At 72.7% G+C, this 53,952-nt stretch carries 42 protein-coding genes; 9 read left to right on the top strand and 33 right to left on the bottom strand.

Annotated elements, in window-relative coordinates; genetic code table 11:
• Positions 1-170: 170 nt before the first annotated feature.
• Both ACGFYY_RS36725 and ACGFYY_RS36730 read left to right on the top strand, forming a co-directional pair.
• Positions 171-12,290, top strand: coding sequence for an amino acid adenylation domain-containing protein (locus tag ACGFYY_RS36725; RefSeq protein WP_393716331.1), 12,120 nt, complete (start codon positions 171-173; stop codon positions 12,288-12,290).
• A gap of 80 nt (positions 12,291-12,370) precedes the next feature.
• Positions 12,371-13,747 (top strand): NAD(P)/FAD-dependent oxidoreductase, encoded by a 1,377-nt coding sequence (locus ACGFYY_RS36730; protein WP_393716280.1) that lies wholly within the window; start codon positions 12,371-12,373, stop codon positions 13,745-13,747.
• Between the two features lie 87 nt (positions 13,748-13,834).
• Here ACGFYY_RS36730 and ACGFYY_RS36735 read toward each other — a convergent pair whose 3' ends face one another.
• From ACGFYY_RS36735 to fabG, 7 genes are all read right to left on the bottom strand, one after another.
• Positions 13,835-14,890 carry an HAD-IIIC family phosphatase gene (locus ACGFYY_RS36735; RefSeq protein ID WP_365271801.1) on the bottom strand — a complete coding sequence of 352 codons (1,056 nt, stop codon included), beginning with the start codon at positions 14,888-14,890 and terminating at the stop codon, positions 13,835-13,837.
• A 3-nt stretch (positions 14,891-14,893) separates the two neighbouring features.
• Positions 14,894-16,072, bottom strand: coding sequence for an acyl-CoA dehydrogenase family protein (locus ACGFYY_RS36740; protein WP_393716282.1), 1,179 nt, complete (start codon positions 16,070-16,072; stop codon positions 14,894-14,896).
• Between the two features lie 21 nt (positions 16,073-16,093).
• Complete coding sequence (locus ACGFYY_RS36745; RefSeq protein ID WP_365271807.1) at positions 16,094-16,348, bottom strand: phosphopantetheine-binding protein; 255 nt, start codon at positions 16,346-16,348, stop codon at positions 16,094-16,096.
• Between the two features lie 53 nt (positions 16,349-16,401).
• The gene (locus ACGFYY_RS36750) at positions 16,402-17,253 is read right to left on the bottom strand and encodes a 3-hydroxyacyl-CoA dehydrogenase NAD-binding domain-containing protein (RefSeq protein ID WP_365271811.1); all 852 of its coding nucleotides are present in this window, start codon (positions 17,251-17,253) and stop codon (positions 16,402-16,404) included.
• Between the two features lie 15 nt (positions 17,254-17,268).
• Positions 17,269-19,758, bottom strand: a complete 2,490-nt coding sequence (locus tag ACGFYY_RS36755; RefSeq protein WP_393716285.1) for an FkbM family methyltransferase — start codon at positions 19,756-19,758, stop codon at positions 17,269-17,271.
• A 228-nt stretch (positions 19,759-19,986) separates the two neighbouring features.
• The gene (locus tag ACGFYY_RS36760) at positions 19,987-20,967 is read right to left on the bottom strand and encodes an aromatase/cyclase (protein ID WP_365271816.1); all 981 of its coding nucleotides are present in this window, start codon (positions 20,965-20,967) and stop codon (positions 19,987-19,989) included.
• Between the two features lie 22 nt (positions 20,968-20,989).
• Positions 20,990-21,775 carry a 3-oxoacyl-ACP reductase FabG gene (fabG, locus tag ACGFYY_RS36765; protein ID WP_365271819.1) on the bottom strand — a complete coding sequence of 262 codons (786 nt, stop codon included), beginning with the start codon at positions 21,773-21,775 and terminating at the stop codon, positions 20,990-20,992.
• Between the two features lie 182 nt (positions 21,776-21,957).
• Between fabG and ACGFYY_RS36770 the strand changes: the two genes are divergently transcribed.
• The 3 genes from ACGFYY_RS36770 (at position 21,958) to ACGFYY_RS36780 (ending at position 24,390) form a co-directional block, all read left to right on the top strand.
• Positions 21,958-22,410: a nuclear transport factor 2 family protein gene (locus tag ACGFYY_RS36770; protein WP_393716288.1), complete on the top strand. Its 453-nt coding sequence runs from the start codon at positions 21,958-21,960 to the stop codon at positions 22,408-22,410.
• A gap of 131 nt (positions 22,411-22,541) precedes the next feature.
• On the top strand, positions 22,542-23,618 hold the full coding sequence (locus ACGFYY_RS36775) for a serine hydrolase domain-containing protein (RefSeq protein ID WP_365271824.1): 1,077 nt from the start codon (positions 22,542-22,544) through the stop codon (positions 23,616-23,618).
• Between the two features lie 4 nt (positions 23,619-23,622).
• Positions 23,623-24,390, top strand: coding sequence for an SDR family NAD(P)-dependent oxidoreductase (locus tag ACGFYY_RS36780; protein ID WP_393716290.1), 768 nt, complete (start codon positions 23,623-23,625; stop codon positions 24,388-24,390).
• 74 nt (positions 24,391-24,464) lie between these two features.
• On the opposite strand, the gene ACGFYY_RS36785 is transcribed toward ACGFYY_RS36780, so the two are convergent.
• On the bottom strand, positions 24,465-25,376 hold the full coding sequence (locus ACGFYY_RS36785; protein WP_365271830.1) for a methyltransferase domain-containing protein: 912 nt from the start codon (positions 25,374-25,376) through the stop codon (positions 24,465-24,467).
• 220 nt (positions 25,377-25,596) lie between these two features.
• Between ACGFYY_RS36785 and ACGFYY_RS36790 the strand changes: the two genes are divergently transcribed.
• Genes ACGFYY_RS36790 through ACGFYY_RS36800 form a run of 3 tightly spaced genes read left to right on the top strand, consistent with a single transcriptional unit; the run spans position 25,597 to position 27,773 of the window.
• A complete protein-coding gene (locus ACGFYY_RS36790) occupies positions 25,597-26,031 on the top strand; it encodes an ester cyclase (RefSeq protein WP_365271833.1) in 435 nt (144 codons plus the stop codon).
• Position 26,032: 1 nt separating this feature from the next.
• Positions 26,033-26,872 (top strand): SDR family oxidoreductase, encoded by an 840-nt coding sequence (locus ACGFYY_RS36795; RefSeq protein WP_393716293.1) that lies wholly within the window; start codon positions 26,033-26,035, stop codon positions 26,870-26,872.
• Positions 26,873-26,903: 31 nt separating this feature from the next.
• On the top strand, positions 26,904-27,773 hold the full coding sequence (locus ACGFYY_RS36800; RefSeq protein ID WP_393716295.1) for an NmrA/HSCARG family protein: 870 nt from the start codon (positions 26,904-26,906) through the stop codon (positions 27,771-27,773).
• Between the two features lie 92 nt (positions 27,774-27,865).
• Here the strand turns inward: ACGFYY_RS36800 and ACGFYY_RS36805 are convergent, their stop codons facing one another.
• From ACGFYY_RS36805 to ACGFYY_RS36825, 5 genes are all read right to left on the bottom strand, one after another.
• Entirely contained in the window at positions 27,866-28,795 is a 930-nt protein-coding gene (locus ACGFYY_RS36805; RefSeq protein ID WP_393716297.1) for an MBL fold metallo-hydrolase, read from the bottom strand.
• Positions 28,792-29,259 carry an ester cyclase gene (locus tag ACGFYY_RS36810; RefSeq protein ID WP_365271845.1) on the bottom strand — a complete coding sequence of 156 codons (468 nt, stop codon included), beginning with the start codon at positions 29,257-29,259 and terminating at the stop codon, positions 28,792-28,794. The genes ACGFYY_RS36805 and ACGFYY_RS36810 overlap by 4 nt, the downstream gene beginning before the upstream one ends.
• Positions 29,260-29,294: 35 nt before the next feature.
• Positions 29,295-30,371, bottom strand: a complete 1,077-nt coding sequence (locus tag ACGFYY_RS36815; RefSeq protein ID WP_393716300.1) for a zinc-binding dehydrogenase — start codon at positions 30,369-30,371, stop codon at positions 29,295-29,297.
• Positions 30,368-31,228, bottom strand: a complete 861-nt coding sequence (locus ACGFYY_RS36820) for an NAD(P)H-binding protein (RefSeq protein WP_393716302.1) — start codon at positions 31,226-31,228, stop codon at positions 30,368-30,370. The genes ACGFYY_RS36815 and ACGFYY_RS36820 overlap by 4 nt, the downstream gene beginning before the upstream one ends.
• A gap of 116 nt (positions 31,229-31,344) precedes the next feature.
• Complete coding sequence (locus ACGFYY_RS36825) at positions 31,345-32,157, bottom strand: TetR/AcrR family transcriptional regulator (RefSeq protein ID WP_393716304.1); 813 nt, start codon at positions 32,155-32,157, stop codon at positions 31,345-31,347.
• A gap of 170 nt (positions 32,158-32,327) precedes the next feature.
• On the opposite strand from ACGFYY_RS36825, the gene ACGFYY_RS36830 reads away from it, so the two are divergent.
• Positions 32,328-32,927 (top strand): hypothetical protein, encoded by a 600-nt coding sequence (locus ACGFYY_RS36830; RefSeq protein WP_393716306.1) that lies wholly within the window; start codon positions 32,328-32,330, stop codon positions 32,925-32,927.
• A 72-nt stretch (positions 32,928-32,999) separates the two neighbouring features.
• On the opposite strand, the gene ACGFYY_RS36835 is transcribed toward ACGFYY_RS36830, so the two are convergent.
• The 20 genes from ACGFYY_RS36835 to ACGFYY_RS36930 form a co-directional block, all read right to left on the bottom strand.
• Positions 33,000-33,722, bottom strand: a complete 723-nt coding sequence (locus tag ACGFYY_RS36835; protein WP_365271861.1) for an indole-3-glycerol-phosphate synthase — start codon at positions 33,720-33,722, stop codon at positions 33,000-33,002.
• Entirely contained in the window at positions 33,719-34,384 is a 666-nt protein-coding gene (locus ACGFYY_RS36840; RefSeq protein WP_365271864.1) for an N-(5'-phosphoribosyl)anthranilate isomerase, read from the bottom strand. The genes ACGFYY_RS36835 and ACGFYY_RS36840 overlap by 4 nt, the downstream gene beginning before the upstream one ends.
• Positions 34,384-35,115, bottom strand: a complete 732-nt coding sequence (locus tag ACGFYY_RS36845; RefSeq protein WP_365271867.1) for a transglutaminase-like domain-containing protein — start codon at positions 35,113-35,115, stop codon at positions 34,384-34,386. The genes ACGFYY_RS36840 and ACGFYY_RS36845 overlap by 1 nt, the downstream gene beginning before the upstream one ends.
• Before the next feature lie 41 nt (positions 35,116-35,156).
• On the bottom strand, positions 35,157-36,296 hold the full coding sequence (locus ACGFYY_RS36850; protein ID WP_393716309.1) for an acyl-CoA dehydrogenase family protein: 1,140 nt from the start codon (positions 36,294-36,296) through the stop codon (positions 35,157-35,159).
• 4 nt (positions 36,297-36,300) lie between these two features.
• Positions 36,301-36,675, bottom strand: a complete 375-nt coding sequence (locus tag ACGFYY_RS36855) for an ectoine synthase (RefSeq protein WP_365271873.1) — start codon at positions 36,673-36,675, stop codon at positions 36,301-36,303.
• Positions 36,672-37,562 carry a tryptophan synthase subunit alpha gene (gene trpA, locus ACGFYY_RS36860; protein WP_393716312.1) on the bottom strand — a complete coding sequence of 297 codons (891 nt, stop codon included), beginning with the start codon at positions 37,560-37,562 and terminating at the stop codon, positions 36,672-36,674. The genes ACGFYY_RS36855 and trpA overlap by 4 nt, the downstream gene beginning before the upstream one ends.
• Positions 37,555-38,598: a hypothetical protein gene (locus ACGFYY_RS36865; protein WP_393716314.1), complete on the bottom strand. Its 1,044-nt coding sequence runs from the start codon at positions 38,596-38,598 to the stop codon at positions 37,555-37,557. Before ACGFYY_RS36865 ends, trpA begins: the two co-directional genes overlap by 8 nt.
• Positions 38,599-38,600: 2 nt before the next feature.
• A complete protein-coding gene (locus tag ACGFYY_RS36870; protein WP_393716316.1) occupies positions 38,601-38,864 on the bottom strand; it encodes an acyl carrier protein in 264 nt (87 codons plus the stop codon).
• A gap of 1 nt (position 38,865) precedes the next feature.
• Positions 38,866-40,374, bottom strand: a complete 1,509-nt coding sequence (locus ACGFYY_RS36875) for an AMP-binding protein (RefSeq protein ID WP_393716318.1) — start codon at positions 40,372-40,374, stop codon at positions 38,866-38,868.
• A gap of 518 nt (positions 40,375-40,892) precedes the next feature.
• A complete protein-coding gene (locus ACGFYY_RS36880) occupies positions 40,893-42,194 on the bottom strand; it encodes a hypothetical protein (protein WP_393716320.1) in 1,302 nt (433 codons plus the stop codon).
• Positions 42,194-45,046: a DEAD/DEAH box helicase gene (locus tag ACGFYY_RS36885; protein WP_393716322.1), complete on the bottom strand. Its 2,853-nt coding sequence runs from the start codon at positions 45,044-45,046 to the stop codon at positions 42,194-42,196. Before ACGFYY_RS36885 ends, ACGFYY_RS36880 begins: the two co-directional genes overlap by 1 nt.
• 48 nt (positions 45,047-45,094) lie before the next feature.
• On the bottom strand, positions 45,095-45,943 hold the full coding sequence (locus ACGFYY_RS36890; RefSeq protein ID WP_365279669.1) for an ABC transporter permease: 849 nt from the start codon (positions 45,941-45,943) through the stop codon (positions 45,095-45,097).
• A complete protein-coding gene (locus ACGFYY_RS36895; RefSeq protein WP_365279672.1) occupies positions 45,940-46,938 on the bottom strand; it encodes an ATP-binding cassette domain-containing protein in 999 nt (332 codons plus the stop codon). Before ACGFYY_RS36895 ends, ACGFYY_RS36890 begins: the two co-directional genes overlap by 4 nt.
• 116 nt (positions 46,939-47,054) lie before the next feature.
• Positions 47,055-47,348: an antibiotic biosynthesis monooxygenase gene (locus ACGFYY_RS36900; RefSeq protein ID WP_365279675.1), complete on the bottom strand. Its 294-nt coding sequence runs from the start codon at positions 47,346-47,348 to the stop codon at positions 47,055-47,057.
• Positions 47,349-47,394: 46 nt separating this feature from the next.
• The gene (locus ACGFYY_RS36905; protein ID WP_393716326.1) at positions 47,395-49,056 is read right to left on the bottom strand and encodes an FAD-binding oxidoreductase; all 1,662 of its coding nucleotides are present in this window, start codon (positions 49,054-49,056) and stop codon (positions 47,395-47,397) included.
• A gap of 43 nt (positions 49,057-49,099) precedes the next feature.
• On the bottom strand, positions 49,100-49,363 hold the full coding sequence (locus ACGFYY_RS36910) for an acyl carrier protein (RefSeq protein ID WP_365279681.1): 264 nt from the start codon (positions 49,361-49,363) through the stop codon (positions 49,100-49,102).
• A 77-nt stretch (positions 49,364-49,440) separates the two neighbouring features.
• Positions 49,441-50,685, bottom strand: coding sequence for a ketosynthase chain-length factor (locus ACGFYY_RS36915; protein WP_393716328.1), 1,245 nt, complete (start codon positions 50,683-50,685; stop codon positions 49,441-49,443).
• Positions 50,682-51,947, bottom strand: coding sequence for a beta-ketoacyl-[acyl-carrier-protein] synthase family protein (locus ACGFYY_RS36920; RefSeq protein WP_365279686.1), 1,266 nt, complete (start codon positions 51,945-51,947; stop codon positions 50,682-50,684). Before ACGFYY_RS36920 ends, ACGFYY_RS36915 begins: the two co-directional genes overlap by 4 nt.
• A 261-nt stretch (positions 51,948-52,208) precedes the next feature.
• On the bottom strand, positions 52,209-53,762 hold the full coding sequence (locus tag ACGFYY_RS36925; protein WP_365279689.1) for an acyl-CoA carboxylase subunit beta: 1,554 nt from the start codon (positions 53,760-53,762) through the stop codon (positions 52,209-52,211).
• A gap of 102 nt (positions 53,763-53,864) precedes the next feature.
• Positions 53,865-53,952: adenosylhomocysteinase (locus ACGFYY_RS36930; RefSeq protein ID WP_365279692.1), on the bottom strand; the 88-nt coding region annotated here is incomplete at its 5' end.

Genomic DNA, 53,952 nt, shown 5'->3' on the forward strand with positions numbered 1-53,952 from the left:
ACACCCTCGGCACCACCCCCACCTGGACCACCCCCACCCCCACCCACCACACCAACCTCCCCACCTACCCCTTCCAACACCAGCACTACTGGCTGGACGCGACGCAGGGGGGCGCGGCCGGGGTCACCGACCTCGCGGAGGCGGGTCTGGAAGCGGCCGGCCACCCGTGGCTGAGTAGCGTGACCACGCTCGCGGACGGGGAGGGGCACCTGCTGTCCGGGCGGCTGTCGCTGCGCACCCACGCCTGGGTCGCGGACCACGAGGTCTTCGGATCCCTGCTGGTGCCGGGCACCGGCGTACTGGACCTCGCCCTGGCGGCCTGCCGCGCCGTCGGCGCCGCCCGGGTCGCCGAACTGACCCTCGCGGCCCCGCTGGTGGTGGACCCGGAGCGGCCGGTCCGGCTCCAGGTACGGGTCGGAGCCACCACCGGCGAGGGACGGCGGACCCTCACGGTCCACAGTCGGCCCGAGGCCGCGACCGAACCGGGCCGGTGGACCCTGCACGCCACCGGCGAACTGTCCGACGAAGCCGACGGTCCGGATCCGGACGCGACCGACCTGCGGGACTGGCCCGCCCAAGGGACCGAAGCGGTCGACCTCGACGGCTTCTACGAGGGGCTGGCATCGGAGGGACTCGCCTACGGCCCCGCCTTCCGCGGCCTGGTGGAACTGCGCCGCGGTGACCGGGTGGTGTACGGCCGGGTCGTCCTGCCCGAGCAGCTGCGCGCGGACGCCGGCTCCTACGGCGTGCACCCCGCGCTCTTCGACGCGGCTCTGCACGTGATGGCCGGTTTCGCGCCTACGGATTCCGATGAGCACGCCGACACGGCCTTCCTACCGTTCCTCTGGTCGGACGTGCAGCTGTACGCGACCGGCAGCACCGAACTCCGGGTCCGCATCGAGCTCGAGGCCGACTCCGACGGCTCCACCGGCAGCACCGCGGCATCGGTCCTGATCAGCGACCCGTCGGGCGAAGTGGTCCTGCGCGCGGGCAGCCTGCGGCTCCAGCGCGTGAGCGCCGAGCAGCTGCGGTCCGCGCGCGACACCCACATCGAGCACCTGTACCAGGTCGACTTCCAGGCGGTGAGCCTGCCCGACCGGACGCTCGACACCGAGGGCACCGTGGTCCTGGGCGAGGGCGGGCTCGCCGCCGCTCTCGGCCTCGAGGCACAGACCGTCGCCGAGGCCGCGCTCGCCGCCGCCCCGCGCCGTCTGCTCGTCGACCTCACGGACGGCACCGTCCCGGGCGACGACGTGGTCACGGCAGCACACCGGCGGACCGCACAGGCCTTGGAGCTGGTGCAGCGCCTCCTCACGGACCCGGCGCTGGCCGCCACCGAGGTCACCTGGGTGACCCGCGCAGCCGTGGGTACGGACCGGATCGGTCCCGTGGACGCGCTCGCGGACTCCCCGCTGTGGGGTCTCCTGCGCACGGTGCGTGCCGAGCACCCCGAGCGGGTGCTGCGGGTCCTCGACCTCGACGAGGAGCTGCCCGGTACGGCCCTGCTGGAGAGCGCCCTGGCCGCCGGGGAGGAGCCGGAGCTGGTCCTGCGCGGAGCGCGGGCGCTGGCTCCCCGGCTGGTACGCGCGGGCTCCTCGGACGCTCTGGTCCCGCCGCGGACGGAAGGCGCCTGGCAGCTCGCCATCGGGGAGAAGGGCCGGATCGACACCCTCGAACTGGTCTCCGCGGACCGGGCGGAGCCGCTCGGCGCGGGCGAGGTTCGGGTGCGGGTGCGCGCGGCGGGGATGAGCCCCCGTGCCGTGCTCGACGCCCTGGACACGGCCCACGCGCCGGTACTCGGGCGGGAATGCGCGGGCGTCGTTCTCGAGACGGGTGCGGAGGTCACGCATCTGCAGGTCGGCGACCGGGTCATGGGCCTGGCGCCCGGCACCTTCGGGACCGAGGCGCGCGCCGACGCACGGGCGATGAGCAGGATCCCGGACGGGCTGGGCTTCGAGGAGGCCGCGACGGTTCCGCTGGCCTTCCTCACCGCCTACTACGCGCTGGCCGACCTCGGCGGCCTGCGGCCGGACGAGAAGGTCCTCGTCCACACCGCGGACGGCGACGTGGGCCTGGCGGCGGCGCAGCTGGCCCACCACCTGGGCGCGCGGGTGTACGCGACGGCGGGTCCGGCCCAGTGGCCGGTGCTGCGCCGGATGGGGATCCCGGACGAGCGGATCGCCGGTCCCCAGGACGCGGCGTTCGACGAGAAGTGGTTGGCCGCCACCGGTGGAACCGGTGTCGACCTGGTGCTGGACGCGATGGCCGGCGAGTCCGCCGAAGCGTCGCTGCGGCTGCTCCCGCGCGGCGGGCGTTTCCTGGAGACGGGCACGACCGGTGTGCTCGACCCCGCCGAGGTCGCCGCCGCCCGTCCCGGGGTCGTGTACCAGGCCTGCGAACCGACCCGGTGCGATCCGCGGCGGCTGATGGAGCTGCTGGCGGAGTTGGTCCGGCTGTTCGAGCAGGGTGTGCTCACCCCGCTGCCGTTCACCGCGTGGGACGTCCGCGACGCGGCCGAGGCCTTCCGCCTCGTGGCTCAGGGCCGGCACGTCGGCAAGGTGGTGCTGACCCCGCCGCGCGCACTGGACCCGCAGGGCACCGTCCTGATCACCGGAGGCACCGGTGAGCTGGGCCGTGCGGTCGCCGGGCACCTGGTACGCGCGCACGGGGTACGGCACCTGGTGCTGACCTCGCGGCGCGGCCCCGACGGACCGGACGCGGCCCGCGCCGTGGCCGACCTGGAGGCCGCCGGCGCGGCGGAGGTGCGCGTGCTGGCCTGCGACGCGAGCCGTCACAGCGAGGTCGCGGCGGTGCTGGCCGAGGCCCGTCCCGGTCACCCGTGGACCGCGGTGGTACACCTCGCCGGTGTCATCGACGACGGCCTGCTGGCCGGCCAGGACGCGCGGCGTCTGGCCGCCGTGCTGGCGCCGAAGGTGGACGGCGCGTTCCACCTGCACGAGCTGACGCGGCACCTGGACCTCGCGGCGTTCGTGCTGTTCTCCTCGGCCGCGGGCGTCCTGGGCTCGCCCGGCCAGAGTACGTACGGGGCGGCGAACGCGTTCCTCGACGCGCTCGCGGCCCACCGGTCCCGGCGTGGTCTGCCCGCGCTGAGCCTCGCCTGGGGCCTGTGGGCGCCCGGCGGCTCCGGCATGACCGCGGGCCTTTCGGCGGCCGACCTGGCCCGGATGGACCGGCAGGGCGCAGGCGCCCTGAGCGTCTCCGAGGGGCTCGATCTGCTGGACAAGGCGCTGGACCGTCCGGGGCACCAGGTGGTGCCGGTCAAGCTGAGCACCGGTGCCGCGCGTCCGGACGCCGCCGAGGTTCCGGCGCTGCTGCGGGCGCTGGTGCGTCCGCGGCGCCTGCTGCGGCAGGCGGCCGGCGCGGCCGCGGAGGGGTCCGCGTCGTTGCGCGCCCGGCTGCTGGCCACGGCCCCGGCCGAGCGGTCGGCGGCGCTGACCGAAGTGGTGCGGCTCGAGGTGGCCCTGGTGATGGGCTTCGCCGATGAGGCGCAGGTGACGGCGGAGCAGCCGCTCAAGGACCTGGGCGTGGACTCGCTCACGTCGATGGAACTGCGCAAGCGCCTGGCCGATCTGACGCAGTGCGTGCTCCCCACCGACCTGGCGTTCAGCTTCCCGACGCCGCGGGCGATCGCGGAGCATCTGCTGGACCTGCTGTTCACGGGCGCCGTGGCGGAAGGCTCCGGAATGCCGGCGGTGCGGCGTTCCGCGGAACGCTCGGTACATCCGGCCACCGAGGGCCAGAAGCGTCTGTGGTTCATGGAGCGCATCCGCCCGGGCAGCATCCAGTACAACGCGGTGCTGAAGCTGCGGGTGGCGAAGGCCCTGGACCGCGACGCGCTGGAGCGCGCCCTGGAGTGGGTCGCCGCTCGGCACGAGGTGCTGCGGACCACGCTGGTGCTGCGCGGGGACGAGCTGGTCCAGGAGGTGCGTGCGCGGGCGGACGTGCCCGTGTCGTTCACCGATGTGTCGGGGCGGCCCTCCGAGGTGTTCGAGCGGGAGGTACGACGCATCGAGCACACCCCGTTCGAGGTGGACGGCGGCCCGCTGGTGCGGCTCCACGTCGTACAGGGGGACCGGGAGCAGATGCTGCTCCTGGTCATGCACCACTCGGTGACCGACGGATGGTCGGGCGGTGTGATGCTGCCCGAGCTCTACGGGGCGTACCGGGCGTTCGCCGACGGCGAGGAGCCCGAGGGCCCGGAGATCGGCCACCAGCTGGGCGACTACGCGCGCTGGGAGCGGGAGTGCCTCGCCGAGGGGCGTTTCGACGAGGGACTGCGGTTCTTCGCGTCGGAGCTCGCGGGAGTGCAGCGGCTGGACCTGCCGTCGGCCTCCGCGGAGGGGCGGCCCGCGGGCGGCGACGCCGTGTACTTCTCCCTGCCGGCCGCGCTCCGGGACGAGCTGGAGGCGGTGGCGGCCGCGTCGTCGGTCACCCCGTACACCGTGTACGTGAGCGCGTTCGCGGTGTTGCTGGCCCGGTACAGCGGCCAGGACGACTTCGCCCTGGGCACCATCTGGTCGAACCGCCAGATGTCCGAGACCGAGCGGATGGTCGGCTTCCTCGCCAACACGTTGCCGATGCGGTGCGATCTGACCGGTGCGCCGTCCTTCCGTACGGTCCTGGAGCGCACCCGGCCGCGGGTGCTGGGGCTGCTGGAGCACCAGAGCGTGCCGCTGACCGAGATCGTGCGTGTGGCGGGCGCCGAGCGCACCGGGGACGAGAACCCGCTGTTCCGCGCCGCCTTCAACTACATGTCGGTCCCCGCCGTGACGCTCGGCGAGGGCGAGGACGCGTGGGTGCGTCCGGAGTCCGGGAGCGCGCTCGGCAACGTCCGGGGCGGGGCCAAGTTCGAGCTGGCCCTGACCCTGGCGTCCGACGGCGAGGGCCTGCTCGGCGAGTTCGAGTTCCTGCCGACCGTCCTCGACCGCGCGGCCGCGCAGCGGATGGCGGACAACCTGTCCGTCCTGCTCGCCGCGATCGTCCGGGATCCGGACCTGCCGATCGGTGAACTGGAGCTGCTCGGCGGCGCCGAGCAGGACTGGCTGCGCGAGAACGGGACGTACGTCGAGTCCGAGGTTCCCGCCGTCCGCACCGCGCTCGATCTGTTCCTGGAGCGGAGCCGAGCCACCCCGGACGCGGTGGCGCTGGTCGCCGGATCCCGGGAGCTGACGTACGGCGAACTGGCGCTCGACGCGGCCCGGCTCGCGGTCCGGCTGCGTGAACAGGGCGTGGCACCGCGGAGCCTGGTGGGTATCCGGCTGCCGCGTTCGGCCGACCTCGTGGTGGCGATGCTGGCCACCTGGCTGGCGGGCGGCGCCTACGTCCCGCTGGACCCGGAGTACCCCCCGGCGCGGCTGGACCACGTGATCGGCGACAGCGCTCTCGGTGTGATCGTCTCCACCGGCGAGCTCGAGCCGCTCGCGGTGGACGCCGGTGTGCTGGTGGTGGACGTACGGGACGCCGGCACCGAGCCCGAGCTGACCGCTCGGGCACAGGCTCTGCTGGACGGCGGCCCGTCGGCTCCCGCCACGGATCCGGCCTACGTCATCTACACCTCGGGATCGACCGGGAAGCCGAAGGGCGTGGTGCTGGAGCATGCCCAGTTCGCCAACTTCTGCCGGGCGATGGACGAGCGGGTGGGCGGTGGACCGGGCGACACCTGGCTCGCGGTGACCAGCTCCTCCTTCGACATCTCCACTCTCGAACTGCTGTGGACCCTGACCCGCGGCTACCGCGTGGTGGTCGCACAGGGCGGCGTCGAGACCTGGCCCTCCTACCGTGCGCACCGTCCGACCCATCTGCAGTGCACGCCGTCGCTGGCCCGGATGCTGGTCGCCGACGCCGAAGGCAGGGCCCTGCTGGCGGGGCTGGACCGGCTTCTCGTCGGCGGCGAGGCCCTGGACCGGCCGCTGGCCGAGCGGCTGCTGCGCAGCTGTGGGGGCTCGGTGACGAACATGTACGGTCCGACCGAGACCACCGTCTGGTCGGCGACCTGGGAGGTGACGGGCGGCGAGGTCTCCCTCGGGCGGCCCGTCCTCAACACCCGGCTGTACGTGCTCGACGAGCGGCGCCGGCCCGTACCGCTCGGGTCCCGGGGCGAGCTGTGGATCGGCGGCCTGGGCGTGGCCCGAGGCTATCTGCACCGGCCCGAACTGACGGCGGAGCGCTTCGTCACCGACCCCTTCGCCGGGGAGGCGCAGGCCCGGATGTACCGGACCGGGGATGTGGTCCGGTACCGGGCCGACGGCAGCCTGGAGTTCTGCGGGCGCGTCGACGCCCAGATCAAGCTGCGCGGCCATCGGATCGAGCTCGGTGAGATCGAGGCCGTCGCCGCGGGTCACCCGGGGGTGGCGCAATGCGCGGCCGTCGTCCGTGAGGACGTCGCGGGCGATCCGCGGCTGTACCTGTACTGGGTGCCCGCCGGGGAGCGGCGGGCCGATGTCGAGGAGCTCCGGGAGTTCATCGCCGGACGCCTGCCGTCGTACATGGTGCCCGCGCGGCTCGTGACCCTGTCCGGGCTGCCGCACACCCCGAACCGGAAGATCGACCGCAACGCTCTGCTCGCCCTGGAACCGGTGGACACCGCGCGTGACGGTGAGGGTGGGGCCGACGGCGGAGACGGTGGCGGCAGCGGCGCACCGGAGGATCTGATCGCCGAGGTCTGGGCCTCGGTTCTGGGGCTGGCCGTCGTGGACCGGGACCGCGGTTTCTTCGACCTGGGCGGCAGCTCGATGAGCGCGCTGCGGGCGCACGAGCGGATCTGCGGGCTGCTCGGCCGGGAGTTCCCCCTCTCGGCGGTGTTCCGCTATCCGACCGTGCGCAGGCTCGCGGCGTTCCTGGGCGGAGGTGCGCGGCCGGCGGCCGTCGCGACCCGTGCGGTCCGGCCGTCGGACGACGGTGACGCGGTCGCCGTCGTCGGTATGGCGTGCCGGCTTCCGGGCGCTCCGGACGTGGCCGCCTACTGGGACAACCTGCGCAACGGCGTGGAGTCGATCCGGCGGTTCACGGCGGAGGAGCTCCGCGCGGGTGGGGTCCCCGAGGCACTGCTGGGCCACCCGTCGTACATACCGGCCAAGGGCTGGGTCGAGGACGCGGACCTGTTCGACGCGGGGTTCTTCGGCTTCTCGCCGGCCGAGGCCGAGTCGATGGATCCCCAGCACCGGCTCTTCCTCGAATGCGCATGGCAGGGACTGGAGACCGCGGGCATCGTGCCGAAGGCGTTCGACGGCCGGATCGCCGTGTTCGGCGGCACCGGCCAGGGCCGCTACCAGCAGGACGATCCGACGGACCTGGCCTCGTTCTACCAGTCGATGGTCGGCACGAAGAACGACTTCCTGGCGACCCGCGTGGCCCACCGGCTCGACCTGCGCGGTCCGGCGATGACGCTGCAGACGGCGTGCTCGACCGGCCTGGTCGCCACGCACCTGGCCCGGGAGAGCCTGCTGCGCGGGGAGTCGGACGTGGCGCTGGTCGGCGCGTCGTCGATCTCCTTCCCGTTGGTGCAGGGCTACCCGTACCAGGAGGGCATGGTCTCCTCACCCGACGGCGTCTGCCGGGCGTTCGACGCACAGGGGGGCGGCACGGTCTTCGGTGACGGCGTGGGTGTCGTCGTACTGCGTCGTCTGTCGGACGCCCTCGAGGCGGGCGACACGGTCTACGCCGTGCTGCGCGGCAGCGCGGTCAACAACGACGGCTCCGACAAGGTCGGCTTCACCGCGCCCAGTGTGGACGGTCAGGCGGACGTCATCGCCGCCGCGCAGGGGGCCGCCGGCGTGCTGCCGGACACGATCGGCTTCGTCGAGGCCCACGGCACGGCCACGGCGCTGGGCGACCCCATCGAGGTCCAGGCGCTGCAGCAGGTGTTCGGCGCGACCCGGCGCGAGGAGCCGTGCGCGATCGGCTCGGTCAAGACGAACATCGGCCACACCGACGCCACCGCGGGCATCGCCGGGCTGATCAAGGCGGCGCTCTGCGTGTACCACGGTGAGCTGGTTCCGAGCCTGCACTACGAGCGGCCCAACCCCGAGATGGGCCTGGACCCTGAGCTGTTCTACGTCAACACCGAGCTGAAGGAGTGGCGGAGCACCCAGGGCCCCCGCCGGGCCGGTGTCTCCTCGTTCGGCATCGGCGGCACCAACGCGCACGTCGTGCTGGAGGAGCCGCCGGTGCGCAAGCCCACCGAGGGGACGACCGCGTCCGCGTACCCGGTGGTCCTCTCGGCGCGGAGCGAGGGCGCGCTGCGGGAGCAGGCGGGCCGCTGGGCCTCCTGGCTGGCGCAGCGTCCGGGGACGTCGCCTGCGGACATGGCGGTCACCGCCGCACTCCACCGCTCGCACTTCGCCGTGCGGGCCGGTGTGGTCGCCGCCGACGGCCCCGGCCTGGTGGAGGCGCTGGAGGCGTTGGCTGCGGACCGCCCGCACGAGGCCGTGGTCACGGGCAGCGCCGCACCGCGCGGGAAAGTCGTGTTCGTCTACCCCGGCCAGGGGAGTCAGTGGGCCGGTATGGGACGCGAACTCCTGCTCCAGAACCCGGTGTTCGCGCAGGCGGTGGACGAGTGCGACGCGGCCCTGAGGCCGTGGACCGGCTGGTCGGTGCGCGCGGTGCTGGCCGGTGAGGACGACGGCCACCCGCCGGTCGACCGGGTGGATGTGATCCAGCCGGCCCTGTTCGCGATGGGTGTGGCCCTCTCGGCCGTATGGCGCTCTCTGGGGGTGGAACCCGCCGCTGTGGTGGGCCACTCCCAGGGCGAGTTGGTCGCCGCCGTCGTGAGCGGGGCGCTGACCCTGGAGCAGGGCGCGCGGATCATCGCCGTGCGTTCCCGGGCGATCCTGCCGATCGTCGGCCAGGGTGGCATGGCACTCGTCACGCGTCCGCTCGCCGAGGTGGAGGAGTTCATCGCCCCGTACGGCGAGGCACTGTCCGTCGCCGCGATCAACACGGCGGGCTCCACCGTCGTCTCGGGCCGGGCCGACTCGGTCGCCGAGCTCGTCGCCGAGCTGTCCGCACGGGACGTGTACGCGCGGACGGTCAAGGTCGACTACGCCTCGCACAGCGCGCAGATGGATCAGCTGCTGCCCGCGCTCTCCGAGGAGTTCACGTCGGTGGTGCCGCGGCGGGGCGACATCGCCTTCTACTCCACCGTCACCGGAGGGCCGGCCGACGGCACGGAGCTGGACGGCGGCTACTGGTGCCGCAACCTGCGGGAACCGGTCCGCTTCGACCGAGCGCTGGAGCGGCTCGTCGAGGACGGGCACACCGTCTTCGTGGAGATCAGCGCTCACCCGGTGCTGTCCATGCCGCTGGTCGAGAGCAGCGGGACGCGCGGCGGTGTCGTCGTCGGCTCGCTCGCCCGTGAGCACGGCGGGACCGACCAGATGCTGCGCAACCTCGCCCTGCTGCACGTGGGGGGCCACGAGATCGACTGGAACCGCGTGCTCGGCGCCGGGTCCGTCCTGGACCTGCCGACGTACGCCTTCCAGCGTCGGCGGTACTGGAAGGAGCCCGCGAGGAAGGAGCCGGCCCGGTCGCGGACCGAGCAGGTGCTCTGGGACGCGCTCGGCACGAGCGACCCGGACACCTTCGCCGGCCTGCTGGAGGTGCCCGAGCACCTGCGCGCGGGCATCGCGGAGCTGGTCCCGCACCTACAGGCCTGGCGTCGCCGCCACGAGGCCGACGCGTTGGTCGCCGACTGGCTGTACGAGGACACCTGGCAGCTCGTGGACACGCGGCCGAAGGCGCTGCGTCCCGGCGAGGCCTGGGCCGTGGTCACGGCGGACGGCGCCGGCGCTCACGAGGCCCTCGCCGACGCGGCCGAGTCCGCGCTGGGCGCGGCCGGTGCGCGGGTGCACCGGCTCGCCGTCCGCGGCAGCGGCGAGGAGATCGCCCACTCCCTGCTGACGCTGCCGGGCGAACTGGCCGGGGTACTGACGCTGACCTCCCTGGACGAACAGGCCCGCGCCGCCGGCGGCGGAGCTCCGGAAGGGTTCTTCCTGACGGCCGACCTGCTCCGGGAACTGGGCACGACACATCCGCGGACTCCGCTGTGGGCCCTGACCTCGGGCGCGGTCCGGGCCGAAGCCACCGACCCCCTCTCGCACCCCCTCCAGTCCATGGTGGCGGGTCTGGGACGGGACCTCGCCCCGCACGAGCAGCAGCGCTGGGGCGGTGTGATCGACGTGCCCCGCGACACGCACGACGGCTGGGCCGAACAGCTCGTGGCCGCGATGACCGCCGGGGACCACGAGGACCACGCGGCGTTGCGTCCGGGCGGACGGTACGTGCGCCGGCTGCGCCGCGTGACGCCCGGGGCGGGATCCGGAGCGTGGTCGACCGACGGTACGGCGCTGATCACGGGCGGCACGGATGCGCTCGGCCTCCGGTTGGCCCGCTGGCTGGCCGCACAGGGCGCCCGGCGCATCGTGCTGGCCGCACGGCGGGCGCAGGAGACGCCGGAGGTCGCACGGACCCGCGCCGCGCTCGCCGCCGACGGGGTCGAACTGACCCTGGTCGCGTGCGACCTGGCCGACCGCGGCCAGGTCGAGGAGCTGGTGCGGTCCTGCGACCGGGCCGACGCCCCGCTGCGGACGGTCGCGCACCTGGCCGGGCTGGTGGAGGGGGCGCCGGCGCCGCGCTCCCGCGAGGACCTCGTCCGCGAGGACATCGACCGTGAGGTGTCCGCCAGGACGGCCGGCGCCTGGCACCTGCACGAGGTGCTGGGTGCGCGCGAGCTCGACGCGTTCGTCCTCCACGGCAGTGGCAGCGCCCTGTGGGGCGGGGCGGGTCAGGCGGCGAACGGCGCGGCCGACACCGCGCTCGACGCGCTCGCCGTGCACCGTCGCGCGCAGGGGCTGGCCGCCACGGTCGTCCACTGGGGCGACCGGTCCGGCGGCGGCACGACGTCGTCCCACGACACGGACAGCGCTCTGCGCGCACGCGGTCTGCGGGCCATGGAGCCGGACAAGGCACTGCAGGCGCTCGGCATCGCGCTGCGCACCGACCGCACCGCACTCGGCGTCGCCGACGTCGACTGGGCCGTGTTCACACCGTCGTTCTGCGCCGCGCGGCCGCGCCCGCTGCTGCGCGAGATCGACGAGGCACGCGCCGCGATGGACGCGGCGGACCAGGCCGCGGACCGGTCCGCGGGCGAGGCCCTGCGGTCCTCCCTCACGGAGCTGGCGGCGCCCGGGCGGATCCGCAAGCTGCTCGAACTCGTGACCGCGGAGGCGGCCGCCGTCCTGGGGCTGGCCCCCACGACGGTCGGGCCCGACACCCCGCTGCAACAGCTGGGCATGGACTCTCTGATGGCGATCACGCTGCGGGGCGGTATCGCCCGGCGGACCGGCGTGAGCGTGTCCACGGAGACGGTCCACCGGCTCGCCCACTGCTCCGGGCTGGCCCGCCACCTCCTCGAGGAGCTGCGGCTCGACACCTCCGCGGGCATCGGGGGCAGTGCCCGGGTCCCGGAGCCTCAGGGGCCTGCTGCCGGGTCCGGGCGGTGGATCCAGGTGCTCAAGCCCTCGGCCGCACCCCGCGCACGGATCCTCGCCTTCTCCGGCATGGGCGGATCCACCACGGGTCACGTCCCGCTGATCCGGCACGTCCCCGACGACGTCGAGCTGCTGGCGGTCGCGTTGCCGGGGCGGGAGAGCCGGATCGACGAGGAACCGGTGACCGACATGGACGTGCTCGTGGACGCGGTGTCGGAGGCCGTGTCCGGACTGCTGGACCTGCCGACCGTCCTCTACGGTCACAGCCAGGGCGCCTGGGTCGCCTGGGAACTGGCGCACCGGCTCGCCGGCCGTCCCGGTGTGCCGCCACTGGCCCTGGTCGCCGCGTGCGCGGTGCCGCCGACCGAGATGGCCCCGCTGACGGACCGGCTTCGGGACCTCAGCACGCTGTGGGAGTCGGCCGCACCCGCCGAACTGGCCGAATCCTTCAGGGGCGTACTGCCCGACCAGGTGCTCGACAGTGAGGAGCTCTTCACCGGGTACATCGGCGCCCTGCGTTCGGATGTCACGCTCGCCGGGGCGTACCGGGAAGCGCTGGCCCACGTGGACCGCGCGGCACTGGACATTCCGATCGTCGCCGTGGCGGCCACGGAGGACCTCCTGATGCCGGAGCGGTCCCTGCTGGCCTGGGCGGGCCAGACCCGCGCCGGGTTCACGGCCCGCAGCGTGGCGGGCGGCCACGCCGCCCCCATGGAGAACCCGGAGGCGGTCGCCGCCGCGCTGCTGGCCGCCGTGCCGCAGCACTCACCCGCCGCTGTGTGAGCGGTCCTACCACCCTCCTCGCCGGGGCCCCCGCCACCGTGGGGGCCCCCGGCCAGCCCCCTCGTCTACGGAGAAACCACATGACCCCTCGCATCGTTGTTCTGGGCGGCGGCGTGGCCGGCCTGTCCACCGCTCTCCTGCTCACTCGCCGCGGCTTCCCGGTGACCCTGGTGGAGCGCGACCCGGAGCCGCCTGCCGACCTGGCCGACCTCGCCGGGTGGAAGCGCCCGGGCGCCCCCCAGGTGCGCCAGCTCCACACCTTCCTGGGGTTGTTCCGCACGTGTCTGCGCGAGCATCTGCCCGATGTGCACGCGGATCTGCTGGCCCACGGCGCCGAGGACATCAGTATGGCGTCCCCGCGCGCCGGGGCGGCGGACGGCACGGCGGACGAGGCCCTGACCGTCATCGCGTCGCGCCGCGGCACCGTCGAGTGGGCCCTGCACCGGGCGCTCGCCCGGGAGCCGGGCGCCGAACTGCGGTACGGCACGTCGGTCCGACGGGCGGAGACCGAGGGCGGCCGGATCACCGGGGTCCACGTCCGGGGCGGGCTGCTGGAGGCCGACGTCGTCATCGACGCCGGCGGCCGGCGCTCGCCGCTCGCCGAGGACTTCACGGAGGCGGTCGGCGAGGTCGATTGCGGCGTCGTGTACAACACGCGCTTCTACCAGCTGCTGGACGGTGTGGAGCGGCCGCCGCTGCACCGCGGGGTCACGACGATGGTGGCGGGGTCCGGCTTCGGCGCCGGGCTCTTCTACCACGACAACCGGACCTTCGCGATCGGCATCGGGCGGCTGCCGGAGGACAATGCCCTGAAGGCGCTGCGCGAGACCGCGGCGTTCGACCAGGCCGTCGCGGTCTTCCCGGAGTTCGCGCCGTGGCTGGCCGAGGGCATGTCCCGGCCGCTGGACGAGGTCGTACCGATGGCCGGGCTGAAGAACACCTTCCGCAGGCTCACCCCGGAGACCCCGCTGGGCTACCTGCCGGTGGGAGACGCGCTGTGCACGACCGACCCGGCCTTCGGACGTGGGGCCTCGGTCGCGCTGGCCGAAGCGGTGCTCGTGGCGGACACCCTCCAGCGGGCGCCCGAGGATCTGCCGGGCCTCGCCGGCGCACTGGGCGAGTTCGCGGAGCGGTGGCTGCGTCCCTGGTACGAGGACTCGGTACGGGCCGATCTGGGGCGTACCGCCCTGTGGGAGGCCGAGATCGCCGGCGCGGACCTGCCGGGGCTCGGCGCCGTCGCGGGCGGGGTGAACTCGTTCGTGCTGCTGGAGGCGGGGGAGCACGATCAGGTGCTGTGGGAGGCCGCCCAGCGGCACATCAACCTGCTGGACCCCGCGGACAGCCTGGAGCGGCCCGAGCTGAAGGAGCGCCTGGACGCCCTGCTGGCGTCCGGTTGGCGGCCGCGCCCGGCGACCGGGCCCGCGTACGGCGATGTCGTGGCGGCGGTCGCCGGGTGATCCGGCCCCGACCACGACGAAGGGCCCTGCGGCGGACTGCCGCAGGGCCCTTCGTCCGCCCGCCGGAACCGGTCCGGCGGGCGAGGTTCACCGCCCCAGCGTGACGTCCATGTACGGGGGGAACTCGGGGATCCGGGAGAAGTCGTTCTCCAGCACCGAGATGTCGCCCTTCTTCGCGATCTCACGGAAGCCGGCGAACTTGTAGGTGATGTACATGGTCCGGTTGCGGTCGGTGGGCACGAACTCGGCGCGCAGCTTGACCCCGGCCCGGTGGGCTTCACGGATCAGGTGGCCGAGCAGGACGGATCCGACGCCTCGGGACATGACGCGGCAGGACATCAGCAGCAGCTTGACGGTCCACACGTCCTCCCCGCGCTCCACGAGCGAGAGGCCGATCTTGCCGTACGTGCCGTACCTGTCCTCCAGGCCCGCGACCAGCAGGTCGTGGTCCGGCGAGAGGCGGAAGGCGTCCAGTTCCTCGTAGGAGTAGGTGTAGCCGGTGGCGTTGAGCTGGTTCGTACGGACCGTCAGCTCCTCGGCGCGCTGGAGGTCGCGCTCCGCGGCGGGTCCGATGGTGAAGCGCATGCCGAGCGAGGCGAGGAACTCCTCCGAGGTGCCGTCGTGGGACTCCTCGGCGGCGTTGCGCCGTGCGTCGGCCCGGTAGAGGTGGCGGCGCTCGCGGGAGTCGGCGGTCACGAACCGGGGGTGCATCTCGGGCAGGTCCGGGATGCCGGCTGCGTCGACGGCGTCGACGCAGCGCACCTGGGGGTGGGCGAAGGCGACCTCGTCGCGCTCGAAGGGCTGGTCGTCGACGAAGGCGAGGGTGTCGATGCCGATGTTGACGGCCTGGGCGACGGCCTGCACGGACTCGGACTTGTTGCCCCAGTTGATCTGCGGGTGGAGGAAGTACTCGGCGATGCCGAACTCCTCCAGCTTGGCCATCGCCGCGTCGTGGTCGTTGCGGCTGGCGACGGAGTGCAGGATGCCGCGCTCGTCCAGGATCCGCAGCGTCTCCACGACCTCGGGGCGCAGGGTGACCTCGGCGTCCTCGAGCAGGACGCCGTCCCAGACGGTGTTGTCGAGGTCCCACACCACGCATTTGACGGCGGTCGTCCTGGTCACCGTCTCGGGGGTCGTCGTCATCGGTCACTCACTTCCACGAGCTGCGGCGGTAGGGGTACGGCGGAAGGGGGCCCGCTCCTGGAAGGCGTACTCGGCGAGGCCGACCTGGTGGAGCTGGGAGCTGCCCTCGATGACTTCCATGACCTTGGTGTCACCGAGCAGGCGTTGCACGGGATAGTCCGGGCCGCAGCCGTTGGCACCGTGGATCTGCACGGCGTCGGTGGCGGCGCGGGCGGCGGCGGTGGCGGCGAAGTACTTGGCCGTCGAGGTGGCGGCCAGGGCCCCCGGGTCACGGGCGTCGCGCAGCCGGCCGGCCTCCAGGCTCAGCAGCCGGGCGGCCCGGGCGGAGGTGTACATCTCGCTGATCATGCGGCGGACCAACTGGTGCTCCCGGATCGGAACGCCGAACTGGACGCGGTCCGCGGCGTAGTCGGTGGCGGCCTCGAGGCAGGCGTCGAGGATGCCGACGCAGCCCCAGCCCACCGTGTACCGGCCGAGGTCGAGGGCCGCGCCGGTCACGTGCGAGACACCGAGGCCGGGGCGGGCCAGCAGGTTCTCGCCGGGGACGCGGCAGTTGTCGAAGTACACGTCCGCGGTCATGGACGCGCGGATGCCGATCATGTCCTCGATCAGCTCGGTGCGCAGGCCCGGGGTGTCCCGTTCGACGAGCAGGGCGGTGGGGCCCTGCTCACCGCGGCCGACGACGAGGAACAGGTCGGCGGTCTCGCCGTACGTGATCCACTTCTTGTGGCCGTCGAGGATCCAGTCCTCGCCGTCCCGGGTGATCCGGGTGGTGACGGCGGAGGCGTCGCTGCCGGTGCCCGGCTCGGACACGGCGAGCGCGGCGACGCGCTCCCCGCGGGCGAGCCGGGGCAGCCAGGTGTCCTTCTGGGCGCGGATGCCCCAGCGGGCGACGGCGTGCGCCACCATCGTGTGGACGGTGAGCAGACTGCGCAGCGAGGAGCAGGCGCGGCCGAGCTCGGCGGCGAGCAGTCCGAGGGTCACCGCGTCGCAGCCCCCGCCGCCGTACTCGGCGGGGACGGGCAGCCCGAGCAGGCCCTCGTCGGCGAGCAGCCGGACTGCCTCGGGCGGGGTGCGCTGGGCCCGGTGGTAGGCGTCGGCGTACGGGGCGACACGGCGGTCGGCGAAGGCCCGGAACGCCTTCTGTGCCTGTGCCTGCTCCGCGGTGAGCATCGTCGTCATCTGGGGTCGGCTCCGCTCGGCCTACGGGGCGACCGGCGCGGCCAGCTTGCGGCCGACGAAGGCGTCGAGGGCGTCGATGGAGCGGAAGTACTCCAGCTCCAGGTCCTCGTTCTCGACGGTGATGCCGAACTCGTGCTCCACGAAGGAGACGAGCTGCATCGCGAACATCGAGCTGACGAAGCTGAGCTCGAAGATGTCCTGGTCGTCCTTGAGGTCCTGCACCGGGATGAAGCGGGAGAGGTACTCCGCGATCCTGGCCTTGTTGTCCGTGCTCATCTCGTTCCGTCCTGTCGTCTTCGGGTGCGGTTGGGTTTGTCCGTACGGCTCGGTCAGCGATACGTGTGGAACCCCTCGCCGCTCTTGCGACCGAGCAGGCCGGCGGCGACCATCTTCTTGAGCAGGGGCGCGGGCCGGTACTTGTCGTCGTTGAAGCTCTCGTAGAGCACCTCGACGGACTTCAGGATGGTGTCGAGACCGATGAGGTCGGCGGTCTCCAGCGGGCCCATCTTGTGGTCGAAGCAGGTCTTGAAGATGCGGTCGACGTCGGCCGCGGGGGCGACGCCGTCCTGGACCAGGAAGACCGCCTCGTTGATGGTGAGCATCAGGACACGGTTGGAGACGAACCCGGGCACGTCCTCGACGACGATGCACTCCTTGCCCAGCTCGGCCAGGAAGCGGCGTGCGGTGTCGATGGTCTCGGGCGTGGTGTGGTAGCCGCGGATGACCTCGACCATCGGCTTGAGCGGCACCGGGTTCATGAAGTGCATGCCGACGACGCGCTCGGGACGGCTGGTGACCGAGCCGACGCGGGTGATGGAGATGGCCGAGGTGTTGACGGCGAAGACGACCTCGGGCCGGCAGATCCGGTCGAGCTCCTTGTAGACCTTCTCCTTGATCGCCCATTCCTCGGTCACGTTCTCGACGACGAAGTCCGCCTTGGCGAGCTGCTCGTAGTCGGTCGTGAACTCGATCTTCTCGAAGATCTCGGCGGGGTCGACCGCGGCCGCGCGGTTGAACATCGCGAACGCCCGAAGGCTGTTGCGGAGCTCCTTGCGCGCGTTGTCGAGGATCTCCTCGGAGAGGTCGACCAGGACGACGCGGTGGCCGGTCTGGGCGAGGTTCTGCGCGACTCCGACGCCCATGACGCCGGCTCCGACCACACCTGCTGTCGTGAATTCCATGGCTGATCGACTCCGTTAGCGTGCGCCGCGTACGGCGTAGATGTTGTAGATGTCCGTGCCGGCGTACAGCTCGTCCTGCTCGGCCTGCGCGGTGAACCCGCGGCTCTCCAGCAGCGCGACGAGACGGGCGACCTCGCCGTCCGCGTCGTGCGCCTCCAGCACCATCTGCTGGATCTTGGGCCAGTCCTCGTCGGCGATGCCGTCGATGACCTGGCGCTCGCTCTTCTGCACGTCGATCTTGATCAGGTCGATGCGCTCGATGTTCTGCTCGCGGATGATCGCGCTCAGGGGGCGCAGCTTCGCGGTGAACTCGATCGCCTCGAAGCGCACGTCCATCAGCTCTTCGGTGTACCCGGCGAGCTCCTCGGCCGCCTCGTCCGCGCCGGCCTCGCGCTGGTTGGCGATGATGGTGCGCAGGTTGTGCTTCTCCTCCGCCTCGTCGGGGTGGAAGGAGGACATGCCGGAGCTGCGCGGATAGAAGGTGAGGCTCGCTTCGCTCTCCACGTCGGAGACGCCGATGTTGAACAGGGTGGCGTCCGCTCCGTGCTCGGCGACGTTGCGGCTGAGCAGGTCGAACAGCGGTGGGGCCGGCTCGAAGGTGTAGATCTTCACGTTCTTGGCCTCGTAGTGGGCGAAGAGCGTGAAGAGGCCGATGTTGCCGCCGACGTCGAGGACGGTGGCGCCGTCGGAGAGGGTGATCCCGTTCTTGCCGTAGACGCGGTGGTCGAAGATGTCCTCGAAGAAGTGGCGGGTCTCCGCCTCGTTCTGGTGGGAGATCATCAGGCCGTTGGGCAGTTCGAAGCGGGCGAGCGCGCTGCCGGTGTGCGAGGAGCCGCCGTCGGAGCCGGCCTGTTCGGCCTCCGGATCGCGGCCGGCGCGCAGTGCGTCGACGGCCTTCGCCATCCGGGTCAGCGTCGCCCACTCGTACACCTGGCGCAGCGTCGGCTCGACGGCGAAGGCGCGGGAGATGCGCAGGATCAGGCGGGTGGCCAGCAGCGAATTGCCACCGAGCTCGAAGAAGGACACGTCCCGGGGGAAGGTGTCGGTCTTCAGCAGCCGGGCCCACAGGGCGTGCAGTTCCCGCTCGGTGGCGCTCGGCTCGCCCGCGGCGGGAACAGGGGCGGCGGCCGGGGCCGCGCCGTCGGCGACGAGCGCCTCGGCGGGGAAGACCGTCGGATCCACCGCGGCGCCGGCCAGCCACAGCCGGCCGAGCGCCTTGAGGGCTACGGAGGTGTCGGAGCGGTGCTCCAGCGGGTGGCGCATCGAGGCCACGACGGTGCCGGTACCGGCTCCGCGGACCTCGGCGGCCAGGCTGCTCAGCGTCTGGCCGGGGCCGGCTTCGAGCAGGACGTGGTCCGCGCCGATGGCGCGCAGGCCGTCGGCGAAACGGACCGGGCTGACCAGGTGGCGGGCCCAGTAGGCCGGGTCGGTGGCCTGCTCGTCGGTGATGAGCTGCCCGGTGACGTTCGAGATGTACGGGATGCTCGGGCGCTTGAGCGTCAGCGTCCGCGCGAGCTCGGTGACCTGGTCCGCGATCGGCTCCATCATCGTGGAGTGGAAGGCGTGCGTGGTGGTCACGCGGCGGTTGACGACACCGCGGGTGCGCAGGGAGGCCTCCAACGCCTCGATGTCCTCCTCCGGTCCCCCGACCACGCAGAACGAGTCGCCGTTGACGGCGGACAGGGAGAGGTTCGGGCCGAGCACGGCGCGTACGTCCGGCTCCGACAGCATGACGGCGAGCATCGCGCCCTGCGGCAGCGTGTCGATGAGCGCGGCTCGGCGGGCGACCAGGGTCAGGGCGTCCTTGAGGGACAGCACGCCGGCCAGCGTCGCGGCGACGTACTCGCCGAGGCTGTAACCGGTCAGGACGGCCGGGCGGACACCCCAGCTGCGCCAGAGTCCGGCGAGCGCGTACTCGATGACGAAGAGGACGGGCTGCGCCAGCTTCGTGGCGTTCAGCCGGCGCTCCTCGGCGCTGATCGGTCCGCTGTCGCGGCCGAGCATGCGGCGCAGGTCCATCGCGGGGGCCGGGGCCCGGCCGGAGTCGGCATCGTCGTCGGCGGTGGCCGGGAAGACGACCTCCCTGAGGTCCAGGCCGAGTTCGGGGGCGAGCAGCTCGGCGCAGCGGTCGACCTCGGCACGGAAGACCGGGAAGTCCCGGTACAGGTCGCGGCCCATGCCGAGGTAGTGGTCGCCCAGGCCGGGGATGAGGAAGGCCGGCGGCGCGTCGGTGGCGTCCGGCGCCGCGGAGCCCAGCTCGACCGGGCCCTCGGGTCCGGTCAGCACGGCGCCGCGGTGGGTGGCCGAGCCCGAACCGACGACGCGGCGGGTGACCGGGACGGTCGGCGCCGGCCCGGTCGCGGCCGCGTTCCTGAGCGCGGCGAGTCCGGCGTCAAGGGAGGCGCCGTCGGCCCCGCTGACCAAGGCGAGGTGCCACAGGAGCGGACCGGTCGGCGGACCCGCCGCTTCGTGCCTCTCCTCGACGGTGATCGTGTTGGGGGTCATACCTCTCCTTGGATGTGTCAGAAGTGCCTGCGCGGCCGGTGCGGGGCCGGGGCGGGACCGGGCGCCGGTGGTGGAGCACGCAAAGCAACCCCGGTCTGGGAGGACTGGGGCTGCGCGTGTGTGGAAGGAGCGCCCGCGTGTCGCCCGGGTGTCTGTCCGAGGGTTCCGTCGCATCCAGCCTGGTCAGATCTGCTCGAGCAGAGCCGGAGCAGCGGTGGACACGGCCGGTCAGGCCACTCGGACCCTGTCCTCGCCCGGGTTCCCGGTGGCGGACTCCGCATGTGCCTTGGCGAGGTTGAGGGTCGCCGTGCTGTTGCGGCCGAGCGCCTCGCGGACGTAGCGGCGGCACTCGGCGACGCCGGCGCGGGGACCCAGGACGCGGGTGATGTTCTCCTCGCGCAGCACGACGCTGTGCTGGGAGGTGACGGTCACGCCGGTCTCGTCCTCGACGAGCGACCACTCGCCGGTGTGGGCCGACATCAGCAGGGGCGTCGCCGTCTGCTTGTAGACGATGCGGCGTGCGTCCGGGAAGCAGACCCTGACCGACTCGGTCGTGTGGGAGTTGCCGTCGGCGGTCAGGGTGTCCATGGACATCACCTGGACGCCCGGCTCGGGCTCGGTGACGTCGAGGCGGGAGACGTGCGGGACCAGCGTGGGCCACTCCTGGACGTGGTGGAGGAAGGAGTAGACGCGCTCGGCCGGGCCCTCGACCCGTACGGAGTCCTCGAAGGACATCACCAGGTCGTCGAGGCGCTCCCAGCCCTCCGCGAGCCGCTTGATGTTGCCCAGCTCGGCGTGGCTGTTCGTGTCGGTGGCGCGCTCGACCCACGCGACGTCGTCGGCGTCGTCGCCGGCGACGGTGAAATCGTGCAGCAGGACCAGCCGGCAGGAGGCGCCGCCACGCGCCTCGACGATCCAGGTGCCGCCCATCGACTCCAGCGGGGAGGCGGGAACCTCCTGGCGGAACTCGATGCGGCGCTGCGCCACGTCCAGGGTGCGCCGGGAGGTCCAGGACTTGATCTGGCCGTTGGCGGTGGCCCACATGCGCAGCCGCTCCCGCGAGCCGTCGGACTCGAGCTGCTCGACGTGGACGTTGGGCGGGAAGTACAGCGGCCACTTGGCCGCGTCGGCGATCAGGCCGTACACCACACCGGCGGGTGCGGCGACGGTCACCTCGTGCGTCGTGCGGTGCACGTGCTCAGCGGACATCGTTGAATCCCTGCTTTCCGGATCAGAAGTTGCCGAGGCCGCCGCAGACGTTGAGCGCCTGCGAGGTGATGGACGAGGCCACTTCGGTGGTCAGGTAGCCGACCAGGCCGGCGACCTCCTCGGGCGTGGAGTAGCGGCCGAGCGGGATCTTCGAGGTGAACTTCTGCATGATCTGCTCCTCGGACGTGTCGTACGCGGCCGCGTAGCCGGAGCGCACGCGCTGGGCCATCGGGGTCTCGACGTATCCGGGGCAGACCGCGTTGACGGTGATGCCGGTGGGCGCGAGTTCGTTGCCGAGCGCCTTGGTGAAGCCGACGACACCGTGCTTGGAGGCCGAGTAGGGGGCGCCGAGCACCACTCCCTGCTTGCCCGCGGTGGAGGCGATGTTGATGATCCGGCCGTAGGAGGCGCCCTCGAGCCCGCCGTTCTTGAGCACCTCGCGAGTCAGCCGGAAGACGCTGTTCAGGTTGGTGTCGATGACGTCGTACCAGAGTTCGTCCGTGAGGTCGGCGGTCGGGCCGCCTCCGCTGCGGCCGGCGTTGTTCACGAGGATCGAGATCGGGCCGAAGGCCTCGACCGCGGCGGCCACGAGCGCCTTGACGGATGCGGGGTCGCGGACGTCGGCGGCGGCACCCTCGACCTCGAGGCCCTCGGCGCGCAGGTCCTCCACGGTCTGCTTGACCTGCTGCTCGGTGCGGGCGCACAGGAAGACGCGGTGGCCGCGGCGGGCGAGATCGCGGACCACGGCCAGTCCGATCCCGCTCGTACCCCCGGTGACCAGGGCTACCGGCTTCGTCTCTGTCGTCATCGGTGTACCTCCAGAACGGCGTTGATGCCTCGACCGTGTCCTGGTCCGCTCGACGGGCGCACGAACGGGACTTGAGGCCGGGCAGGGGCCGGGCCTGGCGCGGGCGGCGGTTCGAGGGGTCTTCGAACCCGGCTCCACCTCCGCCGACGAGGGTGGGGGTACCTACCAGAACGGAGTCCTCCATGACCATCCAGGCCGGCATCGGACAGCAGACGGCCGCGGCCTTCGGCGCCCTGTACGCCGAGGTCCAGCAGTTCTACGCCCACCAGATGCAGCTGCTGGACCTCGGTGAGTCCCGGCGCTGGGCCGAGACGTTCACCGAGGACGCCACCTTCGACGTGCCGACGCTGCCGGAGCCGGTGCGCGGCCGGGAGGGCCTGGTCGCCGCCACCAGCCGCACCGCCGCCCAGCTGGCCGAGGCCGGCGAGCGCCACCGCCACTTCATCGGCATGTTCGACGTCTCCGAGCGCCCGGACGGAGCCGTCGACGTGCGTTCGTACGCGATCGTCTACGCCTCGCGGATCGGCGGCGACTCCCAGGTGCACCGCGTGTGCGTCTGCGAGGACGTGCTGGTCCGCGTCGAGGGCGGCCTCCAGGTCGCGACCCGCCGGGTGACCCGCGACGACCTGGCCTGACCGGCACTCCAGCGGCGCCCCGCCGCACCTCCATCCGGGATGAGCAGGCTCTGGGGCGTTACCCGAATGCATCACCGCATCCCGGAACCACTGCATCCCAACCGAACAGCCACCTGTGGAGGTTTGCCGAAATGTCGCAGACGACGATCACCCGGCCGGAGGTCTCGGCCCTTCAGGAGGCCGTGCAGGGCGCGGCGGACCGCCTCGTCGAGGCCGGTGCCGCGGGCGTCCAGTTCCGGGTCGCCCGAGGGGACGACGCCTTCGTCGTGACCTCGGGGATCGCCGAGCTGGGCTCCGACCGCCCGGTGCCCGAGGACGGCCGCTTCCGTATCTCCTGCATCACCAAGCCGTTCGTCTCGGTCGTGGTGCTCCAGCTCGTCGCCGAGGGCAAGATCGTCCTCGACAACACGGTGGAGAGCTACCTGCCGGGCCTGCTGCCGTACGGCGAGAAGATCACGATCCGCAACCTGCTGCAGCACACCAGCGGTCTGTACAACTACATGGACTCGTTCCAGAAGCCGGGCGACCGCTTCCTGCGCGACCGCTACAAGCACTACGAGCCGACGGACCTGATCGCCATCGCGGCCGCCAAGCCGCTGGAGTTCGAGCCGGGCACCAAGTTCGCGTACTGCAACACGAACTACTTCATCATCGGCCTGCTCATCGAGAAGGTCACCGGCCGCTCGTACCGCGTAGAGATCACCGAGCGCGTCCTGGAGCCGCTGGAGCTGACCGAGACGGTCCTGCCGGGCGACGACCCGAACATCCCGGAGCCGCACGCCCGCGGCTACATGCAGATCGGCGGCCGTCCCGAGGACGTCACGCTGATGAACCCGTCGGAGGCCGGCTGCGCGGGCGAGATCATCTCGACCACCCGCGACCTCGACACGTTCTTCGCGGCCCTGTTCAGCGGGAAGCTGCTGGCGGAGGCCGAGTTCACCGAGATGACCACGCCGCTCCCGCCTGAGATGATCGAGAACCTGCCGATGGGCATCGGCTACGGCCTCGGCATCATGAAGCTGGAGAACGACACCGACCTCGACCTGTGGGGCCACGGCGCGGGCATCCCCGGCTACGCGACCTTCGCGGCCACCACGCGCGACCTCCGGCACCGCGTCCAGCTGTCGTTCACCATCGGCGACAAGGACTTCGGCCACGACGCGGAGCAGGCCGTCATCCGCGGCGTCAACATCGCCCTGTGCTCCTGAGCCGATGACGACCGACACCCGCTCCCCCGTCACGAAGGCCGTCGTCGTCACCGGAGGCGGTACGGGGATCGGCGCGGCGACCGCACGCGCCTTCGCCGAGGACGGCGCACACGTGCTGATCGTCGGCCGCAGTGAAATGACGCTGAAGGAGACCGCGGACGGGCACGAGCGCATCCACGTGCTCGCCGCGGACATCCACGACCGGGACGCGCCGCAGCTGATCGTCGAGACCGCGCTGAACGCGTTCGGCCGGCTCGACGTGCTGGTCAACAACGCGGCCGTCACGGGATTCGCCCCACTCGACGGGCTGGAGCGCGACTCCGTCCACACCCAGCTCGGTACGAACCTGATCGCGCCGGTGTTCCTGACCCAGGCCGCCCTGGACGCCCTGGAGGCGACCAAGGGGACCGTGGTCAACGTCAGTTCGGCGGGTTCGCTGGGCCGCCGTGCCTGGCCGGAGAACTCCGTGTACGGCATGGCCAAGGTCGCCCTCGACTTCCTCACCCGCACCTGGGCCGTGGAGCTCGCGCCGCGCGGCATCCGCTCGGTGGGCATCGCGCCGGGAGTCGTGGACACCGGCGTCGGTGTCCGGGCCGGGATGCCCGAGGAGGCGTACCGCGGCTTCCTGCGGCAGACGGCCGAGCGGATCCCCTCGGGCCGGGTCGGCCGTCCCGAGGACATCGCCTGGTGGATCGTCCAGCTGACCCGTCCGGAGGCGGCGTACGCCAACGGCACGGTGCTCGCCGTGGACGGCGCCCTGTCGGTGACCTGACCCGCCTTCGGTGGTGTACGAAGGGGCCGCCCGCGCACTGCGCGGGCGGCCCCTTCATCGTGTCCCCGCCAGGGTCAACGGGCGACCTTGGCGGTGACGTAGCGGACCGGGACCTCGATCAGGACCGGTCCGCCGTCGACGCGCAGCGCGTCCAGGGCGTCGATCAGGCGCTCGCGCAGGGCCGCCGACTCGGCCTCGGGAAGGTGCTGCCACAGCAGGCGCATGCCCTGCGTGTGCGACCAGTTCACCCAGGCCTCGCCGGACGCGGCGGTCATCAGGACCGGCTCGTCGGTGATCTCGACGTCGGTGAAGCCGGCCTTCTCCAGGGCGGCCGTCAGGTCACGCGGGTCCTCGAGCCAGGAGTGCAGCTGGCGGTGCAGCTGCTCCGGGTGCCAGGACTCCGGCAGGTACTGCAGCAGCTCGAAGGGGATCAGCGGCGTGAACAGCGGCGGCAGGAAGGGGAAGGTGTCGCGGGAGAAGACCGGGCTCGTGAAGGCGATCCGGCCGCCGTCGGCGAGCAGGCCGGCGTAGCGGGCGAGCGCGGCGCGCGCGTCCGGCAGGAAGATGACGCTGTAGCTGCCGAGCGCCAGGTCGAAGGAGCGGGCCGGCAGGTCGGGGTGCTCCCCGTCCATCACGCGCAGTTCGACGTTGGTGATGCCCTGGCGCTCGGCCTCGCGGCCCGCCTCCTCGATCATCGCGTCGGCGATGTCGATGCCGAGGGCGCGACCGGCCGGGCCGATCAGTCCGGCCGCGGGCAGCAGCGTGGCCCCCAGGCCACAGCCGATGTCCAGCACTCGCTCCCCCGTGCCCGGTGCGGCCAGTTCGACGAGTCGGCGGCCCATGGGGGTGAAGAACTCCACGCCGAGGCGGTCGTAGGCGGCCGCGGCCCCGTTGAAGGCGGCGGTGACCTTCGTCTTGTAGGTGTCGGTGGCGGTGGCAGTTTCCACATTCAGCTCCGGGGTGCGTCGGGCGGCCGGTCCGGCCATGCGCACCCATCGTGCGGGGGCCTCCCCGGGTGGTGGTGGAGCAGTCTTCGAGAGCCGCTGGAAGAGCGGTGCGGGAATGGTCGAATTCCTTTCCAGACGGCGTCCAAATCCCCTGGCGAAGTGGGCTTTTCGGATATCCGGAGCTTGTCCGAAGCGCGCCTTGCGCAGCAGGATTACGAGGGAACCGGAGAGCTGGAGGAAACCCCGTGGAGGGAATGCGATGAGCGCGCAGCTGGACGCGGTACGCCGCATGATCGAGGCGTACAACACCGGAAATACCGCGGACGTCGCGGAATACATTCACCCGGATTATCTCAATCCCGCGGCCATGGAGCACATGGACCTGCGCGGACCCGATTCGTTCGCGATGGCGGTGAAGTGGCTGCGGATGACCTTCTCCGAGGAGGCGCGCCTGGAAGAGGTGCAGCTGGAGGAGAAGGGCGAGTGGGTGCGTGCCTATCTCGTGCTGTACGGCCGCCACGTGGGCGAGCTGGTCGGCATGGCCGCCACCGGCCGGGTGTTCTCCGGCGAGCAGATCCATCTGATCCGCTTCGTCGACGGCAAGATCCGCGACCACCGCGACTGGCCCGACTACCAGGGCACGTACCGCCAGCTCGGTTCCCCGTGGCCCGAGCCGACCGGCTGGAGGGACTGACATGTTTCTGATCACCGGAGCCACCGGCAAGGTCGGCCGCGAGGCCGTCGACCAGTTGCTCGCGCTGGGTCACCCGGTCCGCGCGCTCAGCCGCGACCCGCAGGAGGCGAACCTGCCCGAGGCGGTCGAGGTCGTCGCGGGCAGCCCCGCCGCCCCCGACTCGCTCGCCGTGGCCTTCGCGGGGGTGACCGCCGCCCTGGTGGTGCTCTCGGGCGACGTCGGCGGCGAGGCGGCCAACGTCGCGGCCGCGGCCCGCGCGGCCGGCACCTCGAAGATCGTGCTGCTCTCCTCGGGCGGCATCGAGCACCCGCTGCCGCACGGCATCGCGGACGAGCACCGGGCCGCCGAGGTGGCGATCGAGAAGTCCGGCGTGCCGTGGACCTTCCTGCGCCCCGGCCCGTTCCACGCCAACACCTCGTGGTGGATCCGCACGGTGCGGGAGAGCAGCTCGGTGCGCTGCTGGATCGGCAACAATCCGGGCGCCCCGATCGACGAGTACGACATCGCCTCGGTCGCCGTGGTCGCACTGACCGAGGAGGGCCACACCGGGAAGGCGTACCTGCTCACCGGTCCCGAGACGGTCAGCTCCGAGGAGCAGGCGCGGATCCTGGGCGAGGTGCTGGGCCGGGAGCTGGAGTTCTCGGTGGCCCCCGCCGAGGAGGTCGTGGACGTGTTCACCGGGATCACCGGCGACCGCCCGGCCGCCGAGACCAATGTCGCGGCCCTGCACAGCCCCGAGGTGCCGTGGGCGAAGCCCACGTCCACGGTGCGAGACCTCACCGGGCGCGAGCCGCGCCCGTACCGCGCGTGGGCCGTGGAGAACGCGGCCCTGTTCGACTGACCGGCCGGAATCGAACCTCAGGGGGAATGTGATGACTGACATCCTGGTGACCGGCGCGACCGGTCTGCAGGGCGGTGCGGTGGCCCGCGAGCTGGTGCGCCGAGGCCGGGCCGTCTCGGCCCTGGTGCGTGACCCGCACGCGGCCCCGGCGCGGGCGCTGGCGGAGCTGGGCGTGGGTCTGGTCCGCGGCGACCTCGACGACGAGGCCTCGCTGCGTGCCGCGCTGGAGGGCTTCCACGGCCTGTTCTCCGTACAGAACTTCATGACGCCGGCCGGGCTCGGCGGCGAGGTCCGCCAGGGCCGGGCGCTGGCCCGGGCCGCGAAGGCGGCCGGGATCGGCCATGTGGTCTACAGCTCGGTCGGTGGTGCCGAACGGCACAGTGGTGTCCCGCACTTCGACTCCAAGCGGGGCATCGAGCGGTACCTGGAGGGCCAGGACCTCCCGCTGACGGTGCTGCGCCCGACGTTCTTCATGGACAACTTCGCGGCGCACGGTCCGCAGCTGGTCGACGGCACCTTGGTGGTGCGGCTGGCGCTGAAGCCCGAGGGTCGGGTGCAGTTCATCGCCGTCGACGACATCGGATTCTTCGCGGCGGAGGCCTTCGACAAGCCGGAGCGGTACGTCGGCCACGCGGTGGAGATCGCGGGCGACGAGCTGACCGCGACCGAGGTGGCGCAGGCGTTCGCGGAACGCAGCGGTCTGCCGGCCCGCTTCGAGGAGCTGCCGCTGGACGCCGTGGCGAACAATCCGTACATCCCCAACGGTCCCGAGATCGCCCTGATGTTCGAGTGGTTCCAGGATCACGGGTACCAGGCGGACATCCAGGCGCTGCGGGCCGAGCACCCGGGTCTGCAGTCCTTCGCCACGTATCTCAAGGGCATCGACGTCCCCTCGACCTGACCGGGCGGGAGGCACACGGACGGGGCCGGCGCCGTGGTGGCGCCGGCCCCGTCCGGTCCCTTCCCTGGGGGGCGGGAAGGGAGAGCGGTGGTTCAGGCGTGGCAGGCGGGCAGGCCGCCGTTGAACTCGGCCATCTCCTGGAAGAGGGCGCCCACGTCGAGCGGTTCGCCGGGGGCCGCGCCGGCCAGTTCGGCATACGCCCGGTGCAGGTTGGGCACGAGGCGCTCCGCGTCGAGCAGACCTTCGAGAGGCCCCTCCCCCGCTTCGGCGGCGAGTTCGAGCGGGGTCAGCCCGGCCTCGACCCCGCGTTCGGCGAGCTCGGCGATCCAGCGGAAGTAGGCCACGTTGGCGTCGATCAGCTCGGGTCCGCCGACGGGCCCGTGGCCCGGGACGACGGTCTCGGCCCCCAGGGCGCGGAGCCGCTCCATCGCGGCGAGGGAGCCCGAGACGGACCCCATCAGGCAGAAGGGGGCCGTGCCCGACATCACCAGGTCGCCCGCGAAGAGGACCCGCTGTTCCGGCAGCCACACGGCGGTGTCGTTGGTGGTGTGCGCGGCCGGTCCCGCGTGGAACAGTTCGGCCCGTACGCCGCCGATGTGCAGGGTCAGGGCATCGCGGTAGGTGACGTCCGGCAGGGTGAGTTCGAGGTCGCCCCAGCAGACGTCCGGCCACAGGCCGGTCAGGTGCAGCCCGGCCAGGTCCATCATGGCGCGGGTCTGCTCGTGGGCGATGACCACGGCCTCGGGGAAGAGGTGGTTGCCGAAGGTGTGGTCACCGTGGAAGTGCGTGTTGACCAGGGCACGCGGGGGCCGCGGCACCAGGCGCAGCACCTCGGCCCGCAGGGCCCGGGCGCGCCGCTCGGTGGCGACGGTGTCGACGAGCAGGCTCTGCCCGTTCCCGCCGGCGATCAGGCCCGCGTTGTTCAGGCACCAGCCGCCGTCGCCCTGGACGTAGGCGTACACGTTGTCCGCGATCTCGATGGTGACCGCCCGTACCGCGGACTCCGGTGCGGTCGCGGTCACAGCACGTCCGCCGGGACGAACTCCAGCTCCTTCAGCATCGGCAGGTAGTTGAAGACGTCGTAGTGCTCGATGATCCGGCCGGCCTCGTCGAAGCGGAGCTCCTCGAGCATGTACCAGCTCACCTTCTTGCCGGTGGGGGCCTTGCCGAAGAACTCGCCGAGGTGGGTGGCGGTCACGGTGATGCGCAGGATGACGCGGTCGCCCTCGGCGACGATGCTCTTGACGTCCAGGTGGAGGTCGGGGAAGGCGGCGAGGCCGCCCCGCATGGCGCCGATCATCAGCTGGGTGTCGACGGGACGGTCCTCGGAGAAGTGGCGGATGTCCGGGGCCCAGTGCTGGAGGATGCCGTCCAGCTCCCAGCGGTTCCAGGCGGCGGCGCAGGAGAGCGCGATCTCCTTGTTGCGTTCCTGGATGTTCTGCCCGGCGGTGGCGCCGTCGATCGTCTCGGTCAGGGTGAGGGACATGGCCGCTTTCCTTCTCTGCGTGCGCGTACGCGGTTTCAGGGGATGAGGACGTGCTTGCCGACGGTGGTTCCGTCGAGGAGGGCGCGGACCGCCGCGGCGGCGCCGCCGAGCGGGTGGCGGCCGGCGATCTGCGGGCGCAGGACGCCTTCGGCCGTCAGGCGGCACAGTTCGGCGTAGTCGGTGTTGAACGCCTTGCCGGGCTTGACGTAGTACATCGACATGCGGCGTCCGCCGGTGAGGCCGAGGTGGCGGGTGAACCAGCGGGCCACGGTTCGGCGCAGCGCCGGGACGTGCGGCCGGAACCACTGGCCCGGGCGGTAGCCGGCCACGGAGGAGTCGAAGGAGACGAGCGTCCCGCCCTCGGCGAGCATCTTCCAGGCCACGTCCAGACCGGAGCCGCCGATGTGGTCGAAGACGGCGTCCACGCCCTGCGGGGCGAGCTCGCGCACGGCTGCGCCGAGGTCGGGGGTGCGGTAGTCGAGGGGCTCGGCGCCGAACTCCCGTACGGTGTCGTGCTTGGCGGGCGAGGCCGTCCCGATGACGCGCAGGCCGTGGTGGACCGCGAGCTGGGCGAGCAGGGCGCCCACGCCGCCGCTGGCGCCGTGCACGAGGACGGTCCTGCCCGGCTCCAGGCGGGTGAGGCGGTGCAGCATCTGGTAGGCGGTGACGCCGTTGGTGACGAGGGAGACGGCCAGTGCGGCGTCCAGATCGGCGGGGGCCGCGGCGAGCGTCTTGGCCGGCAGTTCGACGTAGCGCTGCCAGGCGCCCTGGCGGGGCATCGCGGCGATCCGGTCGCCGGACTTCCAGGCGGTGACGCCGGGGCCGACCTCGACGATCGTGCCGACCAGGTCGTAGCCGGGGACGAAGGGAAACTTGGGAGGGAAGGGGTGCAGGTGCTGGAGCATCTGCACCTCGGCGTACGAGACGCCGGCGGCCTCGACCTCCACGACGACCGTGCCCTTGCGGGCGGTGGGGCGGGCGCCCTCGTCCGGGACGACGTACCGCTCGGGATCGCCGCTGCCGGTCATCCGGACCAGCGCGTTGACCTCGGCGGGGGCCTGTGTACGGGCGGGGGCGGCGGCCCCGGCGTGTTCGGTGGAGTCGATGCTCATGCGGCTACCTCCTGGGCGGCCGGCGCGAAGTCGGCGGCGTGGTCGGCGGCCCACCGCGCGAAGGTCAGCGCGGGGCGGCCGGTGATCTGCTCGACGGTGGCGACCGGGACGGGCGGGTGGGCGACGGCGTCGGCGAGGTAGCCGAGGACCATCTCGACGACCGGCTCCGGCATGACCTGGCTCATGAACACGCGGGCCTGGTCGGGGGTGATCTCCTGGAACTCGACCGGGCGGCCGATGGCCTCGGCGATCTGCGCGACCTGCTCGGCCTGGGTGACGGCCTGCGGGCCGGTGAGCACGTACGCCTGACCGGCGTGTCCGTCCTCGAGCAGTGCGGCGGCGGCGACGGCCGCGACGTCGGCCTCGTGGACGAGCACGCGCGGGGCGTTGCCGTAGGGGGCGCGCACGACGCCCTCGGTGCGGATGGAGTGGGCCCACTTCCACAGCACGTTGGTGGCGAACTCGTCCGGGCGGACGAAGGTCCATTCGATGCCGGACTCCTCGACGGCACGCTCCACGGCGCGGTGGTGCTCACCGCTGTGGTTGTCGCCGGAGGTGTCGAGCACCGAGGACGAGGAGAGGACGACGATCCGGCGGACGCCGGCCTCCTTGGCCGCGGAGACGACCTCGCGGGCGGTCCCGGGCACGGGGAAGAGGTAGAGGCGCTCGACGCCGACGAGCGCGTCGCGCAGCGTCCCGGGCCGGTCGAGGTCGCCCTCGAAGACCTCGACGGCGTCGGGCAGGCCCGCGGTGGCCGGGTTGCGGGTGAGCGCCCGTACCGGCACCCCCGCGGAGACGAGGTGGCCGACCACATGGCGGCCGACGGATCCCGTGGCTCCTGTCACCAGTACTGTCACGCGCCTGCTCCACCCTGTTCGACCCGGTCTCCCGGGGCCTCGGTCTGTTGTGCTGCCAGCGTCGGCGCCGCCCCTGGAGGGGGCTTGGAGAGCGGGTCGAGGGTGGGAACAGGCCGTCAGCCGGCGGGGAGCGGTTCCTGGCGGGCGTCGGTCCCCGGCGTCCCGTGCAGTTCGGTGTACCGGTCGACGTACTGCTCGATGCCGTCGAGGACGCGCTGGAGCCCGAAGCCGAAGCCGCCGTCGGCTCCCAGGCCCGCGCCGGGCTCCTCGAAGACGCCGGACATCCAGACCCGCGTGAGGTTGGGGTAGTGGGAGAAGGGGATCAGCCGTTCCAGCAGTGGGCCGCTCTGCTCGTACCACTCGTCGTAGCTGAGTCCGGAGCGGCGCTCGTCGTGCTCGGCGTCCGCCGACTGCTGGACGGCACCGCGGACATAGCCGTTGACCAGATGGACCAGGGTGAGCAGGTCCCGCTCGGGCAGGCCGGTGGTGGCGACGGCACCGAGCACCGCGTCCCACACGGCGGTCTCGTTGGGGCCCATCAGCATCCGGGAGGAGAACAGCGGAGCCGCCCACGGGTGGCGGCGGGCGATGTCCCTGCTGCCGTACGCGTACGTCTCCAGGGCCTCGCGCCAGTGGGTGGCGCCTTCCAGGGAGGGAGATTCGCCGAGGACCTCGTCCAGCATGCAGTTGACGAGTTCGGCGCGGCCCGGCACGTAGGTGTAGATCGACATGGTCGAGACCCCGAGCGGCTCCGCCACCTTGCGCATGGAGAGCGCGGCCAGTCCCTCGGCGTCCGCGAGTTCGATCGCGGCGCGTACGACGCGGTCGACGGTCAGGCCCTTGCGGGGACCCGGCGAGGGCCTGGTCGGGGTCGCCGCGTCCGCGTCGCGGGCCCGCCACAGCAGCGTCAGGGTCCGTGCAGGGTCCATCTTTCGGCCAACTTCTTTTCCCATGACTGGTTTAGCCCCGTTCTGAAGAGGTAACTCTGTACACCGTACAGATTCACTCTGTACGGTGTACAGAGTTGCTGCCGCGGTATCGATTCCCCCGCGGCACCGCGGCAGCGACCTTCCCATACGCAGCAGAGAGCGAGCCGCCCTTGTCCTCCACCACCGATCACGGCGCCGCAACCCCGGCGAACGCGCGCGTGAACGCCACCGGCCGTCAGCGGAAGAAGTTCGAACTGCGCCGGGGCACCCGCAAGCTGACCCTTGCCCTGCACGTGGTCACCTCGGTCGGCTGGGTCGGTCTCTCCCTGTCCATGGCGGTCCTCGCCGTCATGGGGTACACCACGGAGGACGCCGCCATCGCCAAGGGCGTCTACTACGCGATGTACGTCTTCGACGACACGAGCGTGACGGTCTTCAGCCTCGCCGCCGCGATCACGGGCATCCTGCTGTCCTGCGGGACCAAGTGGGGCCTGCTGCTGCACTGGTGGATCGTCGTCAAGTGGGTCATCACCCTGTTCATGACGTTCTTCGCGTGGTTCGTGATCCACCCGATCGTGATGGACGCCAGCGAGCGCACGGCCACGGCCGGCGGCGCCGCGCCGGACCCGGGCGGGGCCGGAGTCTTCCTCGTGTGGAGCGTGCCCGCACTGTTCGTGCTGCTCACCGTCGCCGCGGTGGTCTCCGTGTACAAGCCCTGGGGTAAGACCTCCCGGGGCCGGGCGGCCCAGCCGGCGGGCCGCCGCCGCTAGGGCCTGTCCTTCGGATCGGGCCGGGACCGGACCGCCCGGACCGATCCGGAAGGGACGGCCGGGCCGCCGGCTTCATCGGGCGGCGCGGGCCTCGTCGAACGCCGCGCACCAGTCGGGCAGGCTGGGCGCGGCCAGCAGGGTGGTCCCCATCAGGAGGGCCCGGAAGCCGCCGTGCACCAGCGACGCCGCCCGCTCGGGCGTGTCGATGGCACTGGCGCTCACCGGGAAGTGGGTGCCGGTGCGCAACAGTTCGGGCAGCAGGGCCGCGCCCCGCTCCGGATCACCCGCGAGCCGCTCCCTGGTCGCGATGTCCTTGTTGTTGACCGCGACCACGCACTGTGCACCGCGGTGCACCTGTGCCGCCTCCGCCGCGTCGGCGACCTCGACGAACGGGGTCAGGCCGCACTCCAGGGCGTGGTCGGTGAGCTTGGCCAGCGCACCGGACGGTAGCACCTTGGCGGTCAGCAGGACGGCGGAGGCGCCCAGGGCTCGGGTGCGTTCGAGCTGACGGCGGCTGGTGACGAAGTCCTTGCGCAACAGCGGGAGCGGTGTCAGCGCGGCGACCTCGGCCAGCAGTTCCTCGGTGCCGCCGAACCAGCGGCCGGTGACGACCGAGACACACGGAGCGCCCGCCTCCTCGTAGCCCCGTACGATCTCGGCGATCGAGCGCCCGCGGGTCAGGTCGAGGCCGTCGGCGTTGCGCCGTTTGACCTCCATGACCAGGGGGCGGCGGGCAGCCTCGAGAGCCTCGGTGAAGGCGGTGGCAGGGGCGGTGTGGCGTGTGCTTGCGGTCATCCGGTTCTCCAGGAACGTGTGACGGCGGCGGCTCGCTCGGCGTTCAGCCGGCCCGCGTGGTCGCGGGCCGCCGAGTCCACGTCGATACCGAGGAAGCGCGGGTGGGCCCGCGCGCCCGCGAAGGCGTCGCGGTTGTCCACGCGCAGACCACCGGCCAGCAGGAAGGGCAGGGTGGTGCGGTCGGCGAGGGCGGTGACGTCGGTGTCGTCGAGCGCCTGGGCGGTGCTGCCGATACGACCGTCGGCCGCGACCGCGTCGTACAGGAAGCAGTCGGCGCCCGCCCGTTCGTACGCGCCCGTCAGGCCTCGCTCGGCGCATTCCCCGTCCTTGAGGTGCAGCACCTTGGCGATCCGCAGGCCGGGCGGTCCCTGCGTGCGCAGGGCACGCACCACCGCGGGGCTCTGGTAGCCGTGCAACTGGATCCAAGGGGTTCCGGCGGCGGCGACCGCCTCAAGCAGCAGGGCGGTATCGGAGGCGAAGGTGACCAGCACCGGGGCCAGACCCCGGTCGCGGGCGGCGGCGGACAGCACGGTCAGCCGGTCGAGCTCCAGTTCCGCCGGGCCGCCGGGCACCCGGTACCAGAGGCCGACCAGGTCCGCGCCCGAGTCCGCCACCCGGTGCACCTCGACGGTACTGGTGGCCCCGCAGAATTTGACGAGCATCAGACGGCCGGTGCCGGGGCCGGATCCGGGGCCTCGGCCGGGGCCCGCCGGGCGTCGCGTACGAGGGAGCCCGGGGCGAAGGCGGTGCCGTCCGGTCCGATCAGCCCGGGGTGGGCCGCCCGCAGGTCGGCCAGCACCGCCTCGTACGGCAGGTCGTCGAACTCCCCGTGGAAGCGCAGGAACTCCATCTGTCGCCGGCCCTGGAGGTCGAACGGGTGGTGCAGGCTGTCGGCGGTTCCGTCGAAGTCCAGCGGCGCCATCCCGTACAGCCGGCACAGCGTCCTGTTGAAGACGGGGGTGGCTTTCACCCAGCCGTTCTCCAGCCGCACCGAGGTCAGGCAGTGCTGGTGGAAGACGTCCCCGCCCAGCAGCTCCTTGAGCCGGCCGGAGGCGAGGTGGTTGCGTACGTCGGTCAGCACCAGGCGCGCCGGGATGCCGAGCGAGCGCAGGCCGGCCGTGTACAGCACCGACTTGTGCAGGCACATACCGGAGCGGGCCCGGGCGACGCTCCCGGCCCGTAGGCCGGTGCGCGACAGGTCGGCCCCGTAGACCTCGTAGCGGATCCGGTCGCGCACCGCGTAGTACAGCGCGACCGCCTGCGCGGTGGGGGTGGTGGCCTCGTCCGGCACGGCGCTCGCCACGAACGCGCGGACCTCCGGCGAGCCGTGGTCGATGAATTCGGTGGCGGCGAGCTCGGCGGGCACGGCCTGCCCGGTCGACGGGGTGGTCATGGCGTCAACTCTGCTTCCGGTCGGGGTCGTGGGCGGCTGCTTCACAAACCGAGCAGCGAGGCGATGCGGTTGCGCTGGATCTCGGAGGTGCCTGAATAGATGGTTCCGGCCACCGCGTTGCGCAACTCCTTCTCGATGCCGTACTCGGCCATGTATCCGTTGCCGCCGAATATCTGTACGGCGCTGAGAGCCGAGGCGACGTTCGCCTCGCTGGTGACCAACTTGGCCATGGCGATGTCACGGGTGACGTTCTCGCCCGCGGCCATCTTCTCGGCGGTCGCGTAGAGCCAGTGCCGGGCCGTCTCCACACCGACCTCCATGTCCACGATCTTGTGGGACACGGCCTGGTACGCGCCGATGGGCTGCCCGAACTGGGTACGGCCGCGCGCGTACTCCACGCACCGCGCGATTCGGTGACGCATCTCCCCCGCGTTGATCACGAAGGAGCACAGGATCTCCCAGCGCATCACGTGGTCGAGCACGAGGAAGCCGCCGCCGACCCGGCCGACGACGCGGTCGGCCGGTACCCGGCAGTCGTCGAAGTAGAGCTCGCTGAGCGGTGAGGTGCGCAACCCCATCTTGGCGACGGGGTTGCCGACGGTCAGGCCCGGGGTGTCGCGCTCCACGAGGAACGCGGTGATGCTGAGCGGTCCGGGGCGCTCGCTGGTGCGGGCGTACACGGTGAACAGGTCCGCGACGGGCCCGTTGCTGACGAACGCCTTGCTGCCGTTCAGGACGAAGTGGTCGCCGTCGCGCACCGCACGGGTGCGCATGGCCAGGGCGTCGGAACCGCTGTCGGGCTCGCTGATGGCGTGGGCGCCGATCAGTTCGCCCGAGCAGATGCCGGGCAGGTAGCGCTCCTGGAGCCCGGGGGAACCGAAGCGGTGCATCGGCACCCCGGTGGAGACGATGTGCGTGCACACCGAGAAGTTCAGGCCGGCGTCCCGGCATCCCTCGCCGAGCCCCTCCAGTACGTACATGGTGGTGAGCAGGGACTGGCCGAGGCCGCCCCACCGCTCGTCGAAGGGCAGGCCCAGGATGCCGGTCGAGGCGACGGCCGCCCAGTTCTCGGGGGAGAAGGCGGCCTCCGCGTCCCGTTCGACGTGCCCGGCGCTCAATTTTTCCAGCCAGGGCGCCAGGCCGTCGCGCAGCGCCTGCTGGTCCGCAGTCCAGTTGATCATCGAATCAGTAGTGGGAGTACTCGGCGGAGTCCAGGTCGTGGACCTCGTCACCCCGCAGGGCGGGGGTGAACATGCACACCAGGCGCAGGTCCTCGTGCGGGGAGGCGACCAGCCAGTGGGCGTCGTGGCGGTCGAGCGCGTAGAGGGTGCCCGGGGTGATGGGGTGGGAGTTGCCCGCGATGTCGATGACCTCGCCGCTGCCCTCGATGCAGTAGCAGCTCTCCATGTGGTTGCGGTACTCCAGGCGGGACTTGGTGCCCGCGCGGACGATGGTGTCGGTGATGGTGTAGCCGACCCCGTCCTGCTGGGTGAGGAAGCGGCGGCTGAGGCCGTTGCCCCAGTCGACCGTGGTGACCTCTTCGAGCTTACGAACGATCATGGGTGTCTCTCCTTTGCCAGATCGGGCCGGCGGACGGTCCCGCCGGCCGTACGTAGTTCCCGTACGAAGGAGGCGAACTCCTCCACGGGGTCGCGGCCCTGGGTCAGGGCCGCTTCGATACGGGCCACACCGGCGCTGCCGACCACGGCGGCGTCGGCGCCCAGGCCCGCAAGGAGCTCGATGTCCTCGGCCGTCCGGACCCCGAAGCCGACGGCGACGGGGACGGCGCAGGCACCGCGCACGCTGGTGATCGCCCGGGCGAGCCGGGCGTGGTCGGGGGCGGCGGAGGTGCCGCTGCGCCCGTAGTGGGCGACCAGGTAGAGGTAGGCGGAGGCGTGGCGCGTCGCTTCGGCCACCGCGTCGGGGCCCGAGACCGCGTAGCAGGTGCTCACGAGGGCCAGGCCGGCCCGGTGTGCGGCCTCGTAGTGGGCGGTGCGCAGCCGCGGTGGTACGCCGTGCAGCAGCAGCCCGTCGCAGCCGGCGTCGCGGACGGCCGCGGCGAAGTCCGCGGGATCGGTGCCTCGTACGGTGTGGCTCCAGTCGGCGAGCAGAGCGATCCGCAGGTGGCGCAGACCCGGGCGGATCCGGGCCACGGCGGCCAGGGTCCGCTCCAGGTCGGCGCCGGTGGCGAGCGCCCGGTCGGCGGAGCGGCGGATCACGGGGCCGTCGGTGACGGAGCCGGGGAACGGCACGGCGAGTTCGAGGCAGTCGACCTCGTTCTCGTCGAGCAGGGCGGCGAGCTCGGGCAGCCGCTCCAGCGGCGGGTCTCCCGCGTTCAGGAAGACCGCCAGGCCGGGCCGGCCGGGCCGCCGCCGGGCGAAGAACCCCGCGCCGGAGGCGGCTTGCACGGTCGGCGCACCGCCCGGGGTGTCGGCTCGTTCAGGCATGGACGGCCGCCCGGGTCCGCAGCCGCCGCAGGAGCGCCAGCGCGCCGCCGTCGTGGATCACGGCGCGGGCGCCGCGCAGCGCCTCGTGCCAGTCGCTGGTGGCGCGGCCCGCGACGGCGAGGGCGGCGGCATTGAGGCACACCGTGTCCTCGGCCTCCGGGGTTCCCTCGCCGCCGAGGACGGCGGTGAAGTACGCCACCGGGTCGCTACCGCGCGGGCGCAGCCCCTCCAGGGTGCCGGGGCGCAGTCCGAGGAGGGCGGCGTCGAGGGTGAACTCGTCCTCGCCGTCGGCCTCGTACGCGTGCACCCGGTTGGGGGTGCAGGCCAGCAGCTCGTCCGCGCCCAGGTCGTTGCCCGCCAGCCAGACCCGGCGGCCGGTGCCGCGGGCGACGTGCGCGGCCGCGGTGCGCAGGCCCGGCGCCAGGCGGGCGTCGGCGACCCCGGTGACCTGCGCGGAGACCGGCATGTCGGCGAGGAAGGGACCGAGCGCGTTGACGAAGCGGCCGAGCCCTCGGATGTCCAGGGGCAGCACGGCGCGGGCCAGCAGTGCCAGCTCCGCCGGGTAGACGAAGTACCCCGCGAAGGCGATGTTGCAGTGCTCCAGCAGCTCGTGGGTCTCCTCGTACGACCGGGTCGGCGGGATGCCGAGGTGGTCCAGCAGGTCGAGCGAGCCCATGGAGGAGGTGTAGGCGCGCGATCCGGTCTTGACGACCGGGGTGCCCATCGCGGCGGCGACCAGGGCGGCCGCGGTGGAGACGTTGAAGGTACGCGGACCGCCGCCGGTGCCGACGATGTTGACCGCACGGTCGAAGGCGCCGGTGCCGCCTGCCGCGGGACCCGGGCGGCGTTCGGCCAGCGAGTCGAGCAGGGCGGTGAGCGTGGTGCGGCCGGGCATCGCGGTGGAGAGCGAGGCGAGCAGGGCGACGGCTTCGCCCCGGCGCAGCCCGCCCTCGTGCAGCCCGTCCCAGAACGACCGCCAGAGCGGCAGGTCCACCGGACGGTCCTGCCCGATGACGGCGGCGACGGCGTCGTGCATGGTTACGCGGCCTCCGCCTGCTGCCGCGACGCGTCCGTGATGAACGCGTCGATGGCCGCGACCGAGCGGAAGGACTCCGGGTCGAGGTCGAACTCGTCGGTGTTGATGTGGTGGACCTCTTCCAGCCAGGCGATCACCTTGAGCAGGCCGAGGCTGTCGACGACGCCGTTCTCCAGCAGATCGAGGTCCGCGTCCAGCTCACCCGCGGGAACGTCCGGCAGGAACTCGCGGACCATGAACTCCTTGATGGCCGGGATGCGTTGCATGTCAGTTCTCCTTGGTGAAGTGGGCTCGGACGACCTGGTCGCGGTCGACCTTTCCGGTGGAGGTCCGTGGCAGCGGGCCGTCGGTGATCCGCAGGACCGAGGGGACGGCGGCCCGGGGCAGGCCCCGGGCCAGGTGTCCACGCAGGGTGAGGCTGTTGAGGTCCGTGCCGGGCGCGCGGCGGGCCACCGCGTGCAGCAGCGTGCCCGCCACCGGGTCGGGCAGGGCCAGGACGGCCGCTTCGAGGACTTCGGGGTGTTCGAGCAGGACGTGCTCGGTCTCCTGCGGGTTGATCCGCACACCCCGGACCTTGACCTGGAAGTCGGTGCGGCCGGCCAACGTGAGGGTGCCGTCGACGGACCGGGTCACGAGGTCGCCACTGCGGAACCAGCGGCGCCGGTCGGCCCCCGCGGGGTGGTCCACGAGGACGGCCGGGCCGGCCGCCGCGTCGCCCAGGTATCCGTCGGTCTGGAAGGGGGTGGTGACGTACAGCTCACCGGTTCCGGGGCCGTCGAGCACCGTGCCGTCACGGCCGACGAGCAGGGCGCCGGTGCCGGGCAGCGGGGAGCCGAGGGGCAGCGCAAAGGCGGGGTCCTCGGCGCCGGTGAGCTCGTACAGGAAGCTGTCGTTGGTCTCGGTGCAGCCGTACAGGTTGTACAGCCGGGCGCCGGGCAGCAGATCGGGCAGGGCCGTGCGCAGCGGGGCGGGCAGCGCGTCCCCGGTGAACAGGGCGTGCCGGACGCCCGGGACGACGGCGCCGCGCTCGTGGGCCGCGTCGGTGAGCAGCCGGTAGAACAGGGGAACCGCCTGGACGATCTCGGGCCGGTGGCGCAGCAGCAGGTCCAGCAGGTAACCGCCCTGCAGCGCCCGCTCGGTGTCGGCGAGCACGACCCGGCCACCGTGGGCGAGGGTGGTCCATACGTCGAGCAGGCAGAGGTCGAAGTTGAGGGGCGCGTAGTTCAGGACGGTGGTGCCGGGGGCGATCCCGAAGGCGTCCGCGGCCCAGTGGGTGAAGCGTGCGACGGCCTCGCCGGACAGCGGCACGATCTTGGGCGTGCCGGTGGAGCCGGAGGTCGTCAACAGCAGTGCGGGGGCGCAGGCCGGTCCCCTGTGCGGTGCGGCGTCGGGGAACCGCGGGTCCGTGGGCTCCGGGAGCGGGGTGTCCGGTGTCGTGAGCACCTCTTCCACGCCCGCCTGCGCGTACAGCCGTCGCAGCACGTCCGCGCCGAGCAGCGGCGAGGGCAGCAGCACCGGCCGCCGTTCCAGCAACGCGGCCAGGACCAGGGCGATGACCGCCGGCGACTTGACCGCGGGCACGCCCAGCGGGGTGTCCAGCGGGCTACGGGCGAGGCGGGCCCGCTCCGTGGAGGCCCGGTGGAGCAGGGCTCCGTAGCTGACCACCTCGTCCCGCCACACCAGTGCGGTCGCCTGCGGGCTCCGCCGGGCCTGGGCGAGGATGCTGTCGGCGACGGAGCGAGGTGGGCGGACGGCCACGGTAGCGGCGCTCTTCACGGGCCTGGACTCCTTCCGGTCCTCACGGATGAACCTCTCGACCCGATCGTGGTTTCGGCGGCTGGAGGATCATCGGAGTTCCGCCGGCGGCCCCGGATGCCGACCGGACGCATGTCGTCGAGCCGGCGCTCGGGGGTTCCGGGGTACGCCGGCTCACGGGCCGCTACCGGCCGCCGGTGCCCAGGTCGGGGGGAAGCCGAGCGGGACCTGTGCGCGGGCCGGGCACGTCAGTTCGGCGTCCCTCGGTCCGGTCGCCCGATCCGGCGACGAGGGCCACCGGATCGTCGCTGAACACGTGCGGCACCGACGGATCGGGAGCCGGAAGGGACGGGCTGGTGCCGTGGCCGGGAAGGTTTGCCGGGTCGCGGCGTCCGGTGCGGTGGATCTCCCCCAGCTACCGCTGGGAGGGGCCCCGGGCGGAGGGCCCCGGCTCGTACCGGACGTACGTGCGTGGTCCGACAACGCGGCGAGGTGCCGTGACGGGCGTCGCGACCCGGTGAACCTTCCCGGTCACAGCACTAGGAGTTGTCCTCCAGGAGTCCGCCGAGGACGAGGGCCTGCTCGGTGTCGGGCGGACCGACCGGCCACCAGACGCCCTCGACCTCGCGGTACGGGTACCAGCGCGCGTCGCGGCCCCGGCGCAGCTGGAGGCCCCGCCCGGTCAGTGTCCAGTGGTTGCCGGACACCTCCAGCTCGGGCAGCTCGTCGGCCTCCCAGGCGGCCGCCAAGGCCGAACGGGCCCGTGCGGTCTCCTGGGCGGGCGGCTCCCAGGGCTGTTCCAGCGTGTCGAGGCCCGCCGGGCCGCCGTAGCGCCAGGCGAGTGCGGCCCGGTCCAGCTCGGCCGCGCGGGGCGAGGCCGCCCGCAGCCGTTCGGGCACCCGCGGGTCGGGGTGGGTCGCGGCGATCCGTACGGTGTCCTGCCAGGCGTCGAGCGGCCGGGGCGGCTCGGCGGTGATCCCGTGGATGTACGCGAGGAGGGCGCGGGCGCGCACGGCGGCATCGGCGACCAGGCGCTCCAGCGGGTCCGCGGCGATCCCGGTGGCCGGTTCGGGCTCCTCGGCCGGGGCGGCGAGGGCGGGCAGCGGCGGAAGCGGCGGCAGCTCCGCCACCGGGAGGGCGTACGCCTCGGCGGCGGGGGTTCCGCGCGGCGCCGCGCCGGCGCCGGCGGCGGCGGCCGCGGCGGCCTCGTCCGACTCCTCGACCACGGCGTCGTCGGCGCCGTCCATCGCCATCATGGCCCGCAGCATCAGGACCGACTTCAGCCCCTCCGCCGCCTCCTGGGCGTCGCGCCCCCGGACGAGCAGCAGCAGCGCCGCCTCCTCGTCCAGGAGCCACGAGAACTGGTAGGCGAGCGCCACCGCGTGCGCGCAGGGGTGGTCCGGCTCGTCGCAGTCGCAGTCCGGCTCCAGGTCCCCGTAGCCGGGCAGCAGGCCGAGCCGGGCGTCCTCCGCCGCCTCCAGCAGGTCGGGCGGGAGTTCTCCCTCCAGCACCGCCTCGGTCTCGGCGGGCCGGTCCGCGGTCTTCTCCCACAGGGCGTCCCAGTCCTCGTCCTCGAACACCCGCAGGGTCAGCTCGGTGGTGAACGGACTGTCCTCGCCGCCGTGGACCTGTGCGGCGATCCGGCCGGGGCTGACGGTGAGCGGGCCGATCCGGCCCGAACGGGCCATCGCCCGGGCCCGCTTGAGCCGATCCTCCTCGGGCCAGGCCTCCTCCACGGCCTCCGCGAACACGCCGCCCCACCAGGACTTGCCGCGGGCCCGGCCGCCCTTGCGCGCGGCGAAGGCGGAAAATCCCCGGGCGCCGTCGTGTCCTTCGGCCATCACGTGCTCCTCAGCTCGACCAGGTTCGCCAGCTCATCGTTGCCGAGCGTGCTCAGCGCCTGCTCGCCCGCGCCGAGCACGGCGTCGGCGAGCTCCTGCTTGGACGCCAGCATCGCGGCGATCCGGTCCTCGATGGTGCCCTCGGCGATGAGCCGATGGACCTGGACCGGCCGGGTCTGGCCGATCCGGTACGCGCGGTCGGTGGCCTGCGCCTCGACGGCCGGGTTCCACCAGCGGTCGAAGTGCACCACGTGGTCGGCGCGGGTCAGGTTGAGGCCGGTGCCGGCCGCCTTGAGCGAGAGCAGGAAGACCGGGACCTCGCCGTCCTGGAAGCGCCGGACCATGTCCTCGCGGCGGGGCACGGGGGTGCCGCCGTGCAGCAGCTGGGCGGGCACCCCTCGCTCGCGCAGGTGTGCCTCGAGCAGCCGGGCCATGGCGACGTACTGGGTGAAGACGAGGACGGCCCCGTCCTCCGTGACGATGGTGTCGAGCAGCTCGTCGAGCAGCTCGAGCTTGCCGGAGCGGCCGCTCAGCCGCACCGCGCCGCCGGAGCCCCCGCCGCCCTCCTTCATGAAGTGGGCCGGGTGATTGCAGATCTGCTTGAGTCCGGTGAGCAGCTTGAGGACCAGGCCGGAGCGGGCGATGCCCTCGGTGGCGCGGATCTCGGCCATGACCTCCGCGACGAGCTTCTCGTACAGGGCGCTCTGCTCGGCGGTCAGGGCGACAGGCCGGTCCGTCTCCGTCTTGGGCGGCAGTTCGGGGGCGACCCCCGGGTCGGTCTTGCGGCGGCGCAGCATGAAGGGCCTGACGAGGTCGGCGAGGCGGGCGGCGGTGTCGGCGCCCTCGGCGCCGGGCGCTCCGGTGCGCTCGGCCTCGATCGGGGCCATCCAGCGGCGGCGGAAGTGCCCGTAGCCGCCGAGAAGTCCGGGGGTGGTCCAGTCGAGGACGGCCCACAGTTCGGAGAGGCTGTTCTCGACGGGGGTGCCGGTCAGCGCGATCTTGGCGCCGGCCGGGATCAGGCGCAGTGCGCGGGCGGTGGCGGACGCCGGGTTCTTGACGTGCTGGGCCTCGTCGGCGACGGCCATGCCCCAGGGGTGGTCCGCGAGCCGGTCGGCGTCCAGGCGCATGGTGCCGTACGTGGTGAGGACGAACCCGTCGCCGGCCCCGTCGAGGGTGCGGCCGGGTCCGTGGAAGCGGCGTACGGGGGTGCCGGGGGCGAACCGGCCCACCTCGCGCTCCCAGTTGCCGAGCAGGGAGGCCGGGCAGACCACCAGGGTGGGGCCCTGGCTGCGCGGGTCCTCCTGGCGCAGCAGGTGCAGGGCGATGAGCTGGACGGTCTTGCCCAGGCCCATGTCGTCGGCGAGGCAGCCGCCGAGGCCGAGCGAGGTCATCCGGTCCAGCCAGCGCAGCCCGCGCAGCTGGTAGTCGCGCAGGGTGGCGTCCAGGGCCGCGGGCGGGGCGAGCTGTTCGTCGCCGCCGTCGGGTTCGGCGAGGCGGGCGCGCAGGGCCACCAGCCAGGGTCCGGGGACGACGGGGACGTGCTCGCCGGCGATCTCCGTGAAACCGCCGAGGGCGGCGGAGAGCGCCTCGATGGCGGTGAGCGGCTTCAGTTCGCGGGTGCGGGCCTTGCGGGCGAGCTCGGCCGGTACGAAGACCCAGCGGTCGCGCAGGCGCAGGACGGGCCTGCCCTCTTCGGCGATCCGCGCCGACTCCTCCTCGGTGAGCGGCTCGCCGTCCAGGCACAGCTGCCAGCGCAGGTCGACGGTGCCGTCGCCCATGAAGGAGCGCAGGTCCGCGGGCGGGGTGCGGTCGGCGCCGACCAGGGCGTGGGCGCTCAGGCCGCGGGCGGCGGAGCCCTCGGGCCAGTGGACGTCGATGCCGTGGGCGCGCAGCCGGGCCCCGGCCCCGCCCAGCAGGGCCGTGGTCTCGCGGTCGTCGAGGACGATCTCGCGGGGCACCGGCAGCAGCCGCTCCAAGGGCTCCCACACTCCGGCGGCGCGGCGTACGGCGAGCACGGTGTCGGTCTGGGCGCGCGGCCCCAGGGCGTGCGGTGCGCCGTCGAAGAGCTCCGCGGCGGCCAGGTCCACGGTGGGGTCGGCGAGGTCGGCCACGCGCGGTCGGATCCGGACGAGCGGCCGGTCCTCGCCCTCGCCCACGACGACGGCGAGGGAGACCCGGACGCCGGAGTCGACGCCGAGGGAGATCTCCTCGGCCCAGGCGCGCAGTTGGGGCACGTACTGGGGGGCGGTGGCGGCGAACGCGGCGCGGCCGGTGGCGGCCTCGGCGGCCGCGGTACGGGGCAGGACGTCGGCGACGGCGTCCAGGAAGGCCCGCAGCCGGCCGTCCGCCTCGGGCAGCAGCTCGGTGCCGGGGACGGGCAGGGCGAGCGCCTCGGGGGGCGCCGCGGCGGCCAGTTCCCGCAGCCGCCGTACGTCCTCGGGGTCGTAGGGGCCGGTCCGCCAGGCATCGTGGCCGCCGGCGGAGACGCCCGGCAGCAGGCGTTCGCGGGCGGCGAGGTGCAGGGCGAGGCCGAGGGCCGCGCCCCAGAAGGCGGCGGCCGGGTGGACCGGGTCGGAGCCGTCCGGGGCGGCCCGCCGCTCATCGTGGAGGCGGCGGGCGTGGGCCAGTACGGGCAGCGCGTCCTCGAGCTCCAGCCGGAGCACCGGCAGGACGCGCGGTCCGTCGGCGGTGAGCAGGGATGCCTCGGCGGGCCGGCCGCCCGGCACGTCGGGCGGTGGACCGCCGTCCGGGTTCCACAGGAGGATCCGGCCGGTCCTGGCCGGATCCCCGGGTTCGAAGACGGCCGCGGACCGGGCCAGGAGGCCGGCCTGCTCACGCGCAATCCACACCATGCGTTCGCTTCCTCGGTTGTTCTGGTCTGCTCCGCCGCTCCACGGTGATCAGGTTGTCAGATTCCTGAACTTGCGTACGGAGAGCGGGAAGAAGACGGCGCACAGAATGACGGGCCAGACCACGGCCATCAGCAGGGAGTGCTGGGCGATCCAGGAGTCCCCGCTCCAGCCGGGATTGCCGAACAGCTCACGTGTGGCGAGCACGGTGGAGGACAGCGGGTTCCACTCGGCGATCGTGCCGAGCCAGCCCGGCATCGTGGAGGGGGCGACGAAGGCGCTGGTGAGGAAGCCGATGGGGAATTCGAGGGTCTGCACCATGGTGATGCCCTCGGGTCCGCTCATCAGCAGGCCGAGGTAGACGCCGGCCCACACGAGCGCGAAGCGCAGCAGAAGCAGCAGGCCGACGGCCAGGACCGTGTCGCCCAGGCTGCCGTGGGCCTGCCAGCCCATCAGCAGGCCGACGCCCATCAGGACGGCGAGCGCGAGCACCGAGCTGATCATGTCGGTGACGGCCCGGCCGAGGACCACCGCGGAGGGGGACATCGGCAGGGTGCGGAATCGGGAGGTGATGCCGCGGTTCTTGTCGGCGGCGACGGCGGTGACCGTCTCGCCCATGCCGAAGACCATCGTCATGACGAACATGCCGGGGACGAGGAACTCCTTGTAGTTCCCGCCGCCGGGCACCTGCATCGCGCCGCCGAAGAAGTAGCCGAACATCAGCACCATCAGCACGGGGAAGGCCAGCGCGCCGACCAGCGTGCCCGGTTCGCGCACCCAGTGCGTCATCCCGCGCAGGGTGATGGTCCAGCCGTCGGCCAGGGCCCAGCGCAGCCGGGAGACCGGGCCGCGCGGGATGGCGGGCAGGTGCGGGAGCTGAAGCGGGGTGATGGTGCTCATGCGGCGACTGCCTCTCGGCCGGATTCGGCGGCCTGGTCCGCGGCCGGGGTGGCCGCGCGGCCGGTGAGGTGCAGGAACACCTCGTCCAGGGTGGGCCGGCGCAGGACGATGTCCTCCGCCTCGATGCCCGCGTGGTCCAGGGCGCGTACGGTCTCGCCCAGCGCGGCGGTGCGCTCGGCGACGCGGACGCTGACCCGGCGGGTGTCCGGGTCGGTGTCGGGGGTGGCCTCGGCGAGGGCGGCGAGGGCGCCCGCGGCGGCACCGAGGTCCTCGGCGCGCCGCACCACGACGTCGATGCGGTCCCCGCCGACCCGGCTCTTGAGCTCGTCGGGGGTGCCCTTGGCGATGACCTTGCCGCTGTCGATGACGGAGATGCCGTGCGCGAGCTGGTCGGCCTCTTCCAGGTACTGCGTGGTCAGCAGGACCGAGGTACCGCCGCCGACGAGGTCGCGTACTGCCTCCCAGACCTCGTTGCGGCTGCGCGGGTCGAGGCCGGTGGTGGGCTCGTCGAGGAAGAGGACCGGCGGGGCGAGCACCATGCTGGCCGCGAGGTCGAGGCGGCGGCGCATGCCTCCGGAGTAGTTCTTGACCGGCTTGCCGCCGGTGTCCTGGAGCCGGAAGCACTCCAGCAGCTCGTCGGCGCGGCGGCGGGCGTCGCGCGGCGAGAGGTGGTGCAGGCGGCCGAACATCACCAGGTTCTGGCGGCCGCTGAGCACCTCGTCGACGGCGGCGTACTGGCCCACCATGCCGATGGAGGAGCGGACCTCGGCGGACTGGGAGACCACGTCGTAGCCGGCCACCTGCGCGCGGCCCTCGTCGGGCCTGACGAGGGTGGAGAGGATTCCGACGGAGGTGGTCTTGCCGGCGCCGTTGGGCCCGAGCAGGCCGTGTACGGTGCCCTGCTCGACGGTGAGGTCGAATCCGTCGAGCACGTACCGCTTGCCGTAGCGCTTGCGCAGCCCTTCCGCGATCACTGCCGGCCTGGTTGAGTCCACGTCAGCTTCTTTCTCTCGTACGGGAGTCGGACGGTCCGGCTCGGGGTGATCGTGACAGCGGCTCCCGCAGCCCGCCTCGAGCGCCGGTGGAGGCACCGGACACCGGCACCCGGGGTTCAGCGCGCGACGCGCTCCAGCATCGGGGTGTACAGGTTCGGGTCGCTGCTGCTCAGGGCACGCAACGCCGTCCGGTGCGCGATGAACTCCGGCTGGGCCAGGGCCGCGCGGAAGGCGTCCTCGTCGACCCAGTCGGCCACGTTGACGTACATCTCCGGGTCGTTGACGTGGTGCAGCAGCCGATGGCGGATGAAGCCGCGCTGGGACGCGAAGAACGCGGAGGTCCTCTCGAAGGCCTCCTCGAACTCCTCGCGGGGGCCGGTGACCTCGAAGCGGTTGATGAAGGTGATCACGGTGTGCTCCTTGTCCGGGAAGGCGGGACGTCTCCGGCGGGACGTCTCAGGCGGGGCCGATGCCCAGCTCGTGGCCGAAGACCCCGCGCGGGTCCCACGCCGCCTTGACCCGCTGCAGACGCGGGTAGTTGTCCTTGTAGTAGAGGCGCTGCCACGGAACGCCCGAGGTGTTCCAGGCCGGGTCGGCCATGTCCACGTCGGGGTAGTTGATGTAGCAGCCGTCGGCGCCGCGGCCGGGTACCGGCACTCCGCCCGTGGTGGCGAACACGTCGCGGTAGGCGCGCCGCAGCCAGTCGATGTTCCGGGCGTCGCCGGCCGCGTCCTGCCACGTGTTCATGAAGATCACGTTGAGGACCGCGTCGCGGTGTGCGGTGGCCGTGGCCGACGGGTGCGGGGTGTTGACCCGACCGCCGTACGACTGGAGCGAGACCGACGCCGATTCGAAGCTGTGGTCGGTGTCGTTCAGGCGGGCGTACAGCGCGTCGATCTGGGCCTCGGTCCAGGCTCGCCGCAGATAGGCCGACTTGATCTTCTGGCGGCCCTTGTCGGTGTCCTGGGACTCGCCGAGGGCGACGGTGGCGTTCCACCAGGTGTCGCGCGTCGTGCCCATGTCGTACGGGGTGACGGGGACGCCCTCGGTGAGCGCGGCGGTGTAGTCGGAGAGGAGCTTCTCGGCGTCCGGACGGGTGCCGTCCATGTGGGTGAAGCTGATGGCGCTCTGCCCCGGGTCGTCCTGCTTCAGCCTGCCGAACAGCACCAGGCCGCCGTAGAGGCCCGCGTACGGCGAGTCGGCGCAGCTGTTGCGCTCGTGCCACAGGCCGTGGTTGCGCAGCAGGCGGCGGAAGGCGGCCTTGTCCATGCCCTCGCGGGGAAAGAGCAGCGCACTGGTCAGGACGGTGGCCGGCGGACGGGGCAGTTGCCGGGCGGGGTCGGTGCCGGTGGCTCCGGGCGTGCGGAACCAGTAGCGGGTGACGACGCCGAAGTTGCCGCCGCCGCCCCCGGTGTGCGCCCACCACAGTTCGCGGTGGGGGTCGTCCGGCTCGCGGGTGGCGACGACCGCTCGGGCTCGGCCCGCCGTGTCGGCGACGACGACCTCGACGGCGTACAGGTAGTCGGCGGCGATGCCGAACCGGCGCGAGAGGGCGCCGTATCCGCCGCCGGTGATGTGGCCGCCCAGGCCGACGGTGGCACTGGCGCCGCCGGGCAGGGTGACGCCCCAGCCGTAGTAGAGCGTCTTGTACACGTCCATCAGACGGGCGCCGGCCTCGATCATGAAGGCCCGCTTGTCCTCGTCGTAGCGGACGGCGTTCATCTGCGCGAGGTCGACGACGAGGCGCACCGCGCTGTCGCCGACGAAGTTCTCGTAGCAGTGGCCGCCGCTGCGCACCGCGATGCGCCGGCCCGACCGCGCCGCCTGGCCGACGGCCTGGACGACCTCCTCGGTGGTGGTCGCGAGGCGGAAGGCGGCGGGCCGGGCCGTGAAGCGCTTGTTGCTGCCCCGGTTGGCGAGGTCCTCGTACCGCGCGTCGCCGGGGGTGATGTCCTCGGCGGGTCCGGCGGCCGCGGCCTCACGGGTGTCCGCCCCGGTGCCCGTGGCCCGCCGCGCGGGGGTGGCCAGGGCGGGCGTGACGCCCGCCACGGCGAGCCCGGCGGCGGCACCCGCCGTGATCGTGCCGGCGACAAACCGCCGACGGCTTGGAGCGGTCATGATGCTTCCTTTGCGGTACGGGCCGGGTGGGGGGAACGGGATGTCAGGCGGAGACGCGGGCGGAGAGCACCCGGTTGACCAGCTCCAGGTACTGGCGGGGGGTCTCCGCCCCGTCTATGGCTTCCTCGTCGAGCCTGATCTCGTACTCGCGCTCGATGCGCCCGGTGGTCTGCAGGAGCGCCAGCGAGTCGTAGCCGAGGTCGAGGAAGAGCGTGTCCAGGACATCGCCGTTCAGGTCCACGCCCTCGTCCTCGCCGGCGCATTCGAGCAGCAGGCGGGTCAGGTCGGTCAGCTCCAGGTGCCGCATCAGGATCTCCTCTTGGTGGTTCGGGGTGTGTGTGGGAAAAAGGCGGGACGCACCGGTCTCGGGCCGGCTCGCCGGTGTCATGCGGCGCCGACCACGGCGGCGGCGTTGAAGCCGCCCCTGCCGCGGGCCAGCACCAGTGCGTTGCGCAGGGCCGTACCCGTCCGCGGGGCGCCGGTGACCAGGTCGATCCGGCAGTCGTCGGCGGGAGCCGCGGTACCGGTGGTCGGCGGGATCACCTGGTCGCGCAGGCTGAACAGGGCGGCCGCGAGGTCGAGGGAGGCGCCGCCGGAGAGCAGGCGTCCGGTCATCGTCTTGGGGGCGGTGACCGGGACCCCGCGCGGGCCGAACAGGGCGGTGATCGCCTCGGCTTCGGCGCGGTCGGCGGCGCGTTCGCCCGCCGCGTCGGCGAAGACGACGTCGATGTCACCGGGGGCCAGCCCCGCGTCGGCCAGGGCCAACCGGGCCGCGTCCGCGAGCCGGGGGGTGTCCGGGCCGTCGAAGGTGGCCGCGTAGCCGGCGAAGGAGCCGTAGACGCGGGCTCCGCGCTCGCGGGCCGCCTCGGCGTCCTCCAGGACGAGCAGGGCGCCGCCCTCTCCCACGATGTGGCCCGAGGCGTCGGCATCGAAGGGAAGGTAGGCGCGGGCCGGATCCGGGACGGGGCTCATCCCGCCCTCGGCCAGGTGCGCGACCCAGCCCCACGGGCAGATCCCGGCATCGACGGCGCCGGTGACCATCAGGGTCGCGCCCTTGCGCAGCTGACGCCGGGCCTGGGCGACGGCGTCCAGGCCGCCCGCGCCCTCGGTGACGATGACGCCGCTGGGGCCGCGAAGCCCGTGGCGGATGGAGATCTGGCCCGAGTTGACGGCGTAGAACCAGGCGAAGGACTGGTAGGCGCTGACGTGCTGGCCACCCTTGCTCCACAAGGCCTCCAGCTCGCGCTGGCCGAACTCGAAGCCGCCCGCGGAGGAGGCGGTGACCACACCCGCGCCGAACTCGGGCAGCTGCTCGGGGTGGGCGCCCGCGTCGTCGAGGGCCTCCTTGGCGGCGGTGAGCGAGAGCCGGGTGACGCGGTCGGTCTGCGGCAGCAGCCGGCTGGGGACGTGATCCGCGTCGACGAAGCCGGGGACCTCGCCGGCCAGGCGTACGGGGTAGCCGCTCGCGTCGAACCGGCTCACCGGGCGGATGCCGCTCTCGCCCCGCAGCACCGCGTCCCACCAGGCCTGGGCACCCAGCCCGTTGGGGGCGGTGACACCGACCCCGGTGAAGACGGCGGCGGCGGTCCCCGCCCCGGCGCCGGACTGGTCGAGTGTGGCGGCGGTCATGCTGCTTCCTTCAGGCTCGGGCGGTTGAGGACCATGGCGCTCTGGAAGCCGCCGAAGCCGCTGCCGACGCTGATCACGGCGTCGGTGCGCTGTTCACGGGCCGTGAGCGGGGTGTAGTCGAGGTCGCAGTCCGGGTCCGCCTCGTGCAGGTTGGCGGTGGGCGGCACGGTGTTGTGCGCGATGGCCAGGGCGCTGGCGGCCACCTCCAGGGAGCCGATGGCGCCGAGCGAGTGGCCGATCATCGACTTGATGGAGCTGACGGGCACCTCGTAGGCACGCTGCCCCAGGCTCCGCTTGAACGCCGCGGTCTCGTGCTTGTCGTTCTGCTTGGTGCCCGAGCCGTGGGCGTTGATGTAGTCGACGGCGGACGCGTCGAGGCGGGCCTCGGCGAGCGCGGCGGTGATGGCCTCGGCCATCTCCACGCCGTCGGAGCGCAGTCCGGTCATGTGGTACGCGTTGCTGCGACTGGCGAAACCGGAGATCTCGGCGTAGATCCGGGCGCCGCGGCGGCGGGCCCGCTCCAACTCCTCGACGACGAGGACGGCCGAGCCCTCACCGAGGACGAAGCCGTTACGGGTGCGGTCGAAGGGCCGCGAGGCGGTCGCCGGGTCGTCGTTGCGGGTCGAGGTGGCGCGGATCGCGTCGAAGCAGGCCACGGTGATCGGGGAGATCGGCGCCTCGGTGGCGCCGGTGACCATCACGTCGACGGTGCCCTCGCGGATCAGCTCGACGGCGTGGCCGATGGCGTCGAGGCCGGAGGTGCAGCCGGTGGACACGAGCGAGACCGGCCCCTGCACGCTGCTGTCGCGGGCCACTTCGGCGGCCAGCGAGCTGGGGGTGAAGTAGTCGTAGAGGTGGGAGACGGCCCGGGTGTGGTCCACGTTCCAGAACCGGCCCAGGTCGCTGACGGCCGCGTACTCGTTGTCGAGCCCCGTGGTGCAGCCCACGGCGCTGCCGAGGCTGACACCGGTGCGCAGCGGGTCGAGCCCGTCGGTGACGCCGCTGTCGGCGATCGCCTCGCGAGAGCTGGTCAGCGCGAACAGGGCGGCGCGGTCGAGGCGGGCGGCCTCCTCCGCACCGAACCCGTGGGCGTCGGGCAGGAAATCGGCCTCGGCTGCGATGCGCGAGCGGAAGGAGGAGGCGTCGAACAGGGTGATGGCCCGCGTGGCCGTACGCCCGGCCGTGAGCAGCTCCCAGTACTCCTTGGTGCCTATTGCTCCGGGGGCGACGACCCCGATACCGGTGATGACTACCCGTCTCATCGACTGTCCCTCACTGTTTTCCTCCGGCCCTGGGGGCCTGAGGGCTCGCACCGTAGAACGGTTTCAGTGCTGCGAGCTTCGCCGCTCGGTCTGGAGCACGACTAGAAGATCCGTACAAGCCGACAATCGGCCAGGTGCCCCGCCCCACGCGTCGGCGCCGCGCCCCCGTGGAGCACGGCGTTGTCGGAGCAGCCGAAGGAGCCGGGACGGGCGACCCCCGTCCCGGCTCCCCCGGCGTCGTGCCCGATGGGTCCTTCGGTCCTACATCGGAAGGTTGCCGTGCTTCCGGCTCGGCTGCGGTGCGTTCTTGGCCGCGAGCATCGTGAGCGTGGTGATCAGCCGGGAGCGGGTCTCGGCCGGGTCGATGACGTCGTCCACCAGGCCGCGTTCGGCCGCGTAGTACGGGTGCATCAGCTCCGTCTGGTACTCCTTGATCTTCTCCGTCCGGGTCGCCTCCGGATCGGCCGAGGCGGCTATCTCCCGGCGGAAGATGACGTTCGCCGCCCCCTCCGCGCCCATGACCGCGATCTCGTTCGACGGCCAGGCCAGCGCGACGTCCGCGCCGATCGACTGCGAGTCCATCACGATGTACGCGCCGCCGTACGCCTTGCGCAGGACCAGGCTGATCCGCGGCACCGTGGCGTTGCAGTAGGCGTACAGGAGCTTCGCGCCGTGCCGGATGATGCCCTGGTGCTCCTGGTCCACGCCCGGGAGGAAGCCCGGCACGTCGATCAGGGTGACCAGCGGGATGGAGAACGCGTCGCAGAACTGTACGAACCGCGCCGCCTTCTCGGAGGCCTCGATGTCCAGGACGCCGGCCAGATGCGCGGGCTGGTTCGCCACCACACCCACCAGCCGGCCGCCGAGGCGCGCCAGCGCGCACACCACGTTCTGCGCCCACTGGCCGTGGACCTCGAAAAGGTCCCCGTGGTCGACGAGCTCCTCGATCACGTCGCGGATGTCGTAGCCCTGCGTCGGGCGCGCCGGAACCAGGTCCAGCAGCGCCTCGTTGCGGCGGTCCGCCGGGTCCTCCAGATCACCGGCAGGGGCCAGTTCACGGTTGTTGGAAGGCAGCAGGGACAGCAGGTGCCTCACGTCCTCCAGGCAACTGCGCTCGTCGTCGTGGACGAACGTGGCCACGCCGGACACGGCTCCGTGGCTGTCCGCGCCGCCCAGGTGCTCCATGGTCACCGCTTCGCCGGTGACGGCCTGGACCACGTCCGGGCCCGTGATGAACATCTGGGACGTGCCCCGGACCATGAACACGAAGTCCGTCAGCGCCGGCGAGTACGCGGCGCCGCCCGCACACGGGCCCAGGATCACCGAGATCTGCGGGATCACACCCGAGTTGCGGACGTTGCGGCGGAAGATGCCGCCGTATCCGGCGAGCGCCGTCACACCTTCTTGGATGCGGGCGCCGGCGCCGTCGCACAGGCCCACGATCGGGGCGCCCGCTGCCTCCGCCATGTCCATCAACTTGTGGATCTTCGCGGCGTGCGCCTCGCCGAGCGCGCCACCGAAGATGCGGAAATCGTGCGCGTAGGTGAACACCGTGCGGCCGTGGACCTGGCCCCAGCCCGTCACCACACCGTCGGTGTAGGGCTTCTTGTCCTCCAGCCCGAAGCCGCTCGCACGGTGCCTGCGCAGACCTTCCACCTCGCAGAACGTGCCCTCGTCGAAGAGCACCTCGATCCGCTCGCGAGCCGTCAGCTTGCCCTTGGCGTGCTGCGCCGCCGTCGCCCGGTCGCTGGGCCCGGCGACCGCCAGGGCCCGTATCGCCGCGAGTTCCTTGGCGCGCTCTCGCAGACTCTCCAACTGACTCTCCTCGACGTTCTCAGAGGGTTCTTCTCAGACAACCCAGCATCGAACCGGGCCCTCAAGCCCGACTCGAATGCGGGTGTCCGCCGAGAGGAGTGATCAGTAGCGGTAGTGGTCCGGCTTGTACGGGCCCTCCACCTGGACGCCGATGTAGGCGGCCTGCTCCGGGCGGAGCGTGGTGAGCTTG

Source organism: Streptomyces sp. NPDC048331 (genome assembly GCF_043201215.1).
In the GTDB taxonomy this organism is placed as follows: Bacteria; Actinomycetota; Actinomycetes; order Streptomycetales; family Streptomycetaceae; genus Streptomyces.

Coding starts and splice junctions, on each gene's coding strand:
- ACGFYY_RS36920 (WP_365279686.1), bottom strand. CDS start 51,947: ATGAGACGGGTAGTCATCACCGGTATCGGGGTCGTCGCCCCCGGAGCA.
- ACGFYY_RS36905 (WP_393716326.1), bottom strand. CDS start 49,056: ATGACCGCTCCAAGCCGTCGGCGGTTTGTCGCCGGCACGATCACGGCG.
- ACGFYY_RS36730 (WP_393716280.1), top strand. CDS start 12,371: ATGACCCCTCGCATCGTTGTTCTGGGCGGCGGCGTGGCCGGCCTGTCC.
- ACGFYY_RS36825 (WP_393716304.1), bottom strand. CDS start 32,157: ATGGACCCTGCACGGACCCTGACGCTGCTGTGGCGGGCCCGCGACGCG.
- ACGFYY_RS36750 (WP_365271811.1), bottom strand. CDS start 17,253: ATGGAATTCACGACAGCAGGTGTGGTCGGAGCCGGCGTCATGGGCGTC.
- ACGFYY_RS36910 (WP_365279681.1), bottom strand. CDS start 49,363: ATGCGGCACCTGGAGCTGACCGACCTGACCCGCCTGCTGCTCGAATGC.
- ACGFYY_RS36870 (WP_393716316.1), bottom strand. CDS start 38,864: ATGCAACGCATCCCGGCCATCAAGGAGTTCATGGTCCGCGAGTTCCTG.
- ACGFYY_RS36745 (WP_365271807.1), bottom strand. CDS start 16,348: ATGAGCACGGACAACAAGGCCAGGATCGCGGAGTACCTCTCCCGCTTC.
- ACGFYY_RS36770 (WP_393716288.1), top strand. CDS start 21,958: ATGACCATCCAGGCCGGCATCGGACAGCAGACGGCCGCGGCCTTCGGC.
- ACGFYY_RS36790 (WP_365271833.1), top strand. CDS start 25,597: ATGAGCGCGCAGCTGGACGCGGTACGCCGCATGATCGAGGCGTACAAC.
- ACGFYY_RS36850 (WP_393716309.1), bottom strand. CDS start 36,296: ATGATCAACTGGACTGCGGACCAGCAGGCGCTGCGCGACGGCCTGGCG.
- ACGFYY_RS36815 (WP_393716300.1), bottom strand. CDS start 30,371: ATGAGCATCGACTCCACCGAACACGCCGGGGCCGCCGCCCCCGCCCGT.
- ACGFYY_RS36800 (WP_393716295.1), top strand. CDS start 26,904: ATGACTGACATCCTGGTGACCGGCGCGACCGGTCTGCAGGGCGGTGCG.
- ACGFYY_RS36855 (WP_365271873.1), bottom strand. CDS start 36,675: ATGATCGTTCGTAAGCTCGAAGAGGTCACCACGGTCGACTGGGGCAAC.
- ACGFYY_RS36785 (WP_365271830.1), bottom strand. CDS start 25,376: ATGGCCGGACCGGCCGCCCGACGCACCCCGGAGCTGAATGTGGAAACT.
- ACGFYY_RS36810 (WP_365271845.1), bottom strand. CDS start 29,259: ATGTCCCTCACCCTGACCGAGACGATCGACGGCGCCACCGCCGGGCAG.
- ACGFYY_RS36890 (WP_365279669.1), bottom strand. CDS start 45,943: ATGAGCACCATCACCCCGCTTCAGCTCCCGCACCTGCCCGCCATCCCG.
- ACGFYY_RS36845 (WP_365271867.1), bottom strand. CDS start 35,115: ATGACCACCCCGTCGACCGGGCAGGCCGTGCCCGCCGAGCTCGCCGCC.
- ACGFYY_RS36915 (WP_393716328.1), bottom strand. CDS start 50,685: ATGACCGCCGCCACACTCGACCAGTCCGGCGCCGGGGCGGGGACCGCC.
- ACGFYY_RS36755 (WP_393716285.1), bottom strand. CDS start 19,758: ATGACCCCCAACACGATCACCGTCGAGGAGAGGCACGAAGCGGCGGGT.
- ACGFYY_RS36735 (WP_365271801.1), bottom strand. CDS start 14,890: ATGACGACGACCCCCGAGACGGTGACCAGGACGACCGCCGTCAAATGC.
- trpA (WP_393716312.1), bottom strand. CDS start 37,562: ATGCCTGAACGAGCCGACACCCCGGGCGGTGCGCCGACCGTGCAAGCC.
- ACGFYY_RS36760 (WP_365271816.1), bottom strand. CDS start 20,967: ATGTCCGCTGAGCACGTGCACCGCACGACGCACGAGGTGACCGTCGCC.
- ACGFYY_RS36795 (WP_393716293.1), top strand. CDS start 26,033: ATGTTTCTGATCACCGGAGCCACCGGCAAGGTCGGCCGCGAGGCCGTC.
- ACGFYY_RS36880 (WP_393716320.1), bottom strand. CDS start 42,194: ATGGCCGAAGGACACGACGGCGCCCGGGGATTTTCCGCCTTCGCCGCG.
- ACGFYY_RS36835 (WP_365271861.1), bottom strand. CDS start 33,722: ATGACCGCAAGCACACGCCACACCGCCCCTGCCACCGCCTTCACCGAG.
- ACGFYY_RS36885 (WP_393716322.1), bottom strand. CDS start 45,046: ATGGTGTGGATTGCGCGTGAGCAGGCCGGCCTCCTGGCCCGGTCCGCG.
- ACGFYY_RS36775 (WP_365271824.1), top strand. CDS start 22,542: ATGTCGCAGACGACGATCACCCGGCCGGAGGTCTCGGCCCTTCAGGAG.
- ACGFYY_RS36780 (WP_393716290.1), top strand. CDS start 23,623: ATGACGACCGACACCCGCTCCCCCGTCACGAAGGCCGTCGTCGTCACC.
- ACGFYY_RS36840 (WP_365271864.1), bottom strand. CDS start 34,384: ATGCTCGTCAAATTCTGCGGGGCCACCAGTACCGTCGAGGTGCACCGG.
- ACGFYY_RS36740 (WP_393716282.1), bottom strand. CDS start 16,072: ATGACGACGATGCTCACCGCGGAGCAGGCACAGGCACAGAAGGCGTTC.
- ACGFYY_RS36865 (WP_393716314.1), bottom strand. CDS start 38,598: ATGCACGACGCCGTCGCCGCCGTCATCGGGCAGGACCGTCCGGTGGAC.
- fabG (WP_365271819.1), bottom strand. CDS start 21,775: ATGACGACAGAGACGAAGCCGGTAGCCCTGGTCACCGGGGGTACGAGC.